39 protein-coding genes and 1 tRNA gene (1 of these 40 cut by a window edge) are annotated in these 50,480 nt (G+C 63.2%); 16 read left to right on the top strand and 24 right to left on the bottom strand.

Annotation, left to right across the window (positions count from 1 at the left end; genetic code table 11):
- Positions 1-1,043: 1,043 nt before the first annotated feature.
- From X743_RS150200 to X743_RS150210, 3 genes are all read right to left on the bottom strand, one after another.
- A complete protein-coding gene (locus X743_RS150200; protein ID WP_348625902.1) occupies positions 1,044-2,486 on the bottom strand; it encodes an integrase in 1,443 nt (480 codons plus the stop codon).
- A gap of 50 nt (positions 2,487-2,536) precedes the next feature.
- Positions 2,537-2,613: transfer RNA gene (locus X743_RS150205), tRNA-His, on the bottom strand.
- A gap of 351 nt (positions 2,614-2,964) precedes the next feature.
- Entirely contained in the window at positions 2,965-3,423 is a 459-nt protein-coding gene (locus X743_RS150210; protein ID WP_013893743.1) for a phasin, read from the bottom strand.
- 250 nt (positions 3,424-3,673) lie between these two features.
- Between X743_RS150210 and X743_RS150215 the strand changes: the two genes are divergently transcribed.
- Entirely contained in the window at positions 3,674-7,591 is a 3,918-nt protein-coding gene (locus X743_RS150215) for a PAS domain S-box protein (RefSeq protein ID WP_023766769.1), read from the top strand.
- Between the two features lie 268 nt (positions 7,592-7,859).
- Here the strand turns inward: X743_RS150215 and X743_RS150220 are convergent, their stop codons facing one another.
- On the bottom strand, positions 7,860-9,818 hold the full coding sequence (locus X743_RS150220; RefSeq protein ID WP_023766768.1) for an acetoacetate--CoA ligase: 1,959 nt from the start codon (positions 9,816-9,818) through the stop codon (positions 7,860-7,862).
- Positions 9,819-10,004: 186 nt separating this feature from the next.
- Here X743_RS150220 and X743_RS150225 point away from each other — a divergent pair, with 186 nt between their 5' ends.
- Positions 10,005-11,858 carry an AsmA family protein gene (locus tag X743_RS150225; protein WP_023766767.1) on the top strand — a complete coding sequence of 618 codons (1,854 nt, stop codon included), beginning with the start codon at positions 10,005-10,007 and terminating at the stop codon, positions 11,856-11,858.
- 26 nt (positions 11,859-11,884) lie between these two features.
- On the opposite strand, the gene X743_RS150230 is transcribed toward X743_RS150225, so the two are convergent.
- The 6 genes from X743_RS150230 to X743_RS150255 form a co-directional block, all read right to left on the bottom strand.
- Positions 11,885-12,703, bottom strand: coding sequence for an ABC transporter permease subunit (locus tag X743_RS150230; protein WP_023766766.1), 819 nt, complete (start codon positions 12,701-12,703; stop codon positions 11,885-11,887).
- The gene (locus X743_RS150235) at positions 12,700-13,668 is read right to left on the bottom strand and encodes an ABC transporter permease subunit (protein WP_031257883.1); all 969 of its coding nucleotides are present in this window, start codon (positions 13,666-13,668) and stop codon (positions 12,700-12,702) included. The genes X743_RS150230 and X743_RS150235 overlap by 4 nt, the downstream gene beginning before the upstream one ends.
- Positions 13,669-13,677: 9 nt before the next feature.
- Positions 13,678-14,820 (bottom strand): ABC transporter ATP-binding protein, encoded by a 1,143-nt coding sequence (locus tag X743_RS150240; protein ID WP_023766764.1) that lies wholly within the window; start codon positions 14,818-14,820, stop codon positions 13,678-13,680.
- A 76-nt stretch (positions 14,821-14,896) separates the two neighbouring features.
- Entirely contained in the window at positions 14,897-15,994 is a 1,098-nt protein-coding gene (locus X743_RS150245) for a polyamine ABC transporter substrate-binding protein (protein WP_023766763.1), read from the bottom strand.
- Between the two features lie 324 nt (positions 15,995-16,318).
- Entirely contained in the window at positions 16,319-17,272 is a 954-nt protein-coding gene (locus X743_RS150250) for a DMT family transporter (RefSeq protein WP_023766762.1), read from the bottom strand.
- A gap of 136 nt (positions 17,273-17,408) precedes the next feature.
- A complete protein-coding gene (locus X743_RS150255) occupies positions 17,409-18,857 on the bottom strand; it encodes an XRE family transcriptional regulator (RefSeq protein ID WP_023766761.1) in 1,449 nt (482 codons plus the stop codon).
- 236 nt (positions 18,858-19,093) lie between these two features.
- On the opposite strand from X743_RS150255, the gene aceA reads away from it, so the two are divergent.
- From aceA to X743_RS0136305, 3 genes are all read left to right on the top strand, one after another.
- Positions 19,094-20,383 (top strand): isocitrate lyase, encoded by a 1,290-nt coding sequence (gene aceA / locus X743_RS150260; protein ID WP_023766760.1) that lies wholly within the window; start codon positions 19,094-19,096, stop codon positions 20,381-20,383.
- A gap of 63 nt (positions 20,384-20,446) precedes the next feature.
- Positions 20,447-20,689 carry a hypothetical protein gene (locus X743_RS150265; protein WP_023766759.1) on the top strand — a complete coding sequence of 81 codons (243 nt, stop codon included), beginning with the start codon at positions 20,447-20,449 and terminating at the stop codon, positions 20,687-20,689.
- Between the two features lie 300 nt (positions 20,690-20,989).
- A complete protein-coding gene (locus X743_RS0136305; protein WP_051508566.1) occupies positions 20,990-21,403 on the top strand; it encodes a response regulator in 414 nt (137 codons plus the stop codon).
- 63 nt (positions 21,404-21,466) lie between these two features.
- On the opposite strand, the gene X743_RS150270 is transcribed toward X743_RS0136305, so the two are convergent.
- Positions 21,467-22,183: an HAD family hydrolase gene (locus X743_RS150270; RefSeq protein WP_023766757.1), complete on the bottom strand. Its 717-nt coding sequence runs from the start codon at positions 22,181-22,183 to the stop codon at positions 21,467-21,469.
- A 145-nt stretch (positions 22,184-22,328) separates the two neighbouring features.
- On the opposite strand from X743_RS150270, the gene X743_RS150275 reads away from it, so the two are divergent.
- The 4 genes from X743_RS150275 to X743_RS150290 all read left to right on the top strand — a co-directional run bounded on the left by X743_RS150275 (position 22,329) and on the right by X743_RS150290 (position 26,784).
- Entirely contained in the window at positions 22,329-23,765 is a 1,437-nt protein-coding gene (locus X743_RS150275; RefSeq protein ID WP_023766756.1) for a glutamine synthetase family protein, read from the top strand.
- 31 nt (positions 23,766-23,796) lie between these two features.
- Positions 23,797-24,165 (top strand): four helix bundle protein, encoded by a 369-nt coding sequence (locus X743_RS150280; RefSeq protein WP_023766755.1) that lies wholly within the window; start codon positions 23,797-23,799, stop codon positions 24,163-24,165.
- A gap of 106 nt (positions 24,166-24,271) precedes the next feature.
- On the top strand, positions 24,272-25,558 hold the full coding sequence (locus X743_RS150285; protein WP_023766754.1) for an FAD-binding oxidoreductase: 1,287 nt from the start codon (positions 24,272-24,274) through the stop codon (positions 25,556-25,558).
- 368 nt (positions 25,559-25,926) lie between these two features.
- Positions 25,927-26,784 (top strand): SH3 domain-containing protein, encoded by an 858-nt coding sequence (locus X743_RS150290; protein WP_023766753.1) that lies wholly within the window; start codon positions 25,927-25,929, stop codon positions 26,782-26,784.
- A 39-nt stretch (positions 26,785-26,823) separates the two neighbouring features.
- Here X743_RS150290 and X743_RS150295 read toward each other — a convergent pair whose 3' ends face one another.
- Together X743_RS150295 and X743_RS150300 are read right to left on the bottom strand one after the other, a co-directional pair.
- Positions 26,824-28,128, bottom strand: a complete 1,305-nt coding sequence (locus X743_RS150295; RefSeq protein ID WP_031257881.1) for a Mur ligase family protein — start codon at positions 28,126-28,128, stop codon at positions 26,824-26,826.
- Positions 28,129-28,233: 105 nt separating this feature from the next.
- Complete coding sequence (locus X743_RS150300; RefSeq protein WP_023766751.1) at positions 28,234-28,980, bottom strand: SDR family oxidoreductase; 747 nt, start codon at positions 28,978-28,980, stop codon at positions 28,234-28,236.
- Positions 28,981-29,295: 315 nt separating this feature from the next.
- Here X743_RS150300 and zwf point away from each other — a divergent pair, with 315 nt between their 5' ends.
- The 3 genes from zwf to edd all read left to right on the top strand — a co-directional run bounded on the left by zwf (position 29,296) and on the right by edd (position 33,351).
- The gene (zwf, locus tag X743_RS150305; RefSeq protein ID WP_013893724.1) at positions 29,296-30,765 is read left to right on the top strand and encodes a glucose-6-phosphate dehydrogenase; all 1,470 of its coding nucleotides are present in this window, start codon (positions 29,296-29,298) and stop codon (positions 30,763-30,765) included.
- The gene (pgl, locus tag X743_RS150310; RefSeq protein WP_023766750.1) at positions 30,747-31,463 is read left to right on the top strand and encodes a 6-phosphogluconolactonase; all 717 of its coding nucleotides are present in this window, start codon (positions 30,747-30,749) and stop codon (positions 31,461-31,463) included. Before zwf ends, pgl begins: the two co-directional genes overlap by 19 nt.
- A 64-nt stretch (positions 31,464-31,527) precedes the next feature.
- Positions 31,528-33,351, top strand: a complete 1,824-nt coding sequence (gene edd, locus X743_RS150315) for a phosphogluconate dehydratase (protein ID WP_023766749.1) — start codon at positions 31,528-31,530, stop codon at positions 33,349-33,351.
- Positions 33,352-33,417: 66 nt separating this feature from the next.
- Here edd and X743_RS150320 read toward each other — a convergent pair whose 3' ends face one another.
- The 4 genes from X743_RS150320 to X743_RS150335 all read right to left on the bottom strand — a co-directional run bounded on the left by X743_RS150320 (position 33,418) and on the right by X743_RS150335 (position 39,969).
- Positions 33,418-35,076: a VWA domain-containing protein gene (locus X743_RS150320; RefSeq protein WP_023766748.1), complete on the bottom strand. Its 1,659-nt coding sequence runs from the start codon at positions 35,074-35,076 to the stop codon at positions 33,418-33,420.
- A gap of 128 nt (positions 35,077-35,204) precedes the next feature.
- Positions 35,205-36,203 (bottom strand): GlxA family transcriptional regulator, encoded by a 999-nt coding sequence (locus X743_RS150325; RefSeq protein WP_032923168.1) that lies wholly within the window; start codon positions 36,201-36,203, stop codon positions 35,205-35,207.
- A 28-nt stretch (positions 36,204-36,231) separates the two neighbouring features.
- Complete coding sequence (folD, locus tag X743_RS150330) at positions 36,232-37,131, bottom strand: bifunctional methylenetetrahydrofolate dehydrogenase/methenyltetrahydrofolate cyclohydrolase FolD (protein WP_023766746.1); 900 nt, start codon at positions 37,129-37,131, stop codon at positions 36,232-36,234.
- A 186-nt stretch (positions 37,132-37,317) separates the two neighbouring features.
- Positions 37,318-39,969, bottom strand: coding sequence for a GumC family protein (locus X743_RS150335; RefSeq protein ID WP_023766745.1), 2,652 nt, complete (start codon positions 39,967-39,969; stop codon positions 37,318-37,320).
- A gap of 200 nt (positions 39,970-40,169) precedes the next feature.
- On the opposite strand from X743_RS150335, the gene X743_RS150340 reads away from it, so the two are divergent.
- A complete protein-coding gene (locus X743_RS150340) occupies positions 40,170-41,465 on the top strand; it encodes a lipopolysaccharide biosynthesis protein (protein ID WP_023766744.1) in 1,296 nt (431 codons plus the stop codon).
- 25 nt (positions 41,466-41,490) lie between these two features.
- Here X743_RS150340 and X743_RS150345 read toward each other — a convergent pair whose 3' ends face one another.
- From X743_RS150345 to X743_RS150355, 3 genes are read right to left on the bottom strand one after another with little or no spacing between them, the layout of a single operon-like run.
- Positions 41,491-42,435: a DUF6492 family protein gene (locus tag X743_RS150345; protein WP_023766743.1), complete on the bottom strand. Its 945-nt coding sequence runs from the start codon at positions 42,433-42,435 to the stop codon at positions 41,491-41,493.
- Complete coding sequence (locus tag X743_RS150350; protein ID WP_023766742.1) at positions 42,432-43,235, bottom strand: WecB/TagA/CpsF family glycosyltransferase; 804 nt, start codon at positions 43,233-43,235, stop codon at positions 42,432-42,434. The genes X743_RS150345 and X743_RS150350 overlap by 4 nt, the downstream gene beginning before the upstream one ends.
- A complete protein-coding gene (locus tag X743_RS150355; RefSeq protein ID WP_023766741.1) occupies positions 43,232-44,398 on the bottom strand; it encodes a glycosyltransferase family 4 protein in 1,167 nt (388 codons plus the stop codon). The genes X743_RS150350 and X743_RS150355 overlap by 4 nt, the downstream gene beginning before the upstream one ends.
- Before the next feature lie 171 nt (positions 44,399-44,569).
- On the opposite strand from X743_RS150355, the gene X743_RS150360 reads away from it, so the two are divergent.
- Genes X743_RS150360 through proC form a run of 3 tightly spaced genes read left to right on the top strand, consistent with a single transcriptional unit; the run spans position 44,570 to position 47,741 of the window.
- Positions 44,570-45,568: a glycosyltransferase gene (locus tag X743_RS150360; RefSeq protein WP_023766740.1), complete on the top strand. Its 999-nt coding sequence runs from the start codon at positions 44,570-44,572 to the stop codon at positions 45,566-45,568.
- Positions 45,537-46,865 carry an O-antigen ligase gene (locus X743_RS150365; protein ID WP_023766739.1) on the top strand — a complete coding sequence of 443 codons (1,329 nt, stop codon included), beginning with the start codon at positions 45,537-45,539 and terminating at the stop codon, positions 46,863-46,865. Before X743_RS150360 ends, X743_RS150365 begins: the two co-directional genes overlap by 32 nt.
- 60 nt (positions 46,866-46,925) lie before the next feature.
- Complete coding sequence (gene proC / locus X743_RS150370; protein WP_023766738.1) at positions 46,926-47,741, top strand: pyrroline-5-carboxylate reductase; 816 nt, start codon at positions 46,926-46,928, stop codon at positions 47,739-47,741.
- 11 nt (positions 47,742-47,752) lie between these two features.
- Here proC and X743_RS150375 read toward each other — a convergent pair whose 3' ends face one another.
- The 4 genes from X743_RS150375 to X743_RS150390 form a co-directional block, all read right to left on the bottom strand.
- Positions 47,753-48,145: a type II toxin-antitoxin system VapC family toxin gene (locus tag X743_RS150375; RefSeq protein WP_023766737.1), complete on the bottom strand. Its 393-nt coding sequence runs from the start codon at positions 48,143-48,145 to the stop codon at positions 47,753-47,755.
- Positions 48,145-48,387 (bottom strand): type II toxin-antitoxin system VapB family antitoxin, encoded by a 243-nt coding sequence (locus X743_RS150380; protein ID WP_023766736.1) that lies wholly within the window; start codon positions 48,385-48,387, stop codon positions 48,145-48,147. The genes X743_RS150375 and X743_RS150380 overlap by 1 nt, the downstream gene beginning before the upstream one ends.
- A 66-nt stretch (positions 48,388-48,453) precedes the next feature.
- On the bottom strand, positions 48,454-49,767 hold the full coding sequence (locus tag X743_RS150385) for an NAD(P)H-dependent oxidoreductase (RefSeq protein WP_023766735.1): 1,314 nt from the start codon (positions 49,765-49,767) through the stop codon (positions 48,454-48,456).
- Positions 49,768-49,851: 84 nt separating this feature from the next.
- Positions 49,852-50,480, bottom strand: the final stretch of a protein-coding gene (locus X743_RS150390) for a multicopper oxidase family protein (RefSeq protein ID WP_023766734.1). 766 nt of this gene lie beyond the right edge of the window; the window shows 629 of its 1,395 coding nt (coding positions 767-1,395); its start codon lies beyond the right edge, outside the window — the gene reads right to left on this strand; it ends in the stop codon at positions 49,852-49,854.

The following is a 50,480-nucleotide window of genomic DNA, read 5'->3' as shown; positions in this document are numbered from 1 at the left end:
GGCGCCGGCCCGGAAGGCGGCGTCGCCGTCGCTCGGCGCGCCGGCGCCTGTGACCGCCCAGGCCGGAACGGAGGGCGGCGCAGAACAGCTGGCGGTCGCGGGATCGAGGCGAATCATGGTTTTGGAGGGTAAAGCGGCCGTGCGCTTTGCGCCATGATTTTCGCCCCAAAACGCACAGCTTGTCGAACACACAAAACGAATGATAATGTTGCATTATCGTTCGTCCCAAAGAAATACTGAAGAGAATTCGTTTGTGCACTCGTACAACCGAATTCATCTTATTGGCTACGCGGCAAATTCCATGCGCCTGTCGCGTTGCACGGAAAGTCTTTTTGTATTAACCTGAGCAACCCTGCACCGTTACCAATAGTGGGTCGGAAGTGCTGGAATGCTGAATCGGGCGTTACGGGCCGACGTAGATACGCAAACGCCGTTTGGCTGAGGGATGGGGGCAACATGACGGACAGCTCGCAAACGCGGTTCGAACAAGGTTACCCTGCCATGCGAAGCAGGAATGGACTGCTCCTAGAAACACCAGCAGGAGGGTAGTCAGCCGCAAAGGCAGTCGTGACCCTCTGCCTTCGGAGTGCATCGGCCAGACTCTTCCTCAAAATGGAATTTCGACTATTTAAGCCGCGCTCCGTCGATAGCAAAAGAACGCCTCGTCGATAGTGGGCGTTGCGATGTAGCGGTCTCCCGCTCCCGACCCCCGATGGGCAGAGACCCTTTTCCCATTTGTACGCCGCAGCCGCCGACTAATGCCGAGCCGAAAGCAGGCCCTTCACTTCGCCAGGAAAGTTCGCCTACGCAAAGGCATGCTACATTCCTGGTCTTGCAGAAAGGCAAAGCCGTGAGGCGATATTCGCCCACGCTTCAGCCAATCACAGCGCAGCGGATTGAGCGAGCGCTCGATCGCGTCGCCGAGATCATCGTGGCGCGGGGCGACCATGCTGAGGCATGGCTGCCGCTATACGACCATTTGGAACGCGCCCTGTGAGATCATCAAGCCAAGGAGGACCGCCTCGCCAGGGTACGCCAGCGCGTCATACAATCGCAGGGTCGAACGGCAGCACGATCTTCATAAGTTCCTCTTGCCACATCTTCATGTCGCCACCCTCGCCATATTTCGGACGGTCGATCGTGTGGCCCATCAGCATGCGCCGAAGCTCCTCGTCCAACCTGCCGTTCTTCATGCGGTCTTCGAATGAGTGGCGCAGCGAATAGACGGTGTGATTGTCGGTCGGGAACAATTTGTGGTTCTTGAAATGCTTGTTGAGCAGGGCTGACAGTGACGCCTCCCGGTCCTTGTAGCGTGGGAAGCCCTTGGGATGCTTTTTGAACACCTCAAGCGCCACGCCGACTAGCGGCACCTTGCGGACCGACGAGGCGGTCTTGATCTCGCGAGGATCGTCAGGATCGTCGCGCGGTTCGACCGAAATATGCGGCACCTCATGATCAACATGGATGACACCCTCATGTAGGTTCGCAAGTTCGCTCGGTCGGGCCCCGGTCTCAGCGAAGGCAAGCACGATTCCTCTCGCCTCCTCATTGAGAGCTACAAGCGCTCCAGGCGCAAATATCTTGTCGCGAATCCAGTCGGTCGGGAACGGTGGCCGACTGCGCTTCGACCTGTCGGTGAATGACAGATCGGCAAACGGGTTTTTCTGTTCGGGGAAACCGAGATGGCGAAAATAGTCGGCGTATAGGGTTCGAAGGTTGCCCATGTTTCGGTTGCCTGTCGATGCCGAACGGTCCGCTCTGCCTTTTTCGGGTGCTACTCGGTCCAGCCAATATTTGTGCACCACTCGCGCGTCCTCGCGCGTGATCTCACTCATTGCCTTGTCGCCAACCAAGCCGATAAACACATCGACGCTCATTTCGCGCTTTGCCTTCCAGCGCTTCTTCTGGTCAGGGCTTTTGCCGCGGATTTCGGCGCGAGCAATCTCGTTGAAATGCAGATCCAGCGCTTCCGATATCTTGTCGTCAGGACGGTCGACCGCGCCGCCGACGGCGTCGATAGAAGGTGATTTGGCGGGCTCCCCGATTGTGCTCTCGACCCGCTGCAGAATCGTATCGAGCGGCTCGGCGACCAGGATCTCGGCGAGTGGTCGATAGACGAAACCCAACGACTCGGCACGCTTGACGGCCTGCCGGTGTCGGACGCGCGCCGCCTGTGGATTTTCACCCAACATCAGCGAAGCCCACAAAGCATTGTCAGCAGCCTCGTGGAGATCCCTGGCGGTACGCGCCTTCGTGCGATCAGTGGTGTCAAGGGCGCGGCGCACAAACAGCCCGCGCTCGTCGAGGTCCCTGACCTCTCTGGGCACCCGCCGGTAGTAGTGGAAATGATCGCCCCTCAATTGCAGGAAGCGGTCAGGATCATGTGCTTCGCGTCGTCTTCCCACGGCCTCTACAGACCCCATTTGTATCACAATAGGTAACACAATAGGTAACACAAAATCGACAATTGCCGCAATACCGATCATCAGAATCGGCAAATTGTATAGCAAATTCAAACGCTTAAAGGAGAAGCCGATGGTACCGTTGGCTGGGATCGAACCAGCGACCTCCGGATCCACAATCCGGCGCTCTAACCATCTGAGCTACAACGGCACGTTTGCCTGAACAGATCGAGGTGGGAAGTCCCGGCGATCTGCTCTGTCGTTCGGCGATGCGTCCTTACGGGCTTATGGATTCTAATTCAAGGCTTTTGGAAAGCAAAGGGCAGTTCCCCACATCTCGCCGCAACGACGCTGGTTTCGCCGGGCAAAGAAAAAGGCCGGCGGGAGGAGGTGCCGGCCTTTTCCTGTTACGAGCCAGCGGGAGGAGGTGCTGGCTGGTCACCCCGGGGAGCAGAGGGAGGAGGTTCCACTCGCCGGGTATTCGTTGATGGCTGTCATCATACGCTTTATTGGCTTGAAGAAAACGCGACCTTTTGTTGCATCTTCCAACCAAGCGCAAATATTAGGCAGCCTTAATGTCCTTCACGGCCTTCTCGAAGGCGGTCTTGATCGGCTTGGAGACGTCTTCGGCCGCCTTGGAGGCAACAGCCTGGAAGTCCTTGGCCTGCTCGACGGTCATCTCGACGCGCTTGCGCAGGAAAGCGGTCTGCAGCTCGACGACTTCCGACAGCGACTTGGCGCCGATCAGGGCTTCGAGATGCGAGAAGCCGGCTTCGGCATTGGCGCGCAGCGCCGCGATGGTCTTGAGCGACAGGTCGCCGGAAACAGTCTTGGCGGTTTCGTAGGTCGACTCCAGAGCCTTCTGGGTCTCCTCGGCGCCGGTCTTCAGCTTGGCATAGGCCTCTTTCGACTGCTCAACGCCCTTTTCGGCGAAAGCGCGGATCTGGTCGGTGGCCTTGGAAGCGTCGAAGCTCGGGAATTCAACGTTTTCGATCGTCTCGGCGGTCTTGGTCCTGGACATTTTCCATCCTTTTCAGCGGCAGCGGCTTTGACAGAAAGCCGTCTCGTTCATGTATGATGGCAATATAAAGGCAATTTTTGTGCATTGCAATATCTTTGTTGCAGTGCACAAAAAAATTGTTTTCCGCCGTTAACCAAAAGCCCAAATTCCAATTTTTGCACGTTCTGGCTTGTGGACCTTCGCGCCTGCGGCTTTTATTAACAAAGCGTTAACTGCAAATTTCGCCGCTCCGTGAGGGTTCTCCAAGCGCATGCCGTCCGAATACTCCTTCCTCGATGTCGCCGTGCTCGACGCGGTCCGCCAGCGCTTCGCCGCCGGCGACGCGATCGCGATCCTGTCGGTGGATCTGGAACAGGTGATCTGGGCCAATGGGCCGGGTGCCGCGGCGTTCGGCTATCCCGACATCGAAGCCATCATCGGTGCGTCGGCGCGGCTGCCGCTGATCGCCCGCCGCCAGATCATGGCGACCAGCGGCTTTCCCGAGATCGGCAGCGACCGTGCCATCACGGTCCGGCTGGCAACCGGAATGACCAGCCGCGCCGCCGGCTTCCTCGCCAGCGCCGTGACGCTGCCCGATGACGAGAAAGCGATCATGCTGGCGGTGCCGGCGGCCCAGACGGGTTCGCGCAGTGCCGCCGAAATCGCCAATCGGGCGATCAGTGGGTTTACCGAAGACGGTCATTTCATTGCCTTCATCGATGCCGAAGGCAAGGTCGAGGCAGCGTCCGAGGGCTTTGCGGCGCTCGGCATCCAGCCCGAGACGCTGGCGGCTCTGGTGGCCGACGTGGCCGCCGAGAGCGAGCGCATCGTCAAGCGCCTCGTTCCGGGCGGCAAGACATCCTACCCGGCCGGCCTCGCCCGGCTGACGCCGGAGCGTCATCTCCTGGTGGTGATCGACGAAGATCAAATGGAGGAGAGCGGGGCCATCGAAGGAACGTCGGCGGACGATCGCTCCGACGGGGTGGCCGCTGGCGCCGCCGTGCAATCCCAACCCGAACTCGACAACGAGCCGGCGGCAGAGCCACAGGCAGAGACGGTGGGCCAAGAACCCGTCCCTGCCGGAGCCGCCGCTGAAGACATAGCGGAACCGGCAGCGCGGGAGAGCGCGGAAACGGCCGCGCAGACACCGGTCGCGGCAAACAGCGACCAGCCGCCGACAGGCGGAACGCCGTCGCAGCACGACCACTGGTACTTCAATGCCGACGAGGACCATGGGCGGCCCGCGCCCGGGGCGCCCGACCCGGAAACCGTGCCTGGACAGACCGCCGCTGACGCTGCCGTCGAAAAAAGCGGAGCGGACGGCATCCAGTCAACCTTGCCAACTGTGCCGACCGCAACCCCGGCCGCCAGGACGATAGACCGCTCGGCGGCGCCGATGCGTTTCGTCTGGCGCACCGACGCCGAAGGCAAATTCAGCACGCTGTCGCCGGAATTCGCCGATATCGTCGGCCAGCCGGCCGCCGATGTGATCGGCCGGCGCTTCAGGGATGTCGCGGCGGCCTTCGGCCTCGATGCGTCCGGCGAGATCGCCGGCCTTCTGGAGCGGCGCGACACCTGGTCCGGCCGCACCGCGCTGTGGCCGGTCGTCGGCACCGATCTGAAGATCCCCGTCGACCTCGCGGCTTTGCCTGTCTATGGCCGCAGCCGCGCTTTCGAAGGCTTCCGCGGCTTCGGCGTTGCCCGCCCCAGTGACGCCGTCGTCGATCCCGAAGCGATCGGCATAGCGCTTGTGCCCAACGGCAAGGCTCCGGCGGCGCCAGAAGCCGTCGAACCTGCCGCTGAAGAGCCGACAGCCGGCGAACCGAAGGCGGATCCGTTCAAGGGCGAGGTACCGGCGCTGACCATCGTGCCGAAACCGGAGCGGCGCTTTGCCGACAAAGTGATCCGGCTGGCTGAACACCGCCAGCCGGTCAACGACAAGGGGCTATCGACCCTGGAACGCAGTGCGTTTCGCGAGATCGGCGAACGGCTGAAGAAGGACAGTTCGACGGCCGAGCCGCCGGAGGCTGAAAAGCCCGGCGTCGAAGCACCGGCGCCCACCGAACCCGTGGCGGAAGCACAGGCGCCGGCCGTGAAGACGAACGCTCCAGCCGATGCGACCGGCGGGGTTTCGGAGGCAGACACCGCAACGCCGTCCGAAGAGCCGAAGGATACCGGCGAACACCCGACGACAGAGTCCCAAGGCGACGCGGCCCTGACCGAGCTCTCCGAGACCGAGGTGGACGCCGAGGACGAAGCGGATCTCGCGCGGCTCGACGGCGTGGACCAAGCGGCTCGTGCGGAAGGCGACACCTCGCCCGGTGCAACCGGCTCGCTGCTCGACTATGCCGGCCGGAGCGACGAACCCGGCCCCGTCGCTGACAATGACGAGCCTGCCGCCTCCGAACCGGCAGCGTCGGAACCGGAGAGCGCCGAGCCCAAAGCGACAGAGACCGAATCGGTTGGCGCAGACACGACGCATGAGCCTGTCGACGACGACAGCATGACGTCAGCCGATTTTCGCGACGCCGAGGACAATGAGGATTGGGCCGGTAGCGAGGAAGGCGCCGCGCCGGACGAGCAGGCGGCCAGTGACGGGACAGAGGACCGCGCCGAGCGGCCGCGCTTGCAGGTGCCACCGCTCAAGACCGAAGGGGTCACGCCGTCCGCCTTTGCCGTAGGCGACGAGAGCAAGGCTCCGGACACCTTGCTGCTCGGCAAGCTGCCAGTGCCGCTGCTCATTCATTCGGGCGACCAATTGCACTATGCGAACGAGGAGTTCCTGAACCTGACCGGCTACGCCGCGCTCGACGATCTCGAGGATGCCGGCGGCCTGGGCGCGCTGTTTGCCGACCCCTACGCCGAGGACGGCGTCTCCGACGGCAGCGATCGGGCGCTGCGGCTGAGGACGCGCGATGGGCAGGAATTTCCGATCGACGCCATCCTGCGCTCCGTTCCCTGGCGCGACGGCAAGGCACTGATGCTGGTCGTGCGCCGTTCCGGCGAGGATGAGGCTCCTGGTGCCCTGCATGTGGTCGGTGATGAGCCTACACAGCCCGACATTTCCGAACTCAAGGCGCGCATCGCCGAAATGCGCACCATCATCGATACCGCCACCGACGGCGTCGTGCTGATCGGCACTGACGGCACCATCCGCTCGATCAGCCGCCCGGCCGAAGCGCTGTTCGGTTTCGACAGCGACGAGGTGACCGGCAAACCGTTCGCATCGCTGTTTGCCATCGAAAGCCAGCGGGCGGCGCGCGACTATCTCACCGGACTGTCCGAACCGGGCGTGGCGAGCGTCCTGAATGACGGCCGCGAGGTCATCGGGCGCGAGGCGCAGGGTCGCTTCATCCCGCTGTTCATGACCATCGGCCGACTGCCCAACGACAGCGGCTTCTGCGCCGTGGTGCGCGACATCACGCAGTGGAAGCGGGCGGAGGAAGATCTCACCCAGGCGCGTGCGGTGGCCGAACGCGCCTCCTCGCAGAAGACCGATTTCCTCGCCCGCATCAGCCACGAGATCCGCACGCCGCTCAACGCCATCATCGGGTTTTCCGAGTTGATGGTCGACGAGAAGTTCGGGCCTGTCGCCAATGATCGCTACCGCGACTATTTGCGCGACATCAACCGCTCGGGCAACCATGTGCTGGATCTGGTCAACGACCTGCTCGACATCTCCAAGATCGAGGCCGGCCAGCAGGAGATGGCCTATGAGGCGGTGTCGCTCAACGACACGCTGGCCGAGACGGTGGCGATGATGCAGCCGCAGGCCAACCGCGAGCGCGTCATCATCCGCTCCAGCTTCGCCTCGCGGCTGCCGGAAGTGGTGGCCGATTTGCGCAGCGTGCGCCAGATCGCGCTCAACATCCTGTCCAACGCTATCCGCTATACCCAGGCGGGCGGCCAGGTGATCGTCTCGACCGCCTATGAGACCTCGGGCGACGTCGTCATGCGGGTGCGCGACACGGGCATCGGCATGAGCCAGGCCGAGATCGAGCAGGCATTGAAGCCGTTCAAGCAGATCAACGCCCTGAAGCGCGGGCGTGGCGACGGCACCGGACTTGGCCTGCCGCTGACCAAGGCCATGGTGGAGGCAAACCGCGCCCGGTTCACCATCAATTCGACGCCGGGAGAAGGAACGCTTGTCGAGGTCGCTTTCCCCTCGACCAGGGTGCTCGCTGAATAACGGGTCGGGCAGCCAGCAGCCAATTCCGGCAAAAAGAAAAGGCGCCCAAAGGACGCCTTAGAGATGGAATTGCTGTCACAACGGGGCTTGAGCGAATTCAGATCCTCCGGGGGCTGAGGAACGGGATTTCTCCCTCAAGTTACATGCGACTATCGACGCCGGGCCTTAACAAGTCCTTACCGGCGCCGCGGAAAATTTACGAATGTGTACCACTCGTGAAATCTAGGTAAATTCGCACGACATATTTGGTTAACCATGCCGCTTGCGGTCACTCGGCCAGCTGCGGCAGGTCGCGGAACAGCTCCAGCGCCTCGGGGTTGGCGAGCGCTTCCTTGTTCTTGATGACGCGGCCATGGACCACGTCGCGTACCGCGAGCTCGGTGATCTTGCCAGATTTGGTGCGGGGAATGTCCGACACTGCGACGATCCTGGCCGGCACGTGGCGCGGGCTTGCGCCGCTGCGTATCTTGGCGCGGATGCGTTTTTCGAGTTCCTCGTCGAGCTGCACGCCAGCTGCCAGGCGCACGAACAGCACGACCCGCACGTCATTGTCGAAATCCTGGCCGATGCACAGTGCCTCCAGGATCTCCGGCATCTGCTCGACCTGGTTGTAGATCTCCGCCGTTCCGATCCGCACGCCGCCCGGGTTGAGCGTGGCGTCCGAGCGGCCATGGATGATCATGCCGCCATGGCCGGTCCATTCGGCGAAGTCGCCATGGCACCAGACATTGTCGAAACGCTCGAAATAGGCGGACCGGTATTTCTTGCCCTCGGGATCGTTCCAGAAGCCGATCGGCATCGCCGGAAAAGCCTTGGTACAGACCAGTTCGCCCTTCTCCTGGCGGATCGGCCTGCCGTCATCGTCCCAGACATCGACGGCCAGGCCAAGGCCAGGCCCCTGGATCTCGCCGCTCCAGACGGGTTCGATGGGCACGCCGAGCACGAAACAGGAGACGATGTCGGTACCGCCGGAAACCGAAGCCAGGTGCACGTCCTTCTTGATGCCGTCATAGACGAAGCGGAAATCCTCGGGCGACAGCGGCGAGCCGGTGGAGGAGATCGCCCGCACGGTCGACAGATCATGGCTGCGGATCGGCTTGAGACCGGCCTTGCGCACGGAATCGATGAACTTGGCCGAGGTGCCGAAGAAGGTCATCTTCTCGGCATCGGCGAAATCGAACAGCGCGTTGCCGTCGGGGTAGAAAGGCGAGCCGTCATAGAGCAGCAGCGTCGCGCCCGACGCGAGGCCGGACACCAGCCAGTTCCACATCATCCAGCCGCAGGTGGTGAAATAGAAGAAGCGATCGCCGTCGATAAGGCCGGCATGCAGCCGGTGTTCCTTGACATGCTGGATCAGCGTACCGCCGGCCGAATGGACGATGCATTTGGGAACGCCGGTGGTTCCGGACGAAAACAGGATGTAGAGCGGATGCGAAAACGGCAGCGGCTCGAAGGTGACGGGCTTGACGGCGAAGGGCGAGAGCGCCTCTTCCATCGCCACGGCCTCGTCGATGGTCGCGGCCACATCGGCAGAGGTGCCGAGGTAGTCGACGACCAGGACCTTGCGGACGGTGCCGAGCCTGGCCGCGACCGCCGCGATCTTGTCGGCGACCTCGATCGCCTTGCCATTGTACCAATAGCCGTCGGGCGCGATGAAGACGACAGGTTCGATCTGGCCGAAGCGGTCGAGCACGCCCTGCTCGCCGAAATCGGGGGAGCAGGAAGACCAGACGGCACCGATCGAGGCCGCGGCCAGCATGGCGGCAATGGTCTCCGGCATGTTGGGCATCATCGCGGCAATGCGGTCGCCCTTCTTCACCTTGAGCGACAGGAAAAGCTGCTGCAGGCGCGAGACCAGGCCATGTAGTTCGCTCCAGGACAGCCGCCGTTCGACCTTGTCCTCGCCGCGAAACACGATTGCTTCGCCAGCGCCGGTCTTCTTCAACAGGTTCTCGGCGAAGTTCAGCGTGGCATCGGGAAAGAACGATGCGCCGGGCATCTTGTCGCCGTCGACCAAGGTGCGCTCGCCCTTTTCGCCGACAATGCCGGAAAAATCCCACACCAGGCTCCAAAATGCCTCGCGGTCCTCGACCGACCAGCGGTGAAGCTCGGAATACGAAGAAAAAGCTGCGCCGGCTTTCGCCTCCGCGGCCTTCATGAAAGCGGTCAAGGGCGCGGCATCAATCTGGTCTTGCGTCGGGGTCCAGAGCGGTACTTCGGCGGCCATGATCGATCCTCCCAGGGTCGTCACCGCTTATGCATATCGCAGCGCAGCAGAGCAAGATTTTGTTCGGCCGATGCGGGCAAGTGTGCGCAAATGCCATCGCCGGGCCATAAAGACTTGAAATGCCTCGGCCCTAAGTCGTAGTGACGACTGGACGATTTTTGTCGGAACGGAAGCATACAGGGCAATATGCCGTCATCCTTCATCCGCCGCGGAGTATGGGCGATCGGCGCTGCCGTAATCGTCATCGCTCTCGTGGTCGCTGCCCTGCCGCTGATCGCCTCGACGCGCATCGTGCGCGACCGCATCGCTTGGGAAATGAGCGCATGGAGCGGCTTTCGCGTCGCCATCGATGGCTCGCCGCGCATCGAGGTCTGGCCGAATTTCCGTGCGATCCTGACCGATGTGACGCTGTCGAAGTGGACGGACACCGATGCGCCGCCGGTCGTCGAGGCCGAACGGGTCGAGGTCGACCTCTCGGCCATGGCGGCATTGCGCGGCGATGTGGAGTTTTCCACGGCACGGCTGGTGCGGCCGACGATCCGGGTGCAACGGTCGGCGGACGGCCTGTTCCTGCCCACGGCGCCGACCGGCGGCCGCATTGCACGCTCCATCGACGCGGCGCGCGGCGTGGTCAGTGCCGATCCCGCCAAGCCCGATCTCGACAAGCTGCCGACCGACACGTTCGGCACGGTGGAGTTCAGGGACGGCCGCATGGTGGCATCCGTCAACGGCAAGGACGTGGAGATCCTGAGCAGCCTCAGCGGCCAGGCGACCTGGGCGGCGATGAACAGCAATGCGACGCTGTCGGCAACCGGAATCTGGCGCGGCGAAAGCGTGACCGTCGACGCCGCCTCGGCGAAGCCGCTGGTGCTGTTTGCTGGCGGCATGGCGCCGCTTACCCTGTCATTGAAGGCCGCGCCCGCCACCTTCTCCTTCGACGGCACGGCCAGCATGTCCGAGAATGCCTATTTCGACGGCCAAGTGAAATTCGCGGCTCCCTCGCTGCGCCGCGTGCTGGAATGGACACAGGCTGGCATCGCGCCGAGCGCGGCGATCGGCTCGGTCAGCATTTCGAGCAAGGTCACCGCGTCGGCCGGGCGCATCAAGTTCGAGAACACCGCACTGGCGCTGGACAACAACCCCGGTATGGGCGCGCTTGACCTGTCGCTTGGCGACGCGCAGCCGGTGATTTCGGGCACGCTTGCCTTCGACACACTCGACCTCAGGTCATTCCTGTCCGCCTTCACGCCGCTGGGACCGGCGAGCGGAGCCGGACCGGGTGACGTCGAGACAAGTTTTGCCGATCGGATCAACCTCGATCTCAGGCTGTCTGCGGCGCATGCCACGGCGGGCGCCATCCAGCTTGCCGATGTCGCCGCCACTGCCCAGGTCAAGGATGGTCTTTCCGTCTTCGACATCTCCGACGCCTCGGCCTTTGGCGGCAACATTCAGACCAGCCTTCGTTTCGACCGCAAGCCCGAGGGCACCCAGGTTGAAATCCGGCTGCTCGCGTCCGATGTCGACGGCGGCGCGTTCGCTACGGCTGCCGGGATGACCCGGCTGGTGCCGGTCGGCACGGGTACGGTTTCGGTCATCCTGAAGGGACCGGGCAGGACCTGGGATTCGATCTTTGAAAACTCCGATGGCTCGGTCTCGGCGACCTTCGGCCCCGGCGCGCTCAGCAAGTTCAACCTGCCGGCCTTTCTCAAGCATACCGAACAAGGCGGCTTCTTCGCACTCGATGATGTTTCGGACGGGACCTTGCCGATCGACGGCGCCGAAGTGAAGGCAACCATTTCGAGAGGCGTGGCGAGGCTGGACAAGGCCGAGGCCAATTCGGCGAAATACAAGATCTGGCTTTCCGGAATAGCCTCCTATGCAGGGCGCGGGCTGGCACTCTCCGGCGGCGTCATCCAGCCGGACCAGGCCGCCACGCAGGCGAATGGCCAGCAAGGCCCTAACCAGTCGTCCTTCTTCGTCGGCGGGACATGGAGCACGCCGTTCATTTCGCCGATAAGCCGCGGCGTTTCGGGCGAGTAGCTTCGCCCGAAACATCCACCGCGCAGCTAACCGCGCTGGGCGGCCTGTTCATCCAGTTGGCGCTGCACCTCACGCCGCTTGTTGGCGATCGAGGCGATGATGACGCCGACCGCGACCACAGCGATCAGGACGGTGCAGGCGGCGTTGATTTCCGGCGTCACGCCGAGACGGACCTGGCTGTAGATCTTCATCGGCAGCGTGGTTGCGCCCGGCCCGGAGGTGAAGCTGGCGATGACCAGATCGTCAAGCGACAGCGTAAAAGCCAGCATCCAGCCGGACACGATCGCCGGCATGATGACCGGCAGCGTGATCTGGCAAAAGGTCTTCGTCGGCGTTGCGCCAAGATCCATCGCTGCTTCCTCCAGCGAACGGTCGAAGGAAACCAGGCGCGACTGAACGACGACCGCCACGAAGCACATGGTCAGCGTGATATGGGCGAGCGTCACGGTCAGGAAGCCGCGGTCGAGACCGACGGCGACGAAGAGCAGCAGCAGCGACAGGCCGGTGATGACTTCCGGCATGACGAGCGGCGCGAAGACCATGCCGGAAAACAGCACCCTGCCCCTGAACCGGGTGTAACGCGTCAGGGTGAGTGCCGCCAGCGTGCCGAGCACGGTCGCCACTGTGGCCGAAATGACGCCGACGCGCGCCGTGACCCAGGTGGCGTCCATCAGGCCCTGATTGTGGAACAGCGACACATACCATCTGGTCGAGAAGCCGCCCCAGACGGTGACGAGCTTGGACTCGTTGAAGGAGAAGACGATGAGCAGCACGATCGGCAGGTACAGGAAGGCAAAGCCCAGCACGATCGAGGTGACGTTGAAGCGGCTCCAGGTGGTGTTCATTTGTCCTGCTCCTGCGCCTTGGCCTGTGCCTGCTGGAAGAGCATGATCGGAACGGTCAGCAGAAGCAGGAGGATGACGGCAACGGCCGAAGAGACCGGCCAGTCGCGATTGGCGAAGAACTCGTTCCACAAGGTCTTGCCGATCATCAGCGTCTGCGAACCGCCGAGCAGGTCGGGGATGACGAACTCGCCGACGGCCGGGATGAACACCAGCAGGCAACCGGCGATGACGCCCGGCAGGGACAGCGGAAAGGTGATTTTCCAGAAAGCGGCGGTCGGCGGGCAGCCGAGATCCTTGGCCGCCTCGATCAGCGAATAATCCATCTTTTCCAAGGACGAATAGAGCGGCAGCACCATGAACGGCAGGTAGGAATAAACGATGCCGATGAAGATCGCCGTGTAGGTGTTGAGGATGACCAGCGGCTGATTGATGATGTGCAGCGACAAAAGCAGCTGGTTGAGCAGTCCCTCGGGCTTCAGGATGCCGATCCAGGCATAGACCCGGATCAGGAACGACGTCCAGAACGGCAGGATCACCAGCATCAGCAAGGTCGGGCGGATGGTGGCCGGCGCGCGCGCCATGCCGTAGGCGATAGGGTAGCCGACCAGCAGCGTCAGCACCGTCGAAATGGCGGCGATGATCAGGCTGGTGACGTAGGCTTTGAAATAGAGCGCATCCTGCGTCAGCCAGACATAGTTGTCGAAGTTGAGATCGCGAAACCCGGCGAAGAAGCCGGAGACGCCGTCCTTGAAACCGAGCACCGGCGTGTAGGGCGGCATGGCGATCGCCGTTTGCGACAGTGAAATCTTGAAGACGATGACGAAGGGAACGAGGAAGAAGAACAGCAGCCAGAGATAGGGGACGATGATGACGAGGCGGTTGACGAAGCCGGCGCCCAGCCGCGCCAGGAACGGCTTGTCGGCGGCCGACGGCACGGCGGCGTCGGTGACAGCGATGTTGGACATATCAGCCCCCTACCGCGCCAGCACGACGCCGGCGTCGGGCCGGAAAGACACCCAGGCGCGGTCGTTCCAGGTCAGCGGATCCTCGGTCACGCGCACCGCGTTCAAGGCGCTTGCCCTGATGATCTGCCCGTCGTCCAGCCTGACGTGATAGACGGTCATGTCGCCGAGATAGGCGATGTCGTAAACCTCGCCTTCCAGAGCGTTGACGGCATCTGCCGGCTTCTTCGACGAAACCCTGATCTTCTCCGGCCTGATGGCGAAGACGATGTCGGCATTGGCCTTTGCAGCCGCGCCACCATTCTCGACGACGATCTGGGCTCCGCTTGGGCCGGTGATGCGCGTCGTGTTGGCCGACTGTTCGGCAACCTTGCCCTCGAACATGTTCACGTTGCCGACGAAATGGGCGACGAAGCGCGATGCCGGAGCCTCATAGACTTCCGCCGGTGTCGCAACCTGCATGACTTCGCCCTTGTCCATGATGGCGATGCGGTCGGCCATGGTCATCGCCTCTTCCTGGTCGTGGGTGACGACGACGAAGGTGAGGCCGAGTTCCTGCTGCAGGTCCATCAGTTCGAACTGGGTTTCCTCGCGCAGCTTCTTGTCGAGCGCGCCGAGCGGCTCGTCCAGCAGCAGCACCTTCGGGCGCTTGGCGACAGAGCGGGCAAGGGCGACGCGCTGGCGCTGGCCACCGGAGAGCTGGTGCGGCTTGCGCTTGGCGAACTGCTCGAGCTTGACCAGCTTCAGCATGTCGGTGACGCGCTTTTCGATATCGGGCTTGGCCATGCCTTCCTGCTTGAGGCCGAAGGCGATGTTGTTTTCCACCGTCATATGCGGGAACAGGGCATAGGATTGGAACATCATGTTGACCGGCCGGCGATAGGGCGGAATGCCGCGCAAATCCTGGCCATCGAGCAGGATGCGGCCAGCCGTCGGTTCCTCGAAGCCGGCAAGCATCCTGAGCAGCGTCGACTTTCCACAGCCGGAGGCGCCCAGCAGCGCGAAGAATTCGCGCTCGAATATGGTCAGCGACAGATTGTTGACGGCGGTGAAGTCACCGAACTTCTTGGTGACGTTCTCGAACTGAATGTATGGCTTGGCGTTCGGGTCCTTCCATGGCGCGAAATCCCTGCGGATGCTGCCAAGCGATTTCATATCCCCACTCCGTCTGTCCTGAGTCCCCAAAGAAAATCGACCCCGGCAGTTGGCTGCCGGGGTCGTGTCGGATTGCTTACTGGCCGGTGACGATCTTGGTCCAGCTGCGCGTGATGATGCGCTGGGTCTTGGGATCGTACGGCTGGACAGTGTAGAGCTTTTGCAACGTCGCTGCGTCAGGATAGACCGACGGGTCGTCCAGAAGAGCCTTGTCGACGAATTGCTGCGACGCCTTGTTGCCGTTTGCGTAGAGCACATAGTTCGACGATTTGGCGATCACTTCCGGCGTCATCATGTAGTTGATGAATTCGAGTGCCTCGGCGGTATGCGGCGCATCGGCCGGAATAGCCATCTGATCGAACCACATCTGGGCGCCTTCCTTCGGCACCGAATAGCCGATCTCAACGCCTTGCTTGGCCTCGACCGCGCGGTTGCGTGCCTGGAACACGTCACCAGACCAGCCGATCGCCAGGCAAATGTCGCCATTGGCGAGTGCGTTGATGTATTCGGAAGAATGGAACTTCCTGATGAAGGGCCGCACTTTCATCAGCGCGTCCTCGGCCTTGGCAATGTCGTCGGGCGACGTGCTGTTCGGGTCCAGACCGAGATATTTCAGCGCCGCCGGAATGATGTCGGCTGGTGAATCCAGCACATAGACGCCGCAGTCCTTCAACTTGGCGAGGCTGTCCGGATTGAAGAACGTATCCCAGCTGTCGATCTTGTCGGTGCCGAGAGCTGCCTGAACTTTCTTGAGATTGTAGCCGATGCCGACGGTGCCCCACATGTAATTGACCGAGTATTCGTTGCCGGGGTCATATTTGGCGGTGCGCTCCGAAACCGTGTCCCACATGTTGGAGATGTTCGGCAGCTTCGACTTGTCGAGCTTCTGGAACACACCGGCCTGGATCTGGCGGGCCAGGAAATTGCCGCTCGGCACGACGACGTCGTAGCCGCTGCCGCCAGCGAGCAGTTTGGTTTCCAGGATCTCGTTGGAATCGAAGGTATCGTAAACGACCTTGATGCCGGTCTTCTTGGTGAAGTCGTCGATGATCGAACTGTCGATGTAGTCCGACCAGTTGAAGACGTTGACGACGCGGTCCGCGGCGTGACCGCCGGCTGTGAAAAGGGTCAGAAATACCGAGGTCGCCGAAAGCCAGAGCGCTTTGCGGATCATGCTATTCTCCTTTGGTGAGTGTTCCGTCGCCGGCTCGTCGCGGCATGCGCGCGACCGGGCATTTTCGTCAGGGTATTGAGCTTTCCAGGGGACAACAAGAACCGATCCGCGCGCCGCCTGCGGCCGTCCGGCTGTCCTGGACTGGAAGGAATTACGGCGCCGTCAGAAGCTTTCGCCGCCGCGCGGACAGAAATACAAGAATGTGGTCCGGTCTCGATCGGGCCGCCGGGGAGACTTGGCAAGATACGCCTGTCTTGTTGTTGCCGTATTCCCAGCCTGCCCGGGCGGCAGCGACGTTGTCAATGGCAAAGCTTCGGGCCGGCATCAATTAGGCGACGGCACCCCGGTGACGCCTGCCCGCTGCGGCCGTGCCTGGCGCTTGAACTCCAGCCCGATATGGACAAGCAGCGCCGTGACCACCACCGCGCCGCCGATGATGGTGCGCCCGGACGGCACTTCGGAATGGATGAGCCAGACCCATATCGGCCCGAGAATCGGCTCGAACGTGCCGAGCAGCGCCGCGATGGCCGCCGGGACCAGGCGCGCGCCGGTGGCGAAGAAAGCGAGGCCAATGCCGAGATTGAGGACGCCGAAGGCGAAGAGGAAGCCCATGTCGCTGGCCGACACCGCGAAGGCCGACGCCTGCGACGCCGCCAAGCCCGCGGCCAGGATCGTGCCAAGACAGGTCGCAGGCGTCATGCGCACGCTGGAGAACCGCCTTGTGATGACGGTTGCGATCGAGAACATGAACGCGATCAGCAGCGCCAGCCCGTCCCCCACGGGCGAAACGGCGCCATCGAGCGATTCCGACACCATGATGGCAACGCCGGTGATGACGGCGGCGATCGCCACCCAGGTCACGACAGTCACCCGTTCGCGAAACAGCACCCAGGCAAACAGCGCCGCCAGAAGCGGCACGCCAGCCTGCATCAAGAGGATGTTGGCAACAGTCGTGTAGGCGAGTGCCACGACGAACGATGTCGATGCGATGGCGAAGCAGAACCCCACGGCGAGACCGGGCAGGCCCATGTCGCGAAACGATCTCAGCATGCCGCGCCAGCCGTCACGCCAGGCCATGAAGGAGAGCAGGAAAGCGGCGGCCCAAACGGAGCGCCAGAAGATGACCGTCCAGCTGTCGCCGACGGTGATGAAGCGGGCGATGGTGCCGCCGAAACTCCACATCAGAGCCGACAGGAAGACCAAAAGCATGCCGACGCGTTCCTCGCGCGGCGAGGCTGTCGGAGTAACAAGGCCGGGCGATGATGCTGCGTCTGTCATGGGCGCGACTGTCGAGCTTTTGTGGACGGGACGATGCGCAAGGGACGACAAAAAACTGCTCTGTTCGCGTAGCGCAAAGACTTGAGCCGCGGGTGATCCAGACACCGGCGACGATTGTGGCACCTCTGCTGCCGCGTTACTGGAAGTCGAAGGCGCTCAGGCCGGTCACCATCTCGTCGAGGCCGAGCGGACGCGTCACCGGCGGCTCGGCGCGCGCCAGGCAGCCGACGCGTTCGCAAAGCCGGCAGGCGGGCCCGACAGGGGTCGCCGCAATGGCACCTTGTCCCGGCTTTCCGGCGGCCGCCGCGCCGGGCAGTGCCGCGCCATAGACGATGTCGTCGCGAAAGCCGATGTCGCAGCCGAGCAGCAGCGCGGTGCGGCGCGGTCGTTCGGAGAACGCGCCCTGCGGCCCTTCCAGCGTGCGGGCGATGCACAGGAACTCGGCGCCGTCGGGCATTTCCACCGCTTCGACGAAGACCTGGCCTGGCTGGGAGAAGGCGACATGCACGGGCAGCTTGGGACAGCCGCCGCCGAAGCGGCTGTGCGGAAAACCCTGGCTGCCGGCCTTGCGGAAGCGATTTCCCGCATTGTCGACCTCCAGCATGAAGAAGGGTACCCCTGGGGCGCCCGACCGCTGCAGCATGGTCAGCCGGTTCGCCGCCTGCTCGAAGGAGACGCCGAAGCGCGAACGCAGGACGTCGATGTCGTAGCGGGCGCGAACGGCGGCGGCGTAGAAGGCCTGATAGGGCATCATCAGCGCATGCGCCGCATAGCGGCCGAGTTCGAAGCGGGCGAGACGACGGGCTTCGTCCGTGCTCAGCTTGAGCGCCTGGATCTCGCCGGCGACCGCGACCGTCATGCGGATCAGGCAGGCTTCCATCGCCACTTCGCGCAGCTGGTCGAACGGCGACAGCCGCTCCGACAGGAACAGCCGCTGCGAGTGGCGATCGTAACGGCGGCGCCAGTTCGGCATGGTGGCAACCGGCAGCACCTTGACGACGATGCCGTATTCGCGCTTCAGCCAGGCTTTCAGCGCGCCGAACAGGTCGTCGCCGGGATCGAGCACTGATGTAAAAGCCTCGGCTTCTTCCTCGAGTGCCGAAAAATGGTTCGGCCGCCGCTCGAAGGTCTCGTGTACCTCGTCGATCGGCAGGCGGGCGCCGGAAAGCGCCGTCGCCCGCCCCTCGCGGGCGAGAAGCTCGTTGAGATCGGACAGCCGCTCGGCCTGCTCGCGATAGGCGCGAAACAGCTTTATCACCGCGGCGGACGCATTGGGCGCCGCCTCTGCAAGCTCGATCAGCTCCTGATCTCCAGGCAACTCGCCGACCAGCAGCGGATCGGTGAACACTTCCTTCAGGGCAGCGACAGACCCCCTTGCCTCGCCCTGCAACTCATGCGGATTGACCTTGTAGACGGATGCCAGTTTCAGGATCAGCTGCACCGTCAGCGGCCGCTGGTTGCGCTCGATCAGGTTGAGATAGGACGGCGAGATGCCGAGCCCCTCGGCCATCGCCGTCTGGGTCAGCCCCTTGGCGTTGCGGATGCGGCGGATGCGCGGCCCGGCGAATATCTTCTGGTCAGCCATCGGCCATCCTTGACAGGAATTTACACAATTTCCACGGCAATCACGCTGCCGATTTCTTTACAATCATGACAGATTTACAGCGATCCTCTGTCAAACACAACACAAGTTTTCCCTTATATTCCGGCATATTTGTTGATTTATCTGGCTCATTCCGCGCCGCAATGTAAATTCAGTCACATTCCAGCAGGCCAATGACTGGCCGCCGGCCATAGCGCAGCAATCCTTCGGAGTATCCCATGACTGATTTTTACAACCTCGTTCCATCGGCGCCGGAAGGCCGTTTCGACGGGATCGAACGTCCCTATTCGCCGGAGGATGTGAAGCGGTTGCGCGGTTCGGTGCAGATCCGCCAGAGCCTGGCCGAAATGGGCGCCAACCGGCTGTGGAAGCTCATCCATGAGGAGGATTTCGTCAACGCGCTCGGCGCCATGTCCGGCAACCAGGCGATGCAGCAGGTGCGCGCCGGGCTGAAGGCGATCTACCTGTCGGGCTGGCAGGTTGCCGCCGACGCCAACACGGCGTCCGCCATGTATCCGGACCAGTCGCTCTATCCGGCCAATGCGGCGCCCGAGCTGGTCAAGCGCATCAACCGCACACTGCAGCGCGCCGACCAGATCGAGACCTCAGAGGGCAACGGGCTTTCGGTCGAGACCTGGTTCGCGCCTATTGTCGCCGATGCGGAAGCCGGCTTCGGCGGACCGCTCAACGCCTTCGAGATCATGAAGGCATTCATCGAGGCGGGCGCCGCCGGCGTGCACTACGAGGACCAGCTGGCGTCGGAAAAGAAGTGCGGCCATCTCGGCGGCAAGGTGCTGATCCCAACCGCGGCGCACATCCGCAACCTCAACGCCGCGCGCCTGGCGGCGGACGTGATGGGTACGCCGACGCTGGTTGTCGCCCGCACCGATGCGGAAGCGGCCAAGCTGCTGACCTCCGACATCGACGAACGCGACCAGCCTTTCGTCGACTATGGCGCGGGGCGCACGGTTGAAGGTTTCTATCATGTGCGCAACGGCATCGAGCCCTGCATCGCCCGCGCCGTCGCCTATGCGCCTCACGCCGACCTGATCTGGTGCGAGACGTCCAAGCCGGATCTGGCGCAGGCCAGGAAATTCGCCGAAGGCGTGCGCAAGCACCACCCGGACAAGCTGCTCGCCTACAATTGCTCGCCGTCGTTCAACTGGAAGAAGAACCTCGACGACGCGACGATCGCCAGGTTCCAGAAAGAACTCGGCGCCATGGGCTACAAGTTCCAGTTCATCACGCTCGCCGGCTTCCACCAGCTCAACTACGGCATGTTCGAACTGGCACGCGGCTACAAGGCGCGGCAGATGGCTGCCTATTCCGAGTTGCAGGAAGCCGAGTTCGCCGCGGAAGCCAACGGCTACACCGCGACCAAGCACCAGCGCGAGGTCGGCACCGGATATTTCGACGCCGTGTCGATGGCGATCACCGGCGGCCAGTCGTCGACCACCGCCATGCATGAATCGACCGAGCACGCGCAGTTCAAGCCGGCTGCGGAATAAGTCCACGAAAAGACGACCAACAGAGGCAACGCCCGACAGGGCTTCGGACACAGGAGAAGACCAATGGCATCGATAAGCCGCGTCAAGGAACGGGCGGAAGAGCAGTCCACCACGATGAGTGTCGACCAGCAGGCGACGATCCGCATGCTGGCCAATGACCTGCACAGGCTGAACCAGTCGGTGATGAAGGCGGTCGAGGCAGGTGTCTCGGTGGAGCTCGTGCGTTCGGCCAGACACCATGGCGGCGACGGCAATTGGGGCGATCTGCTGATCCCGGTGATCGTCACGCAGCAGAGCCATAGCTGACCGAACCGAGGCTGATCGAACTGGGCTGACCGGAAATCGTTGCAACCGGCCCTTCACCTGCGCAGCGTATGCGCAGGTGAATTTTATTTTTATGCGACCAAGCAGTGGACAGGGCAGTACAGTACTGTTGCTTGACTCCACTGTCGTAAGAGGTGCTCTCGGGAGCCTTTTATTTCAGCTTGACACGCGGGCGATCTCACGCCAATTGTCGCTCGGATTTCAACTCTGCATTGAAACGGGAGCGAGCTTCTTGGCCGACTTGGGTGCCCTGTGAATCGTGAGGGCGAGACCGGAAGACATCTGAATCCGGGGACCCGAGGTTCAAGCAGCGACACGATCCACGATCCCTCGAAGGTGCTGGTCGTCGGAAAATCGCCGATCAATCGCGTGGTGGTGTCGAAGATTGTCGAGCGTTCCGGGCTTCGACCAATCTCGGAATCACCCGATATGGCGGCGCGGACCTTGCGCTTGCTGGTCCCCGGCGCGATCGTGCTGGACGGCGGCCCCGACAACAAGGACTGCGACAATCTGATGTCCGGCATCGAAACGTTGCGGCGCGCTTCGGGGAAATCGTTCCCTCCTGTGATCCTGCTTTCGACCAAGAATGGCACGACGGAAAGCCTGGGCTTGTCGAGTATCATCGATGCGGTTGTGACCAAGCCGATCACACCTGAACGGCTGCAACCGGTGATCGACCGCCTGGTCAGCCGCTAAAGCAAGTCGGGGAAGCGGTTTTCAGTCCGGAACCGCGAGAGACCTAGCTGGTGGAAGCAGCGATCAACCTCGTTTCTTGATGCCCTGAATCAGTTCGGGCAATTGCCCGAGATCGGATATCTGCAGGAACCGCGGCTCCGCGACCGGCGCCTCGACATGGTCGAGCACCCAAGTCAGTTCGTGCGGCACATGTACGCCCCAACCGCCGGCTTCGATGGCCGGCACCACATCCGACTTCAATGAATTGCCGACCATCATGCTCTTTGCAGGACCGTCGCCATGGCGGCTGAAGAGGCGCGCATAGGTCGCGGCATTCTTGTCGCTGACGATCTCGACCGCGTCGAACAGGTCGCCGAGGCCCGATCCGGCCAGCTTGCGCTCCTGGTCGAAGAGGTCACCCTTGGTGATCAGCACCAGGCGATAGGCGCCGGCGAGTTTCTCCACCGTCTCACGGGCGTGCGGCAAGGGCTCGATCGGATGGCTCAGCATCTCGCGGCCGGCATCGAGAATCTCCACTATGACCGGAGCCGGCACCCGCCCATCGGTGACCTCGATCGCCGTTTCGATCATCGACAGCGTAAATCCCTTGATGCCGAAACCATAAACGGCGAGGTTGCGCCGTTCGGCCTCCAGCAGTCGCGCCGATATCTGTTTCTCCTCGGCATGATCGGCAAGCATGGCGGCGAAGCGCTTTTCGGTCATGCGGAAGAACTGCTCGTTCTGCCAAAGCGTATCGTCGGCGTCGAAGCCTATCGTCGTCACTTCGCTACTGGTTCGCATCGCAGATTTCTTGTGTGCAGAACAAGCCGAACCTAAGCCGACCCGTGGGCAGTTTTCAACCGCGAAGGCAAATGCCGGCAGCGGCTCCTCTTCCCTTCGGTAGCCGGGCACGGCTATACTCCGAAATCCGCAACTCATCTGGTGAATGATGCCGCCTGCAAAAAAGGAAGTCCGTCCGTCGAGCCGCGGAGGACGGGCGCGTACGCCTGCTTTCGTGAAAAACCTGCGCGGCGTGAAGAACTGGAAGGAAGTCAGCGAATGGCTGGAATGGCGCGGCATCGAGGATATCGAATGCATCACACCTGACCAGGCCGGCGTCGCGCGCGGCAAGATGATGCCGTCGAAGAAATTCACCTCAAACACCTCGCTGGCGCTGCCTTCGGCCGTCTTTATGACGACGATTTCCGGTGGCTATCCCGAGGACGGCAACGGCTTCCATTATCCCGAGGACGACGGCGACCTCAAGCTGATGCCGGACCTCTCGACGCTGACTGTGGTGCCCTGGGAGGAAGACCCGACCGCCGCCGTCATCTGCGACCTCGTCCACCAGGATGGCCGTTCGGTCGAATTCACGCCGCGCAATGTCTTGAAGCGCGTGCTTGCCGCCTATGACAGGCTGGGGCTGAAGCCGGTGGTGGCGCCCGAGATCGAATTCTACCTGGTGCGCAAGAATCCGGATCCGGACTATCCGCTGACCCCGCCGGTCGGCCGCTCGGGCCGCGCGATCGGCGGCGGCGCCGGCTATTCGATCGCCGGCGTCAACGAGTTCGATGAACTGATCGACGACATCTACCATTTCTCCGAAAGCCAGGGCCTGGAGATCGACACGCTCATCCATGAAGAGGGCGCCGGCCAGCTCGAGATCAATCTGCGCCACGGCGACCCGATCGAGCTTGCCGACCAGGTGTTCATGTTCAAGCGCACGATCCGCGAGGCGGCGCTGAAACACGAGATCTATGCCACCTTCATGGCCAAGCCGATCCAGGGCCAGCCGGGCTCCGCCATGCATATCCACCAGTCGATCATCGACAAGAAGACCGGCAAGAACATCTTTTCGTCCGAGGACGGCTCGGAAACCGAGGACTTCTTCCACTTTATCGGCGGCATGCAGAAGCATGTGCCGAACGCGCTGGTGATGTTCGCGCCCTATGTCAATTCCTACCGCCGGCTGACACAGGCGGCCTCGGCCCCCGTCAATAACAAATGGGGCTATGACAACCGAACCACGGCGTTCCGCGTGCCACGCTCCGATCCGGCGGCCCGGCGTGTCGAAAACCGCATCCCGTCCTCCGACGCCAACCCCTATCTGGCGCTGGCGGCCTCACTTGCCTGCGGGCTGATCGGCATCACCAGGAAGATCAAGGCCGAGCCTCCGGTACTGACGACCGCCAATGCGCACGAGATCGACCTGCCGCGCAGCCTGCTTGAAGCCGTCGACCTGTTCGAGGGCGACGAGGAACTCTGCGCGCTGCTGGGCAAATCCTTCGCCGCGACCTATGCGGCGATCAAGCGGGCCGAATTCGAGACCTTCATGGAAGTGATCAGCCCGTGGGAGCGGGAGTATCTGTTGCTGAATGTTTAGGGGAGTAGGGGAGTAGGGGAGTAGGGGAGGGATGGCCGAAAAAACAGGGTCCTACAAGGACTTGCTCGTTTGGCAGCAGTCAATGGATCTCGCAGTGGCGGTTTACGACGCTACGAAATCCTGGCCTAAAGAGGAACTTTATGGGCTGACCAGCCAAGTGCGGCGCGCGGCAAGTTCAGTGCCGGCAAATATAGCAGAAGGGTATGGCAGAGAAATCCGAGGTTCTTATCAGCAATTTCTTCGCATCGCGCAAGGATCGCTGAAGGAACTAGAAACTCAGCTGCTGATCGCCGAACGCATCGGCATTACGCCGAAAGCGACGGCGGCGTCGTTGCTGGCGAGTACCGAAAGCGTGGGAAAGCTTCTTCGACTTCTTATCCGCAAACTTTCCACCGACTAGGTCCCCTACTCCCCTACTCCCCTACTCCCCTACTCCCCTACTCCCCTACTCCCCTACTCCCCTACTCCCCTACTCCCCTACTCCCCTACTCCCTAGAACGAGCATCATGCCTTACCAATCCCCCATTTCCCCTGGCCGCTCCTGGTATGAAGACACGGCCGGCCCTCGGCCTGAATACCCGGCGCTCGATGGCGACCGGAGCTGCGATGTTGTCATCGTCGGCGGCGGGTTCACCGGCCTGTCGGCGGCAACGCATCTGGCCAAGGCGGGAACCAATGTCGTCTTGATCGATGCCTACCGTTTCGGCGATGGCGCGTCCGGGCGCAATGGCGGCCAGCTCGGCACCGGCCAGCGTGCCTGGGCCGAGGATATGGAGGCGGAATACGGATTGTCGCGAGCCAAGGCGCTGTTCGATCTCGCCGAGGAGGCGAAGGCGCATCTCATCGAATTCGCCGCCACCAACCAGATCGATATCGACTACATGCCGGGCCAGCTCTCGGTGGCGCACAAACAGCGTTATGTCGACGACTACAAGGCGCATGCCGAGATCATGGCCAGCCGTTTCTCCTACCCGCATATTTCCTTCATGGATAAGACGGAAACAGCGGAGCGGCTGGGCTCGACCGCCTATTTCGGCGGCACCCGCGACACCGGTACCGGTCACATCCATCCCATGAAGCTGGTGATCGGCACGGCGCGGGTGGCGGCACAGGCCGGCGCGCAGCTGTTCGAGGGGACGCCATCGACCGGCATCATTTCCGCCGGCGGCAAGGTCAAGGTTTCCACGCCAAGTGGCACCGTGACGGCCCAAAAGTGCCTGATCGCGGTCAACGCCTATGGCGGAACGCTCGAACCGGTGAGTGCGGCGCACATCATGCCGATCGGTTCGTTTATCGGCGCCACCGTGCCGCTCGGCGCGGGATCTACGGTGCTGCCGGGCGGCGAGTCGGTCGACGATTCCCGCTTCGTCGTGCGCTATTTCCGTAAGTCGAGGGATGGCCGGCTGCTGTTCGGCGGACGCGAGGTCTATGGCGTCAACGATCCTAAGGACATCCACATTCATATCCGCCGCCAGATCGCGGAACTCTATCCGGCGCTGGACGATGTCGAGATCACGCATGGCTGGGGCGGCTACGTCGGCATCACAGTGCCGAGAAAGCCATTCGTGCGCGAAGTGATGCCGAATGTGATCTCGGCCGGCGGCTATTCCGGCCATGGCGTCATGCTGTCGAACTTCTTCGGCAAGCTCTATGCCGAAACCGTCGCCGGCAATCGCGACCGGTTGAAGCTGATCGAGGACCTTAAAATTCCGCCATTTCCCGGCGGTCGCCGCTTCCGTACACCGCTGCTATTCCTGGCGCTCAACTGGTTCGCGCTGCGCGACAGGATTTGAAGCGCGTCGCGCGTCACATCTTTTTTATGCATGTCGTTATCCCAAAACCGAGTTCACTTTGGGCGACATGCATTGGACTGGATCAAGTGAGACACGATGCCGTGCCATCACGACCTCATGTAATATTGTAATATTCCCTGTAACATTTGTTGCCCAGGGGACACGTTGCGCAATTGCCGGCAAAGGCGCAGAATCTTCTATAATGGCGCAGTGATGCCACAATCGCGGGCGAAAGGTGCCTCTTCTGGGTGATTGTTCGGGGGTTGCTGTGGGCGCCTGCCCGTGTTGATTTTGGGACCGATGCCGATCAAATGCCGAACTTGCGGCACGATCGAAAGAACCTCGGCCCGCTTATGGAGGTGGCGAGATTGAGAGAGCCCTTCAGTTTCGGTGCTCCGGAACGTCGGCGCTTTGCCATGCAGTTCGGCTATGACATGCGCCCGTCCTTCTGGCAGGAAGTCCGTTCGAATTCACATTTGGTGATTGCCGCGGTCGGCACTGCCGCGTTGCTTGGCGTGGCCGCGGTGGCGCTCTGGCTGGCATTGCCGGCCAGCGAGAGGCAAGCCGCTGCCAGCCAGGAGCAGAGCATTCCAAGCATTCCGGTGAAGACGACCAAGATCGTCCCGGCCGGGACCACGGTAGCCGCGGCGGCAGCGGTGCCGCAAGCCGAGAGCAAGGCCAATGCGGCCTCTACGGCCATGGCTGTCGCCCAGGCCGCTATTCCCGCACTCGCTGCCAACGATCCTCGCTGGACCGGCTCGCAGACAAAAGCCGCACCGGCTCCCGCTTCAGCCGGCCAGGGGACAAGCAAGGCCGAGAAGGCGCCGGACAAGCCGGCCACCACGGCGGCGTTCGCGCAACCGGCGGCCGATAGCGATGCCACCGCCGAACTTGCCAAGGTTGCCGCGCCGCCAGCGGCGGCAAGCGGCAGCAATCCCGATGGCGCGCAAACCGCGGCTATCCCGACGGTAAAACCGGAGGCACCGGACCAACAGGACGACATTGGTCAAGCCGAAGCAAAGCCACGGAAAGTCGCAGCCGCCAGCACGGGACGCATTCTGAGAGCCGTGACCATGCGCAGCAGTCCGAAGAAGCATGCCGCCGCCATCGTCACGGTGCCAGCCAAGACCTCGGTGCAGGTGATGAGCTGCAAGCAATGGTGCCAGATCGTCTACAACGGCAAGACCGGCTGGGTCTACAAGAGCTATATCAAGACCGGCGCGTAACTTGCCTGCGCGTCTGGCACTGGCCTCGCTTTCGAGACCCTATGACGACCTGCCACCGAACAGGCCGCGGAATTGCCGCCACACCTTGGCGCGCCTGCGTCGCATGACATGGGCACGATGCTGCTCGTAAGGCAATTCATATAGACCGCAGGTGTGGCAGCCCTCCGGCTTGCCGCAGATATGGATCCAGCATTTGACGTCATGCGTCCAGGCAAGCGCGATGCGTTCGAGGTGAAGGTTGGATGAGCTTTTAACGAGGATCAGTTCGCCGGCCACCGCTGTCCGCTTGATATGGTCCGAGACTTCCTTCGCCGTGCGAAGCTCGACAAACCGGCCGTTGTCGCGATCGATCTGGCTGGCACGCGAGCGATGTGCATTGTCTCCAGTATAGATCACCTGGTCAGCGATTTCCCGCGCGGTTTGATAGGCGTGGGCGTATTTCCTGGTCGAACCGGCGTAGTCCGAAATCTGGCCCAGCACGATGCGTTTGCGGCTAGCAGTCGCCTTGGCCACCATGTCCAGGGCAAGATTGATGGAGTGCCAGGGCGCCTTGGCCGCATCGATGATGAATTGCGGGCCGCCTTGGGTAATCAGCACGGTACAGCGATTAACGACCGGCTGGAACGTTGCCACCTGGACGGCAACCTTGTCCGGAGGGACGCCGAGTTCAAGAGCCGTCGCAACGGCGGCAACGGTCGGCAGCCAGAAATATTCGGCGGGAAAAGACGTCTTGAGTTGCAGCAGCCCTCCCCGCCAATGGATCGAAAGAGTCAGCAGATCCGGATATGCGGCGTGGATCTCGGTCACACGGTAGTCGGCCGTCTCACCCATGCCGAAGGTAACGATACGGCATCCGGTCCCGGCGCCCATGTCGGCTACATGGGGATCGTCGGCATTGAGGACAGCAAGGCCGTCCGGTCGCAACGCCGCGACCAACGCGCTTTTTTCCAAGGCGACGTTTTCCAGCGTCCTGAAACTGGTAACGTGCTCCAGACGAACCATGGTGACGACAGCCACATGCGGCTGCAGCATTTGCGCCATGGGCCGGATCGTGTCGATGCCGTACGCCCCGGTTTCCATGACGACGTAGTCTGGCCTCTCCACTTGCTTCATACGCTTGTAAAGCGTGCTGACGACTGAATGGATGGTGTTGGCCAGAACCTGCGTGTAGACGGGTCGATGAGCGGCCAATATGTGCCCAAGCAGCGCTGTGACAGTCGATTTTCCTGAACTGCCGGTGACACCGATGAAGGTTGCCTTGCTTTTCGCCCGGGCACGCCTCGCCCTGTAGACACTGATGCGCCACCGCAGGTCTTTGAAACCTCTCCGCAGTTTCGATTTCATCGCGCCGACAACCCCTTCGCCCCTGGCAAGACTCCAGGCCCCGTAACTCAGTCAAGTCGAAGCCCGAGGCACGGTCAAGCCGGCGATTGCGCCTGACATGGTGCTTCAGATGCAGCGCCCGCCATCGACCTCCAGCGCAACTCCGGTGATGAAGGCGGCTTCGTCCGAAGCCAGCCATAGCGCCGCATTGGCAATGTCGAGCGGCGTCGACAGCCGGCCGAGCGGGATCGAGGCGCGGAATTTCTCGCGGATCTCGGGCGTGTCGGCGCCCATGAATTTCTCCAGCATGCCGGTTTCGCCGGCGACCGGGCACAGGCAATTGACGCGAATGTTCTTGGGCGCCAGTTCCACCGCCATCGACTTGGTGGCGGTGATCGCCCAACCTTTCGATGCATTGTACCAGGTGAGACCTGGCCGTGGCCGCAGGCCGGCGGTGGAGGCCGTGGTCAGGATCACCCCGCCGCCTTGCCGCTCCATGATCGGCACGACGGCAAGGGCCGCATGGTAGATGGCCTTCATGTTGACTGCCGTGATCAGGTCGAAGGTCGCCTCGTCGACCTTGAGCAGATCGCCATTGCGATGGGTGAAGCCGGCATTGTTGACCATGATGTCGATGCGGCCGAAGGCGCTTTTGGCGGCATAGATCATCTCGTCGAATTCGGAGCGCAGGGAAACGTCGGTCTGCGTCCAGATCGCCATCTTGCCGATTTCGCCGGCGACACGTTCCGCGCCCTTGGCGTTGAGATCGGCAACGACGACCCTGGCGCCCTCTTCGGCGAAGCGCCTGGCAATGCCTTCGCCAAAGCCCGACGCCGCACCGGTGATGACGGCAACCTTGTTCTCCAGACGCATGCTTTTCCCGCTCCTTGAGTTCATCCCGCCCCTTGCACGAAAGCGCTGCTCGCCGCCGAGGCCCACACGCCGACGTATACGGCGCAGATTTCTCCCTTAGCTTTCGTCACATTCACACTCTATGCTGCAACTGCGAAGCGTCCGGAGTCTTCGATCACCGACAAGCCTCCGGGTGGCGCCAAGTGTCAAGCGCACACGTGGACCCAATCAATATCCGGCGATTGGTCCTTGATGTGACACCGTGGCACTGGAAAATTTAAATCGATTAGAATATATCAGCCGCGTACTCGCTAGCGGCGTCAGAGCGGACAGACCATGACCAGCCAGATCATCCCCGTCGACCCTTTCGACTTCATCATTTTCGGCGGCACCGGCGACCTGTCGGAACGCAAGCTTCTGCCGTCGCTCTACTACCGCCAGCGCGACCATCAGTTCTCGGAGCCGACACGCATCATCGGCACGTCGCGCTCGAAAATGAGCGACGACGAATTCCAGGCCTTCGCCAAGCAGGCTATCTCCGACCACGTCAAGCCGGCCGACATCGACCCCAAGGAATTGAAGACCTTCCTGGCGCGGCTTTCCTACGTCTCGGCGGATGCGACGAGCGGAGCCGGCTTCGACAAGCTGAAGAAGGCGATCGGCGAAAGCGACCGCATCCGTGCGTTCTACCTGGCCGTGGCGCCGGCACTGTTCGGCGATATCTCGCACAAGCTCAAAGAGCATGATCTGATCACGCCGAACTCGCGCATCGTGCTGGAGAAGCCGATCGGCCGCGACCTGGCCTCGGCGCAGGCGCTCAACGACCTGGTCGGCGACGACTTCCACGAAAGCCAGATCTTCCGCATCGACCACTATCTCGGCAAGGAGACGGTGCAGAACCTGATGGCGCTGCGCTTTGCCAACGCGCTCTACGAGCCGCTGTGGAACTCCGCCCATATCGACCACGTCCAGATCACCGTGGCCGAGACTGTCGGCCTGGAAGACCGCGTCACTTACTACGACAAGGCCGGCGCACTGCGCGACATGGTGCAGAACCACATGCTGCAGCTCTTGTGCCTCGTCGCCATGGAGGCGCCATCGTCGATGGACGCCGACGCCGTGCGCGACGAGAAGCTGAAGGTGCTCAGGGCGCTGAAACGCATCAACGGCAACGAGGCACCAAAGCACACCGTGCGTGGCCAGTACCGCGCCGGCGCATCGGCCAGCGGAGCCGTCAAGGGCTATGTCGAGGAGCTCGCCCATGACAGCAACACCGAGACCTTCGTCGCCATCAAGGCCGAGATCGGCACCTGGCGCTGGGCGGGCGTTCCGTTCTACCTTAGGACCGGCAAGCGGCTGGCGACCCGGGTTTCGGAAATCGTCATCGAATTCAAGCCGATCCCGCATTCGATCTTCGGCGACACCGCGGGGCCGATCTTCGCCAACCAGTTGGTCATCCGGCTGCAGCCCGACGAAGGCGTCAAGCAGTTCATCATGATCAAGGATCCTGGTCCCGGCGGCATGCGGCTGCGCCAGATCTCGCTCGACATGAGCTTTGCGCAGTCCTTCGACGGCCGCGCGCCGGACGCCTATGAGCGGCTGATCATGGACGTCATCCGTGGCAACCAGACGTTGTTCATGCGCCGCGACGAGGTCGAGGCGGCATGGAAATGGATCGATCCGATCCAGAATGCCTGGGAAGGCGCCAGGCAGGAAGCGCAGGGCTATACGGCAGGCACATGGGGGCCGTCGGCCTCGATAGCGCTGATCGAACGTGACGGACGGACATGGCACGAGAGCAATTGAACGGCGCCAGCTACAACTGGAACGGCTTTGCCGGCCGCCAGGACCTGGCGGCAGCCCTTGCCGGCCATGTCACGGCGCGCCTGACCAAGGCCATCGACGAGCGCGGCACCGCCCTGCTTGCCGTTTCCGGCGGCACCACGCCAGCGAAGCTCTTCGCCGCGCTGTCGGCAATTCCCATTGCCTGGAACAAGGTGACGGTGACGCTGGTCGACGAAAGGTTCGTGCCGGCCTCCTCACCGCGCTCGAATGCCGGGCTGGTCGCCGCCAACCTGCTCCAGAATGCAGCGGCCGCGGCGCGCTTCGTGCCGCTGTATCACGAGGCGACAAGCATCGAGACTGCGGCAGCGTCCGACGATGCGGCACTCAAGGCACTGGCCTGGCCGCTCGACGTCGTGGTGCTTGGCATGGGCGGCGACGGCCACACCGCTTCGTTCTTTCCCGATGCCGACAATCTGCCTGCCTTGCTCGATCCCGCCTCGCAGAGGATCGTGCTGCCGGTGCACGCGCCAAGCGGCGGCGAGCCGCGGCTGACGCTATCGATGGCGCGCATAATTGGCGCCGGCTTCATTGCGCTGCATATCGAGGGCGAGGACAAGCGCACCGCCTTCGAGGATGCGATGGGACCGGGTGCGAAAAAGCCCATTCGCAAAGTGCTCGAAGCAGCACCCATACCAGTAGAGGTGTTCTGGGCACCTTGATTTCACGAAAAGCAGCCCCGGCAAACAGTGGGAGGACGTTCTCCGGGGCTCGAAAGGACCGACCATGACCGCAAGACGCGATATCGAAGCCATCACTGAGCGCATCCGCCAACGCTCGAAGCCAGGACGCGAGCGTTATCTCGGCCGCATCGCCGAAGCCTCGAACCAGACCGCCAACCGGTCGGTGCTGTCCTGCGGCAACCTTGCCCATGGCTTCGCCGTCTGCAGCCCTTCGGAGAAGCTGGCGCTCGGCGCCGACAAGGTGCCGAACCTCGGCATCATCACCTCCTACAACGACATGCTGTCGGCGCATCAGCCTTTCGAAACCTTCCCCGCCCTGATCAAGGAGGCCGCGCGTGAAGCCGGCGGCATCGCCCAGGTGGCCGGCGGCGTGCCCGCGATGTGCGATGGCGTCACGCAGGGCCAGCCGGGCATGGAGCTGTCGCTGTTTTCGCGTGACGTCATCGCCATGGCCGCCGCGATCGGCCTGTCGCACAACATGTTCGACGCCGCCGTCTATCTCGGCGTCTGCGACAAGATCGTCCCGGGACTGGTGATCGCGGCGTTGACCTTCGGCCACCTGCCGGCGGTGTTCATTCCGGCCGGTCCGATGACGACAGGCCTGCCCAACGATGAGAAGGCCAAGGTCCGCCAGCTCTATGCCGAGGGCAAGGCGGGTCGCGCCGAACTTTTGGAAGCCGAGTCCAAATCATACCACGGGCCAGGCACCTGCACCTTCTACGGCACGGCCAACTCCAACCAGATGCTGATGGAGATCATGGGCCTGCACACGCCGGGTGCTTCCTTCGTCAATCCCGGCACGCCGCTGCGCGAGGCCTTGACCCGCGAGGCGACGAAGCGGGCGCTGGCGATCACCGCGCTCGGCAATGCCTATACGCCCGTCGGGCGCATGATCGACGAGCGCTCTATCGTCAACGGCGTCGTCGGCCTGCATGCCACCGGCGGCTCGACCAACCACACCATCCACCTGATCGCCATGGCGGCGGCGGCCGGCATCGCCATTACCTGGCAGGACATTTCCGACCTCTCGGAAGCCGTACCGCTCCTGGCCCGCGTCTATCCGAACGGGCTTGCCGACGTGAACCATTTCCACGCCGCCGGAGGGCTCGGCTTCCTGATCCGCGAACTGCTCGACGAAGGCGTCCTGCACGAGGATGTGCAGACGGTCTGGGGCGAAGGCCTGCGGCCCTATGCGGTCGAAGCAAAGCTCGGCGCTGATGGCTCCGTGGTGCGCGAGGCAGTCCCGCTCCAGAGTGGCGACGAGAAGGTGCTGGCGCCGTTCAGCAAGGCCTTCCAACCGACCGGCGGCCTGAAGGTGCTGGCGGGCAATCTCGGCCACGCCGTCATCAAGACGTCCGCCGTCAAGCCGGAGCGGCGCCTCATCGAGGCACCGGCCAAGGTGTTCGACAGCCAGCAGGGGCTGAACGATGCGTTCAAGGCCGGCACGCTGACAGGCGACTTCATCGCCGTCATCCGCTTCCAGGGACCGAAGGCCAACGGCATGCCGGAACTGCACAAGCTGACCACCGTGCTCGGCATCCTGCAGGATCGCGGCCAGCGCGTGGCGCTGGTCACCGACGGGCGCATGTCGGGCGCATCCGGCAAGGTGCCGGCGGCGATCCATGTGACGCCGGAGGCCGTCGAGGACGGTCCTATCGCCAGGATCCACGACGGCGACGTCATCCGCCTCGACGCCGATGCCGGCACGCTGGAGGTGCTGGTGCCGGGGACGGAGTTCGCGCTGCGCCGCACCGCCGAAGCCGATCTCATCGGCAACGAGTTCGGCTTCGGCCGCGAACTTTTCGCCGGTTTCCGGCAACTGGTCGGACGCGCCGACCACGGCGCCAGCGCATTTGGAACTGCCTGACGTGATCCCGTCTCATCCATGAAAAAGGGCGGCTCGTGGCCGCCCTTTTAGGCTATCCATGCGACCCTATTGCACCGTCAACTCAGCGCGCTCGCCGGCCTTGACCGTCACAGTGCCTTCCTTCGAGCTGTTGTCCGATTTCTCCGAGACGACGGCATAGTCACCCGCCGGTATCGCCGCCTGATACTTCTGGTCGTATGCGTAGCCAAGCGACTTGCGGTTGCCGTTGATGTCCTTCTTGGTTTCGAAAATCTCAATCTTCGAGGCCCCGGGCGCGGTGATCGCCAGCACGCCGGCATTCATGGTGACCTTCACATCCTGAAATTCGCCGACCTTGACGTTAAACGGCTGCTCGACGACTGCAAGATCTACCGTCGCAATCAACACATAGTCATCAGGCGGCAGATCGAACTTGCTGTCGGGACCATAGGCATAGGTCACCTCGTCTCGGGTTCCGTCGATCTTCTTTTTCGCCTTCACGATCTTGAAGCCGATGCCCGAACCGTCGGCCTTATCGCCGCCGGCTGTATAATAGGCGTTGGCAGCGACATGTCCGACGCCGACGATGATGTCCATTTCAACTGTCTTGCCGGCAGCGAGCGGTATCGTCTCGGAAACCACGCCCTGGCCGATCGTGACCGTCACTTTCTCGTCGCCGGCCGGCAACACGGTCTTGGTGGTCCCATAGTAGGTCGCGGGATTATCGGCACTTGGGTATTCGATCACGACAGCCGCGCCATCGACAACATCCGCCCCCGCGCTTGGTCGCGGATGAATGACGAGCGTGCCGGCATTCAAGGTGAAGAGCGGCTTGGCGACCTGGCCTGCCTCGATCTTGACCTTCTGCTCCACCTTGGCCTCGCCGTCGCGCGCGACGATGACGTAATCGCCCGGTTCCAGATTGGCTTTGTAGGCGCCATATTCGGTGGTGACGCTGTCGCCACGCGTGCCGTCGGACTTTGCCTTGTAGACTTCCCAGGCATTGCCGTCGGTGACCGGTTCACCGCCCTCGGCAAGCACGGCCGTCGGCATGAAATTGAATTCCGGCTTGGCAGGCTCGGGTGCCGGAGTGGGTGCAGGTTCGGGTGCTGGCGCTGGCGACGGGGCGGCGACGGTTTCGGCCAAGGCTTCCTGCAGCGCCTTCTCGTCGGAGGCCTGGATGTATTTGCCGCCGGTGTTGTCGGCGAGGCAGGCGATCTGCTTGCCTTCATCGGCGGTCAGGCCGAAGCCGACGACGTCGGCCGTGAAGTCGACACCGGACGCTTCGAGTTCCTTGCCAAGCGCACAGGGGTCGCCGCCGCAGGTCTCGAGTCCATCGGTGATGAGGACGACCGTCGCCTTGTCCTCGGTGTATTTCAGCGCTTCGGCCGCCTGCTTGACGGCTGCCGTCAGCGGCGTCTTGCCGAGGAATTTCAGACTGTCCGCGGCATCCGTGATGGCGCTTGCCGAGCCGGCCTGAGGCGGCACGATCAGCTGGATGTCGTCGCAGCTGCCTTTCTCGCGATGACCATAGGCCAAGAAGCCGATCTCATCGTCGGCGGGAACCGATTGCAGCACGGTCCTGAGCGACTCGCGGGCGATTTCGAGCTTCGGCTTGCCGTCGATCTGGGCCCACATCGACCCGGAAGCGTCGAGAATGATGATGACCTTGTTGGCGGCAAAGCCGAACGTCGTCATCGACAAAAGGAGGATCGCCGCAGCGACGCTCCGTGCAAGTCCCGCCATCGAAATCTCCTGATTGATCCACCCCGTTCGCCGGCCGAAGCTATTTGAGCCCACCTTGGGACACAAGCCCGGACGCGGCCCTGTCCTCAGGTCCCTGGAGTCTTGGCCACGCTGTAGCGTGGAGCAGCTCAGTAAGTCGTCCGGCGCTCTTCAGAAGGCGGACGGCCGAACTGCAGCCGGTAGCTCTGGGCAAAATAGGAATGCGAGGTGAAGCCGGTGGCGATCGCCACGTCGAGGATCGGCATGTTGGTCTGGCGCAGCAATTCGCGCGCCCGTTCCAGCCGCAACCGCATGTAGTAGCGGCCGGGCGTGACGTTGAGATGGCGCAGGAACAGGCGTTCCACCTGGCGCACCGACAGGCCGGCCGACTTGGCGAGCTGCACCGCCGAGAGCGGCTCGTCGAGATGGTCGGCCATCAGCTCGACGATGCGCCTGAGCTTCTCCGACTTGCCGGTCAGATCCCGCTCCGGCCCGACGCGCTGGCGGTCGCCGGCCGAGCGGATGCGCTCGTGCTGGAACTGGTTGGCGACGCCATTGGCGAGGTTCGAGCCGAAATCGCCGCGCACGATCTCCAGCATCAGGTCGATCGAGGTGGTGCCGCCGGCGCAGGTGTAGCGCTTGCGGTCGATCTCGAAAACGTTGCCGGTGCAGTTGATGTCGGGAAAACGCTCAACGAAGCCGGCGCGGTTTTCCCAATGGATGGTGCAACGATAGCCGTCGAGCTGGCCGGCCTCGGCCAGCAAATAGGATCCGACCGAGAGCGCGCCAAGCGCGTTGCCGCGCCGGCCCCAGCTGCGCAGGGCAGCCAGAACCTTGCTCTTGCCGGGAAATTCCGTCGTCAGGCCGACCGAGACGAAGAGGATGTCGACCGGCGGCAGGTCGGCGACGCTGTAGTCGATCTTGAGCGGCAGACCGTTGGAAGCCATCACCGGATCGCCATCGGCCGATACCGTGGTCCAGCCGTAGAAATCGCGGCCAAGCAGACGGTTCGCCGACCGGAACGTGTCGATCGCGGCGGCCAGCGAGAACATGGAAAACTTGTCGACCAGCAGGAAGGCGAACTGCCGGCCGCCTTGAACGGGATCATTCGTGACCGGCCGTTCCTGGGAAACAGAGGGGTTAGGCAAAGCTGTGGCTTTCAGGGACAACCCGGGCTCAGAAGGAGGGCCGTTTCAGTCCGGCCGCAAGGTAGGCTGAAGCTAACGTATTGGCCATCAGCATGGCAATGGTCATCGGCCCGACACCGCCGGGTACCGGGGTGATGGCGCCTGCTTCCTTGGCCGCCTCGGCATAGGCGACATCGCCGACGAGGCGGGACTTGCCCTCGCCCTTCTCGGGCGCTGGAATGCGGTTGATGCCGACATCGATGACGGTGGCGCCGGGTTTCACCCAATCACCCCTGATCATTTCCGGCCGGCCGACGGCGGCGACAAGAATGTCCGCCGTGCGTGCCAGCGCCGGCAGATCCTTGGTGCGGCTATGGGCGATGGTGACGGTGCAATTGGCGGCAAGCAGGAGATTGGCCATCGGCTTGCCGACGATGTTGGAACGGCCGACGACAACCGCGTTGAGGCCCGACAGGTCCTTGCCGCGAACGCGCTCGATCAGGAGCATCGAACCGGCGGGCGTGCAGGGAACGAAGGCGGTGTCGAGTTCACCGGTGCCGAGCTTGCCGACATTGATGAAATGGAAGCCGTCGACGTCCTTCTGTGGCGCGATGGCCTGGATGACCTTGCCGGCGTCGATATGGCCGGGCAGCGGAAGCTGCACCAGGATGCCGTTGATCGCCGGATCGGCGTTGAGCTCGCCGATGATCTTCAGCAGCGCGTCCTGGGACGTGTCCGCCGGCAGTGTGTGCTGGAGCGAATGAAAGCCGCATTCCTTGGCGGTGCGGGATTTGGAGGCGACATAGACCTGGCTGGCCGGATCCTCGCCGACGATGACCACGGCAAGGCCTGGCTTGGCCTTGCCCTTGGCGACCAGTGCGGCGGTCAGTGCCTTGACTGTCCGCACCACGTCTTCGGCAACGCTCTTTCCATCAATCACTTCGGCCATGGACTATTACCCTCAACACCGTTTCGCTCAAATCCCGGATCAAGTTCCAAGGGCATGCCTTTGGCGACTTGCACAAGCGCGGCATTGTCACGAAAATTCAAGCATGCAATCCCGTCAAAGCGCCGTCTCATGCCGTTTACTCGAAACCGGCACGGTTTTGTTCGGCACCAGCGACTTTCGTATGGCTCAGAAATAGCGGCGGCGGGCTCGGCTCTCGGTGAGTTCGCGGACCGCTTCACGGAATTCGCGCAGGCTGGCGCGAATTTCCTCGATCGGCGCCTGTTCGGCGCTTTCCTCGACCTGCGAACGAGGCTCCGCCGGCGGCTGGGCCGGATAGGCCTGCGGCTGCGGTTGCGGATACGGCCCGGCATAGGGCACCATGGCCTGGGCGTAGGGAGAGCCCGCCGGCGGCCGCCATGGCTGCATCTGGGGATGGCCCACCGGTGCCGGGGGATAGGACGGCAAGGGGGGCGCCGGATAGTTCGCCTGCGGCGGCATCACGGGCGACCGCGACGGCGGGCCCATCGGCCCTGAATAGGCGGCGTTGAAGCCTGGCTGAAAAGGCGGCCGCGGATAGGCGGTCGCGCCCGGCGGCGGCATGAAGGCGGGATTCGGTTTCGGATAGCGAGAAGGCATGGCGGCATCCGCCGGCCACGCATCTTCGCCAAAGGCAGCGAACTCGCTGGAGTTGTCGTCGTCCGCCTCGGCGGACGGCTTGCTGGACATGGCGTTGCGCAGCTTCGCCATCAGTGCGCCGATCCGCCCCGGACGTTCTTCGGCAACGGCTTCGGCCTGCGCGATAGGCGCGGGAGGCCCCGAGGCAGGCGGAGGAGCAGGCGGTGCCGGGGGCATGGGCACTGCCGGCATTGGCGGCGCAGGCGGAGGGGGTGCGCGGAACGCCTGGTCTTCGAGAGGCGCCTTGCGGTCACGGCGCGAGCGCGATGTCGCGGTCTCGCGCAAGCTTTCATAGGCGCCACGCATAGCGCCGAGGCCGATCCCGGAGGCAAAGCCCAGCAGCAAGCCGGCGAGCGCCGTCACGGCCCGCGACGGGCCTTTCGCCTCGAGCGGCGCAAAGGCCTTGGAGATGACGTTCATGTTGGCGGTGTTGATGTCCTTCTGCTCGCCGGTCTCCTTGGCGCGCAGCAGGAACTGTTCGTAGACGGAGCGCTTGGCGGTGGCTTCACGCTCCAGTTCGCGCATCGACACCAGATCGTTGTTGACGTCGCCGCTACGGACCTTGAGCTGGGCAAGGCGAGAAGAGAGATCCTGTTCGAGCTGGACGGCGCGTTTCAGGTCGACCTGCAGCGACGACGCGATGCGGCGCAATTCGCCGGCGATGCGGTCGCGGGCGCCGGCGATCTGTGCGTCGAGGGCCTGGAGTTCGGGATGGCGCGGCCCGAGCCGGATGGCGGCGCGGTCGGCTTCCTGCTTGAGCGTTGCATATTGCGAGCGCAGGTCGCTCATCGTGTTGGAGTTGATCTCTTCCGGTAGGGTGCCGGAGAGCACGGAATTGACGTCGACCGAGCGCGCCGAAGCCGCCCTTGCATTGAGCTCCAGCGTGCGGGCGCGGGCGACCGAGAGCTGTTCGTTGAGCTTCAGCATTTCGTCGTCGCTGATCAGGTGGCCCTGCGCGTCGACAAGATCGTGCGAGGCCCTGAAATCCTCGACCTTGCGCTCGGCCGCCTCGACGCCCTTGCGCAGTTCATCGAGCCTTGCAGTCAGTTCGTCCGTCGCGCGGCCGGCGGTATCGGACTGGATCTGACCGAAGGTCTGGAGAAAGACGTCCGTCATCGTGTTGGCGATGAGGGCGGATTTCTCGCCATTCTGCGTGGTCGCGCTGACGGTGATGACGAAGGTCTTGCCGCCGCGCTCGACCGAAAGGCTTTCGGCCAGATTGCCGACGGCGAGCGCACGGCGACGGACCTCGTCGACACTGCCCGGGCCGTCCTCGCGCGACAGGATCGAATGGATGAGTGACCTGATGCCGAGGCCGCCGGACCCCTCGCCATTGAACTCCGGATCGTTCACCAGGTTGAGCTTGTCGACGACCTTGTTCAGCACCGTCCCCGAAGTCAGCACCCGGACCTGGTTTTCGACGATGGCAAGCGTGGCGTCGGAGGCGACCACATTCTGGGTGAGATCCCGGTCGGTGAGCTTGAGGTCGCGCGGATCGACGATGAGTTCGGCCGTGGCCTCATATTTCTTCGGCGTCGACAGCGCGATGGCGATGCCGAGCCCGGCACCCAGTATCGTCGTGGTGATGATCAGCAGCTTGGACCTGGCGACGCCGCGCACCACCTGCATCGGATCGATCAGCGGCTTCCATTGCTGATCGTCGCCGCGATCGCCAAAGGATGCATCGGCTTCGCCATCCCGGCGGGATCCGGATCTGTCATGAGAGCGGGCGCTGGCGGAAACCTGCTCGGGAGCCATCCTCGCGCGAGCCATGCGCGGCGGCGGATCACCAGCGCCATAGTCGTCCTGCGCACGCCAGGCGTCTTCCCGTGCAGCCGCCTCCGGCTGTTCGTCCGGCCGGAACCGCCCGGTTCCGACGTCAGCAGACGAGGTTGGATCCGTACGGGCCTGACGCCGTGAACGGGCAAGACGATGGCGCGTGGCGGCATCCTCGCGCCNAGACGAGGTTGGATCCGTACGGGCCTGACGCCGTGAACGGGCAAGACGATGGCGCGTGGCGGCATCCTCGCGCCATGACGGATCGGCCCGGTCCCCGATCAAGACCAGGGATGGGTCGGGATCGTCCTCACCGCGCACGGCCCGGCCGAGCGCCAGCAGCGAACGCTCACGCTTCCAGTCCTCGCGGTTTTCCCTGTCAGCCATTGTCCGGAGCTTTACCCTTGGCGGCTTGCGGAACGGCGCTTGGCCATTCGTTAAGCCACGCTAAACAGGCATGGAAAACAAAACGTTAATTTTTGCCCGCCCGGCATGCCGTTTCTCGGCCCGGCGGCACAATTTTCCCAACGCACCAAAAGCCTCAGAACGGCACGTTAAGCTTTCCCACCTATGCATTTTCTTGACGCATGACTGAGGCCAGCGACATACCGCAAAGGCGGCCCCTCGCCCGGATCGGCACTTTCGTGGCCGAACGACGGGGGCTGGTCCGCGACTATTTTTCGGCCATCAGCGGCGCCGGCGGTCGGCTGGTGTTTTCGCTGGCCTATTTCATCGCGCTTGCCAACACGCTGTCCATCTCCGAATTCGGCATGTTCGCGACAGCGTCCGCCGCCGGGGTGATGCTGTCGCGGCTCCTGGCCTTCGGTTTCATTTCGGCGCTCTACCGCACCGCCACGATCCGGCCCAACCTGATCGGCACCTTCACCGCCGGCTTCCTGCTGCTCGGCATCGTCTCGCTGCCGCTGCTGGCGGCAGCCTCGTTCGGCGTCTATCTGATCTTCTTCGCCAACACCGTGCCGCTGCCGGTGTTTTCGGCGATCGTGTTCGCCGAAGCGCTGCTGTGGCGGCCGGTCGAAGTGGCGCTGATCGTCAACAACGGGCTGGGCAAGTTCGGCCGCGCCGCCCTGCTGGCGATCCTGACCACGGCGCTGCGCGCGCTTGGCGCGGTGCTTTTCATGATCTCAGCGCAGCACAGCGTCTGGGTATGGTCGTGGTTCTATATCGGCGCCAATGCCGCCTCGCTGCTTCTGGCTTTCGGCTGGTTCTATCCGCGCCAGCGGCTGCGACTGCGCATCGAGCTTTATCTCAGGCGGCTCGCCGATTCCGTCTACGTGGCCGGCGCCGAGGTGCTGTTCTACCTGCAGATGGAGTTCGACAAGCTTCTGGTGCTGGCGATCGGCGGGCCGCATCTGGCCGGTATCTATGCCATCATCATGCGGCTGGTCGACCTGACCGCGATCCCGATCCGCACCTTCTCGATGATGCTGGTGCAGCGCATGATGCGCGCGCCCGAACTGTTGTCACGGCTGGCGGTCAAGAGCGGCATCGAGGGCGGTGTGTTCGCGGTTTCGACGCTTGCGCTGCTGACGCTCGGCATCGTGCTGCACTTCTTCCCCAACGCGCTCGGCAGGAACGTCTCCGAAGCGGCCCCGCTGGTGGCGCTGGCGATCTGCGTTCCGGGACTGCGCAATCTGGTCGAATACCAGGCCGAGCTTCTGTTCGCGCGCGGCCAGACGCTGGTGCGGGCGCTCAATCTCGGCCTGCTCGCCGCTCTGAAGGCGCTGCTGCTGACCTATGTGCTGACCACCATCTCCGACACGCCGAAGCTGGTGCTGTCGCTCAACATCGTCTTCCTGCTGCTCTATCTCGCGTCGATGCTGCTGACCTATTCGGCGCTGCGCAGGCCGGCAAAGCCGGTATAGGGCATCCGGTTCCTATTCTTCCGCATCATGCCTCAGCCAGCCCGATCAGGCGGCGGATGCGGCCGATGTCGGTGCCGATGAAGGACTGCATGCCGATCGCCACCTGCTCCGGCGCCATGCCGGCAACGAAGCGGCGGAACTCGTCGTCCGACAGCGCCTCGCCCGTCCAGTGGACGCGGCAGAACTCTTGCGAACCGTGAAAGTGGCCGGCGCCGTCGAGCAGATCGTCGACGTAGCGGCCATAGATCATGCATTCGGAGAATTGCCGAGCCGAGCCGATGACCTCGACCCAGTCGCGGCCATGGACCTTCTCGATCCGGCCGCACATGGCCAGCACGGTGTCGCGGCGCCAGGCGATCAGCGTCGAGATATAGTCGTGGGCCGATGTTCGGGACGGGTCGATGCCGAGCGCCGAGCCGGCATTGCGAGACCAGATGCGGTGCTCGTCATGCCCGTCATCGGCAAGCACATCATCGGCAAGCACGCCATCGCGGCGGAACAGCCGCGCCTTGCCGTCGCGCCAGAAGGCGCTGCAGTCGAAAGGCCTGAGGAACGCAACATCGGAATCGCAGAAGACCAGCACGTCTTCCCTGGCGTGGGCCGATATCGCGATACGGCGCAACTGCTGCACATGCCAGCCGCGCAGCGGCTGCGTTTTCAGGCTGAGCCAGACGCGCCGGCGAAACAGGCTGAGCGGATCGTCGAAAGCGCGCAGCCAACGCGGCAGCAGGTCCCGCTCATCGACGACCGTGCGCCGGCTGGTCTGCAACTGGCGGAAAAGCGCGACGTCGCGATGTTCGACCAGGATGTAGTGGTGCGCGGCACCCGAGACATGCCGGTCAAGCGTCTCGCACAACAGGCGGCAACGCTCGAAATCCGGCGCGTAGCTTGCCGTAACCACGGCCGCCGTCGGCGTCTTCGGCAGCAAGCCCGAGCCGGCAAGGGGGTCTGGGACGAATCGCTTGTTCAACGGAGTTCTCCGGGCGCGTCCGCGACAGCCCGGCCGCCCGACCATCTCTGCTCGACGACCCGCCACAGGAACAAGGGATTGCCGACCACGTAGCGGCGCCAGAGCCGGCCCGGTTCGATCGCCAGCCGGAACAGCCATTCCAGCCTCAGGCGGCGCATCCACATTGGTGCTCGCGGCACCGAGCCGCTCAGGAAATCGAGCAGCGCGCCGACCGCGATCGGCAGCGTGCAATGGCGTTCGTCGATGTGGCGTTCGATCCACAATTCCTGGCGCGGCACCCCCATGGCAACCAGCAGCATATCAGGCCGCAGCCTTGCGATCCGGCCGATGATCTCCGGTTCCTGCGCGGCGGAGAAATAGCCGTCGTGAATGACCACGAAGCGGTGCTGCGTGGCAAGGGCCGCCAGCTTGACCGACGCCGCCTCGGCGTTGACACGCGTGGCACCTAGCAGCCCGACGGTCAGCGGCCTCGTCGATGCCTGCAGGAAGGCCGGTATGAAATCGGTGCCGTTGAGATTGTCCGGAAACGGCGCGCCGTAGAGCAGCTTTGCGGCGAGATCGACGCCGATGCCATCCGGCAGGATGAGGAAATCGTTGAGCGCCTCGGCAAAGACAGGGTCGGTATAGGCGATGTTGGCATTGTGGGCGTTGAGAAAACTGACCTTGGTGAAGCGCTGCTCGGAGATCAGCCGGTTCAGCAGGGCGATCGCGTCATCCCAGCGGATGGCGAGCACCGAGATTCCGAGGATCGTCTTCAATTTGTCGAGCCCGGACGCGGCGCGGGCGGTGTGCATGTTCATGCAAACGCCTCCTGCCTGACCACTCCGATTTTTTCGAGGCCGAGCCGGATGGCGGCATCAAGCGCCCTGATCTGCTCGCGATGGAACGCGCTGCCGTCGACGTCGCGGATGTCGGCTGCGGCAGCTTCCAGCGCCCTGGCGAAGCCGTGTGGATCATCGGTGACGACACAATTGGCGGGACGATAATCGATACCGCGCAGCGAGCGGCTGGTGGCGACCGAAGGCAGGCCGAGCTCGAAGGTCTCGATGGTCTTCAGCTGCACGCCGCTGCCGGCGGTGCTGATCAGCGGGATGACGGCGGCGGCGCGCACGAAGGCCTGGGCATCGGGTACGCGGCCGACAAATTCGACACCCGGATGCGCCGAGGTGACGCCTGACGGCATGCTGCCGGCGATCCTTATGCGGAAATCGAGCCGCAGATGCGGCACCACCTTGTCCAGGAACCAGTCGAGGCCGATGCGGTTCGGCTGCCAAGTCCAGGTGCCGATCAGCGCCGCGTCACAGTCGATGTGGCGCGGGCCTTTCCGGGCCTTGGCGCCGGTTACCAGCGGCAGCACCGCAGAGCGGTCGTCGGAGGCAACACCAAGGGCTGCACGATCTTCCTCGGCCAGCGTGAAGACGAAGCGCGCATGACGGCAGAGACGCTCTTCCACGACCTCGAGCAGCCTTGCCTCGCGGCGGAACAACAGGCGCTGGAAGATGCCGGTGGCGGCAGCGGCATTTTCCCGTGCCGAAAGATGCTCGACATTGTGGGCGACGAAGATCGAAGGCAGGTCTTCGAAGAGCTTTTCGAAAGCGCCGGCGAACTGCACGGAGTTCAATACATAGCCGTCGAAGGGGCCGGCGCGTTCGATGGCGGCGAGAACATCGCTGTCGGACACCGCCCGCAACTTGACTGACGCGAAGGTAAGACCCGAAAGCATCGCCTTGCCGACCCAGGCCAGCTTTTGCGGCGCGGAGGCATTTTCGGTGCGCACGTCGACGGAACCCAGCACGACGGTGTTTTCCGGATCGGCCGCGGCCCTCCCTGGCCAAGTGAAGCCGATGACCGTGACGCGCGCGCCAGCGCGCCGCAAGGCGGCGATGATTGCAGCATTGGCGATCTCGTAACCGGAGGCGAGAGCGCCATCGGGCACGATCGATGTGGCGAACAGCAGATGCATCTCACCTATCCTGTGGTGTAGCCGGTAGCAAAGCGCGGTGAACCCTTGATTAAGCCATCACGATCAGCGGCCGAAAGCCCATAGCCGGCGGGCTTCTCCGTTCAAGGTGATTAACGAAACCTTATTATCGTGGTGCTACCAAAACCCAACTCACTAGGCGGCTGGACACGGATGATCCCTTTGCCATCGGACGGTTCAGTATCGATCGCGGGACGGTCGCCCCGGCTTGATGTCGAGGCTGTCGAAGCGGTCGTTACCTTGCCGACCTTCAGGCGGCCCGAACAGGTGCTGGAAACGCTGGCATCGCTGCAGGCGCAGCGGACCGGCAGGCGCTTTGCCGTCATCGTCATGGAAAACGAGGCCGAGGCGCGTGAAGGTGCCAAGGCGGCGCTGCCGCTGTTCGAGCGCGGCGAGATACCGGGTATGGTCATCATTGCGCATGAGCGCGGCAATTGCAGCGCCTACAATGCGGGATGGCAGACGGCGGTCCTGCATTTCCCCAATTTCAGGCATCTGCTGGTCATCGATGATGACGAGATCGCCAATCCGCAATGGCTGGAGCGGATGTGTCGAGCTGCCGAAACGCTCGGCGCCGATATCGTCGGCGGGCCGCAAGTGCCTGTCTTTGCCGATCCTTCCCATGCGCGATGGGCCGATCATCCGGTCTTTGCGCCTCCCTACCGGGAGACGGGCCGGGTGCCAGCGCTCTATTCGTCCGGCAATCTCCTGGTCGGGCGCGACGTGCTTACCGCCATGGGGCCGCCCTTCCTCGATCTCAAATTCAATTTCATGGGTGGCGGCGATTCCGATTTCCTCAGCCGGTCGGCGCAGAGAGGCTTCGTGCTGGGATGGTGCGCCGAAGCGGAAGTTCGGGAGATCGTTCCGGCGCGGCGTGTCGAAGCCGACTGGATCCGTGCGCGCAGCCTGCGCAACGGCGTCATCTCGACGCTGGTCGAGAAGAAGAAACGTGCCGGCACGCCGATGGCCGGCGCCAAGGTGGTCGCGAAGAGCCTGGCGCTGCTTGCCGCCTCACCGTTCCGCGGCATGGTCCGGCTGGCGCGGACAGGATCGCCGGCGATCGCCATCTACCCCATCCATGTGGCGCTAGGCCGCGTGATGGCCGAATTCGGATATGCCAATGAGCAATATCGCCAGCCTGAAAAAAACTGAGCGCGCTCCGCTCAGCGACGCGTTCACGCGCGCAGGCGTGGCGACCGCGATCGCGGCGCTTCTGTTCACCGTCATCATGGTGTCGTTTCGCCCGTTCCAGCCCGCCGGCGCCGAACTCACCGGTGACGGTGGCGACATCGTCAACCAGCTCGGTTTCGGAGCGCTCGGCGGAATTTCGATCTTCTCGCTGATGGCTTTCGCTGATCCGCGCATCGTGCGCTCGCTGATCAGCCCGTCCTGGGTGCTGATGCTGGGCTTCTTTTTCCTCTCGGTGGTGCTGGCGACGGACCCGCCTTCGGCCATGCGCGCCGCATCGTTCACCATGATCGGCATCCTGACCATGGCAACGATCCTGGTGCTGCCGCGCGATGCCGAGGCCATCTCCAAGGTCATCATCTTCACCGCCGTCGTGGTCATGGGCCTTTCCTATCTCGGCCTCATCGTCTTCCCGCACGAGGCGATGCACACTGCCGACTCGCAGGAGCCCGAGCATGCGGGCCTGTGGCGCGGCGTGTTCACCCACAAGAACATCGCTGGTCCGATCATGGCCTGCTTCAGTTTCGCAGGCCTCTATCTCTACCGGCGCGGGCAACGCTGGTGGGGTGCGGCAATCTTTTGCGCGGCGATGATCTTCATGCTGCACACCGGGTCCAAGACCACCGCCGGCCTGGTGCCGTTCTCGATCCTGATCGTGATGTTCCCGAGCCCGATAGGCATGCGGCTCGGGACGCCGATCCTGTTCGCGCTGGCGATCGTCGCCACGGCGGTCGGCACGCTGGGCATCGTCTTCCTGCCGCCAGTCAAACATCTGGCGGCCATCTATTTTCCCGATCTCACCTACACTGGGCGCACAACGCTGTGGGAGTTCGCCGGCTCGATGCTGGCGAAGAAGCCATGGACCGGCTACGGCTATGAAAGCTTCTGGGGCACACCGCTGCTGCTCAACCAGGACCAGCCCTTCGACCGTCCCTGGGACATACGAACCATAGTACACGGCCATGACGGCTACCTCGACATCGCCGTGCTGATGGGCATTCCGGCCCTTTGCGTGGCGGTCTACACCTTCCTCATCGCGCCATTGCGCGACTACATGCGCATTCCGCTGCGCAAGGAAAACATCTATCTCGGCGACTTCTTCATGATGGTCGTGCTGTTCACGGCGCTCAACGCTTTCCTCGAAAGCTTCTTCTTCCATCGTGGCGACCCGGTCTGGTTGTTCTTCGTGCTCGGCGTGCTTGGCCTGAGGCAAGTGTCCTTGCGGCCGATCGCGGTGCGCAACGCCTCCCGCCCGGCTTGACAGGGCTTCCCCAGAGAACCGCGAGCGTCTATGTCAGGGCCTTCCTTCGGAGGGCTTTCGATGACGATCAGGCTTGTTCTCGCCGGCTGCGGCAATATGGGTTACGCCATGCTCTCGGGCTGGCTGAAATCCGGCAAGCTTGCCCCGTCGACGGTTTTCGTGGTCGAGCCCAATGCCGACCTGCGCAACCGCGCCGCCGCACTGGGCTGCGGCATCGCGGCGGATGCCGGTGCCGTTCCCGCCGATGCCGTGCCTGATCTCGTCGTCATCGCGGTGAAGCCGCAGGTGATCCGCGACGTCACCGCCGCCTACAAGCGTTTCGGCGATGGCCGCACGACCTTCGTCAGCATCGCCGCCGGGACGCCCTCCGCCACTTTCGAGGAAATCCTGGGCAACCGCGCGCCGATCGTGCGCTGCATGCCCAACACGCCCGCGGCGATCGGCAAGGGCATGATGGTGGTGTTTTCCAATCCCCTGGTTTCCGACGACAGCAAGCGTTTCGTCGCCGACCTGTTGTCGGCCAGCGGCGAAGTGGCCACCCTCGAAGACGAGGGGCTGATGGATGCGGTGACCGCCGTCTCGGGATCGGGACCGGCCTACATCTTCCACTTCATCGAAGCGCTGACCGTCGCCGCCGAGAAGGCCGGCCTGCCGACGGCGACCGCCAAGCTGCTCGCCATGCAGACAGTCTATGGCGCCGCCTCGCTCGCCGCAGAGAGCCAGGAGGATCCAGGCGTGCTGCGCCAGCAGGTGACCAGCCCCAACGGCACCACGGCGGCAGCGCTTGGCGTGCTGATGGGCGAGGACCGGCTGACCAATCTGCTCACGCAGGCGGTGGAAGCAGCGCGGCTGCGGTCGATCGAGCTGGGGAAGTAGAGCGGACGCCGCTAACCGAGGTCCGTGTGCGAGAAGTCGTTGCCCTTATAGAGCAGGACTGAGCCGCGGCTCTTGGCGCAGGCGTAAGACAGACAATCAGCAAGATTGAGTTGGGCCGGATGTCCGCGACCCTTTCCGTACTCTGAAAACGCCTGGATGGCGAGCTTGGCGTCGCCGGCTTCTATCGGCACGATTTCGATTTCAGCCTCGCGCAGAAAGGCCTCGATCGCTGCTTCCACGACAACGGGTTCGATAGCAAGCATGGTGGAAAGCCGCATCGCTGCTTCGAGCACGACCAGTGCGGAAGTCATCTTGTGCGTTGCCGCCTGGATACGGTTACTCCATTCGCCGGCATCCCCTTCCCTAGAGAGAATTGCGACAACGACAGAGGTGTCGACGAACATCAGGGATGCCCCCACATGTCGTCGATTTCATCCTTGCTTACAGGCCGACCGCCCTGGCCGGCCTTGGCCTTTAACCCCTTGGCGATGGCATCAAGCCGCTCCGCCAGGGAAACCTGTCCACTTTCCCGTTTCAATTCAGACTCAAGTGCTTCGATGACCGCTTCGGTCATGGAGATGTTGCGCTTGGCGGCAAGCCGCCGTGCCAGCTCGCGCGCTCGCGGATCCCTGATCTGGAGATTCATTGGCCGGTCCTCAGTGACATTGTCATTACAATATACTGCATTTGTCATGACATTGCTACAACGGGCCTATTTTCCGTACAGCATCTCATCCTGCAGCCGGCGCAACGCATACAGCCTCGTCGTCTGGTCCGGCGCGGCGTTGTCGGCGGTCAGCAATTCGCCTTTCCTGACCGGCTTCAGCACCTTGCCGCCCTCGAGCAGGCCGACCGGAACGGCGCGCTGGGCGCGGGCTTCGCCGACGGTCATGGTCCAGGAGCGGTAGCAGGTCTCACCGATCGCATCGAAGGCTTCTCCGGCTGCGAGATCGCGCTTGGCGACCGCGCAGACTTCGGCAACGGGCCGTGGCAGCGGCACCATGTCGGGCTTGCCGAAGAGCACGATGCGGGCGGCGGTCAGCGGCACCTCCAGCGAGGTCAGATGATATGGCCGGAACAGGCTGTAATAGGGGCCGTGGCCGATATGAAGATCATCCATGCGCTCGATGATGCGCGGATGCGTCGCCTCGACGATGACGAAGACACCGGGCGCGACACCCTTGCCGATCGTGTAGTCGACGACGCCTTTCTTCAACAACAGTCCGCCATCCTCGCGCGGGATCAGCACCTTGACGAGATCGTCGCGGTCGGCTTCCGGGCCATGCATGCCGGGCACGTCGGGCACCAGCCCGGTGGCGTTGGCGATGGCGCACATCTCGACCATGGTCTTGGAACCATCGACGAACTCGACCAGCATGCGCGGGTTCATGTTGCGGCGGATCGCTTCCTCGCGATAGTCGTCGGGCACTGCGTCATGGTTCAGCGGATTGTTCTTGCCCTTGCCGGCCGAGATGATGGTCAGGCCCAGCGCGGAGGCGAACTCGATCAGCTCCATGCAGCTCGACGGCTCGTCGCCGGCGCCGACCGAATAGACGACGCCAAGCCTGTCTGCCTGCTGTTTGAGATAGCAACCGATGGTGACGTCGGCCTCGACATTCATCATCACCAGATGCTTGCCATGCTCCATAGCTGACAGGCAGAAATCGGCAGCGACGCCGGGCTTGCCGGTAGCGTCGATGACGACATCGATCAGCGGATTGGTGACCAGCATCTCGGTGGAGGTGATGGCGATTTTTCCCGCCTCGATCGCCGCGGTCACCTTGGACGCGGTGTTGGCTTCGATCGCCATCGCCTCGTCGCCATAGGCGATGCGGATGGCCTCGCGCGCCGTGTGCGGGCGCCGGGTCGAGACCGCGCAAACCGAAATGCCAGGCATCAGCATGCCTTGGGTGACTAGGTCGGTGCCCATCTCGCCCGAGCCGATGACACCGATGCGCACAGGGCATCCCTCGGCGGCACGGCTGGCGAGATCGCGGGCAAGCCCGGTCAGGGCGACATTGGTCATGCTGGCGAGTCCATGGTTCTTGATCCGGAGGCGGCAATAGCAGGGAACCGCCCTCTCTTGCCAACGAAACCGCCTGATGTGGCTTCATACCACCCGGACATAGCTCGTCATGCCCGATTTCTGATGCTCGATGATGTGACAGTGCAGCAGCCAGTCGCCGGGATTGTCGGCGACGAAACCGAGCTGAACCTTCTCGTTCGGCTGGATGAGATAGGTGTCCGAAATCAGCGGCTGAACCGGGCGCGTCGAGGACGACAGCACCTTGAAGCTCATGCCGTGCAGATGCATCGGATGCGATTGCGGCGTCAGGTTCTCCATGTCGATGACATAGCTCTTGCCCAGCTTCAATTCAGCGAGCGGTGCCGTCGGATCCGGCGTATCACCCGGCCACGGCACCTTGTTGATGGCCCAGAAACTGTAGCCGAGCGAACCGCAGATGCCGTCGCTCGGGACGTTTTCGGCGGTGGCGCTGAGCGCCAGGGAAATATGCTGGGCAGCGGCGAGATCCACTTCTTTCACCGGATTGGCCTCGAGCGGAGCAATGTCACGAACGTCCCGTTTGAGCGAGCCGCCGGTGGCGCGCAGGTTGGCGAGGATCTTGGGCTTGGTGCCCCTGACGTCTCGCAGGCTGACGATCGCGCCCTCCTCGTCGGGCATGCGGATGGCGAGTTCCATGCGCTGTCCCGGTCCAAGCAGCAAGGCATCGGGCGAAA

It is taken from the genome of Mesorhizobium sp. LNHC232B00 (assembly GCF_000502435.1).
In the GTDB taxonomy this organism is placed as follows: Bacteria; Pseudomonadota; Alphaproteobacteria; order Rhizobiales; family Rhizobiaceae; genus Mesorhizobium; species Mesorhizobium opportunistum.
The sequence above is the reverse complement of the archived record's forward strand: the minus strand, read 5'-3'. Positions and strand labels throughout refer to the sequence as shown.

Bases quoted from the DNA above. Each gene is read 5' to 3' on its own strand.
- X743_RS150280 (WP_023766755.1), top strand. From the start codon at position 23,797: ATGGCCGAAAAAACAGGGTCCTACAAGGACTTGCTCGTTTGGCAGCAG.
- X743_RS150295 (WP_031257881.1), bottom strand. From the start codon at position 28,128: ATGAAATCGAAACTGCGGAGAGGTTTCAAAGACCTGCGGTGGCGCATC.
- X743_RS150230 (WP_023766766.1), bottom strand. From the start codon at position 12,703: ATGAACACCACCTGGAGCCGCTTCAACGTCACCTCGATCGTGCTGGGC.
- X743_RS150355 (WP_023766741.1), bottom strand. From the start codon at position 44,398: ATGCATCTGCTGTTCGCCACATCGATCGTGCCCGATGGCGCTCTCGCC.
- folD (WP_023766746.1), bottom strand. From the start codon at position 37,131: ATGGCCGAAGTGATTGATGGAAAGAGCGTTGCCGAAGACGTGGTGCGG.
- X743_RS150240 (WP_023766764.1), bottom strand. From the start codon at position 14,820: ATGAAATCGCTTGGCAGCATCCGCAGGGATTTCGCGCCATGGAAGGAC.
- X743_RS150300 (WP_023766751.1), bottom strand. From the start codon at position 28,980: ATGCGTCTGGAGAACAAGGTTGCCGTCATCACCGGTGCGGCGTCGGGC.
- X743_RS150360 (WP_023766740.1), top strand. From the start codon at position 44,570: ATGATCCCTTTGCCATCGGACGGTTCAGTATCGATCGCGGGACGGTCG.
- X743_RS150200 (WP_348625902.1), bottom strand. From the start codon at position 2,486: ATGATCGGTATTGCGGCAATTGTCGATTTTGTGTTACCTATTGTGTTA.
- X743_RS150350 (WP_023766742.1), bottom strand. From the start codon at position 43,235: ATGAACATGCACACCGCCCGCGCCGCGTCCGGGCTCGACAAATTGAAG.
- X743_RS150265 (WP_023766759.1), top strand. From the start codon at position 20,447: ATGGCATCGATAAGCCGCGTCAAGGAACGGGCGGAAGAGCAGTCCACC.
- pgl (WP_023766750.1), top strand. From the start codon at position 30,747: ATGGCACGAGAGCAATTGAACGGCGCCAGCTACAACTGGAACGGCTTT.
- X743_RS150225 (WP_023766767.1), top strand. From the start codon at position 10,005: ATGCCGTCATCCTTCATCCGCCGCGGAGTATGGGCGATCGGCGCTGCC.
- X743_RS150215 (WP_023766769.1), top strand. From the start codon at position 3,674: ATGCCGTCCGAATACTCCTTCCTCGATGTCGCCGTGCTCGACGCGGTC.
- X743_RS150255 (WP_023766761.1), bottom strand. From the start codon at position 18,857: ATGGCTGACCAGAAGATATTCGCCGGGCCGCGCATCCGCCGCATCCGC.
- X743_RS150275 (WP_023766756.1), top strand. From the start codon at position 22,329: ATGATGCCGCCTGCAAAAAAGGAAGTCCGTCCGTCGAGCCGCGGAGGA.
- X743_RS150270 (WP_023766757.1), bottom strand. From the start codon at position 22,183: ATGCGAACCAGTAGCGAAGTGACGACGATAGGCTTCGACGCCGACGAT.
- X743_RS150340 (WP_023766744.1), top strand. From the start codon at position 40,170: ATGACTGAGGCCAGCGACATACCGCAAAGGCGGCCCCTCGCCCGGATC.
- X743_RS150385 (WP_023766735.1), bottom strand. From the start codon at position 49,767: ATGACCAATGTCGCCCTGACCGGGCTTGCCCGCGATCTCGCCAGCCGT.
- X743_RS150250 (WP_023766762.1), bottom strand. From the start codon at position 17,272: ATGACAGACGCAGCATCATCGCCCGGCCTTGTTACTCCGACAGCCTCG.
- X743_RS150380 (WP_023766736.1), bottom strand. From the start codon at position 48,387: ATGAATCTCCAGATCAGGGATCCGCGAGCGCGCGAGCTGGCACGGCGG.
- X743_RS150245 (WP_023766763.1), bottom strand. From the start codon at position 15,994: ATGATCCGCAAAGCGCTCTGGCTTTCGGCGACCTCGGTATTTCTGACC.
- edd (WP_023766749.1), top strand. From the start codon at position 31,528: ATGACCGCAAGACGCGATATCGAAGCCATCACTGAGCGCATCCGCCAA.
- aceA (WP_023766760.1), top strand. From the start codon at position 19,094: ATGACTGATTTTTACAACCTCGTTCCATCGGCGCCGGAAGGCCGTTTC.
- X743_RS150220 (WP_023766768.1), bottom strand. From the start codon at position 9,818: ATGGCCGCCGAAGTACCGCTCTGGACCCCGACGCAAGACCAGATTGAT.
- X743_RS150210 (WP_013893743.1), bottom strand. From the start codon at position 3,423: ATGTCCAGGACCAAGACCGCCGAGACGATCGAAAACGTTGAATTCCCG.
- X743_RS150285 (WP_023766754.1), top strand. From the start codon at position 24,272: ATGCCTTACCAATCCCCCATTTCCCCTGGCCGCTCCTGGTATGAAGAC.
- X743_RS150365 (WP_023766739.1), top strand. From the start codon at position 45,537: ATGAGCAATATCGCCAGCCTGAAAAAAACTGAGCGCGCTCCGCTCAGC.
- X743_RS150375 (WP_023766737.1), bottom strand. From the start codon at position 48,145: ATGTTCGTCGACACCTCTGTCGTTGTCGCAATTCTCTCTAGGGAAGGG.
- proC (WP_023766738.1), top strand. From the start codon at position 46,926: ATGACGATCAGGCTTGTTCTCGCCGGCTGCGGCAATATGGGTTACGCC.
- X743_RS150235 (WP_031257883.1), bottom strand. From the start codon at position 13,668: ATGTCCAACATCGCTGTCACCGACGCCGCCGTGCCGTCGGCCGCCGAC.
- zwf (WP_013893724.1), top strand. From the start codon at position 29,296: ATGACCAGCCAGATCATCCCCGTCGACCCTTTCGACTTCATCATTTTC.
- X743_RS150320 (WP_023766748.1), bottom strand. From the start codon at position 35,076: ATGGCGGGACTTGCACGGAGCGTCGCTGCGGCGATCCTCCTTTTGTCG.